This is a genomic window from Streptomyces sp. ISL-12, from assembly GCF_018614415.1.
Taxonomy (GTDB): Bacteria; Actinomycetota; Actinomycetes; order Streptomycetales; family Streptomycetaceae; genus Streptomyces.
The window spans coordinates 56441-114111 of sequence record NZ_JAGGOO010000015.1; the positions used below are offsets into that span (position 1 = coordinate 56441).

Genomic DNA, 57671 nt, shown 5'->3' on the forward strand with positions numbered 1-57671 from the left:
TCTCCAAGGGCGAGGTGCCGCAGGAGGCCGCCTCGACCTTCGGCGAGGAGGAACCGGCGGCGGAGAAGGTGATCCGCCGATGACCGCGCAGCTCGCCGCCTACTCCACATCCGCCGGAGAAGCCGTCCAGTTCTGGATCCTCGGCACGGTCGCGGTGATCGGCGCCCTGTGCACGGTGTTCATGAAGCGGGCCGTGCACAGCGCCCTCTGCCTGGCCGGCACCATGATCGTCCTGGCGGTGTTCTACCTGGCCAACGGCGCCTACTTCCTCGGCGTCGTGCAGATCGTCGTCTACACCGGCGCGATCATGATGCTGTTCCTGTTCGTGGTGATGCTGGTCGGCGTCACCGCGGCGGACTCCCTGAAGGAGACCATCAGGGGGCAGCGCTGGCTGGCCCTGCTGTGCGGGCTCGGCTTCGGCATCCTGCTGATCGCGGGCATCGGCAACGCCTCCCTCACGGAGTTCAGCGGCGTCGGACAGGCCAACGCGGGCGGCAACGTGGAGGGCCTGGCGGCCCTGATCTTCACCCAGTACGTCTTCGCGTTCGAGATCACCGGCGCCCTCCTCATCACGGCCGCGGTCGGCGCCATGGTGCTCACCCACCGCGAGCGCACCGAGCGGGCCAAGACCCAGCGGGAGCTGGCCGAGGAGCGGGTGCGGGAAGGCAAGTACCTCCCGCCGCTGCCCGCGCCCGGGGTGTACGCCCGGCACAACGCGGTGGACATCGCGGGGCTGCTGCCCGACGGCACCCCCTCCGAGCTGACCGTCAGCAAGACGCTGCGCGACCGGGGCCAGGTCCGGGACGTCTCGGCGGACGCGCTCGACGACCTGAAGGCCCTGGAACAGCGGGCCGAGGAGCGCCTGGAGCGCACGAGCAACGGGGAGGGGGCGCAGTGAATCCGGTCAACTACCTCTATCTCGCGGCCCTGCTGTTCACGATCGGCGCCACCGGGGTGCTGATCCGGCGCAACGCCATCGTGGTGTTCATGTGCGTGGAGCTGATGCTCAACGCCTGCAACCTGGCGTTCGTCGCCTTCTCCCGGATGCACGGCAATCTGGACGGCCAGATCATCGCCTTCTTCACGATGGTCGTCGCCGCAGCGGAGGTCGTGGTCGGGCTCGCGATCATCGTGTCCCTGTTCCGTTCCCGCCACTCGGCCTCGGTCGACGACGCCAGTCTGATGAAGCTGTGAGGGGTCGCTGAATCGTGGAATCTCTCATCGCGCTGCTGGTGGCAGCGCCCCTGCTGGGAGCGGCGGTGCTGCTGTGCGGCGGACGCCGGCTGGACGCCGTCGGACACTGGCTCGGCACGCTGCTGGCCGCCGCGTCCTTCGTGATCGGCGCCGTCCTGTTCACCGACATGCTGGGCAAGGGCGGTGAGGAACGCACCCTGACCCAGCACCTGTTCAGCTGGGTCCCGGTCGAGGGCTTCCAGGCCGACGTCGCCTTCCGCCTCGACCAGCTGTCGATGACGTTCGTGCTGCTGATCACCGGCGTCGGCTCGCTGATCCACCTGTACTCGGTCGCGTACATGGAGCACGACGAGCGCCGCCGCCGCTTCTTCGGCTACCTCAACCTGTTCCTCGCGGCGATGCTGATCCTGGTCCTCGCCGACAACTACCTGCTGCTCTACGTCGGCTGGGAGGGCGTCGGTCTCGCCTCCTACCTGCTGATCGGCTTCTGGCAGCACAAGCCCAGCGCCGCCACGGCCGCGAAGAAGGCATTCCTGGTCAACCGGGTCGGCGACATGGGCCTGTCCATCGCGATCATGCTGATGTTCCTCTGGTTCGGGACGTTCGCCTTCGGGCCGGTGCTCGGCACGGTGGCGGAGCCCGGACTCGCCGGGGAGGCCGGCGAGGGCAAGCTGACCGCGATCGCGCTGATGCTGCTGCTCGCCGCGTGCGGCAAGTCCGCCCAGGTGCCGCTGCAGTCCTGGCTCGGGGACGCGATGGAGGGCCCGACCCCGGTCTCGGCCCTCATCCACGCCGCGACCATGGTGACGGCGGGCGTGTACCTGATCGTCCGCTCGGCCGCGGTCTTCAACGGGGCGCCGGACGCGCAACTGGTCGTCACCATCGTCGGCGCGGTCACGCTGCTGTTCGGTGCGATCGTCGGTTGCGCCAAGGACGACATCAAGAAGGCGCTGGCCGGGTCGACCATGTCGCAGATCGGCTACATGGTGCTCGCCGCGGGCCTCGGCCCGATCGGCTACGTTTTCGCGATCATGCACCTGGTGACCCACGGCTTCTTCAAGGCGGGTCTCTTCCTCGGCGCCGGTTCGGTCATGCACGGCATGAACGACGAGGTCGACATGCGCCGCTACGGCGGCCTCAGGAAGTACATGCCGGTCACCTTCGTCACCTTCGGCCTCGGCTACCTCGCCATCATCGGCTTCCCGGGCCTGTCCGGCTTCTTCTCCAAGGACAAGATCATCGAGGCGGCGTTCGCCAAGGGCGGCACCGAGGGCTGGATCCTCGGCGCCTGCGCCCTGCTGGGCGCGGCCATCACGGCGTACTACATGACGCGCGTGATGCTGATGACGTTCTTCGGCGAGGAGCGCTGGCGCAAGGCGCCGACGCCGTCCCCGGCCGAGCCGGACGTGGAGCCCGCGGCCGAGACGCGCGGTGAGTACACACCTCCGCACCCGCACGAGTCCCCGAAGGCCATGACGGTCCCGATGATCGTGCTGGCCGTCGGGTCGGTCGCGGGCGGCGCGTTCTTCTCCCTCGGTGACCGGTTCCTGCACTGGCTGGAGCCGATCACCGCGCACGAACACGGGCATCCGCCGGTCAGCGCCCTGACGGTCACCCTTTCCACGGTCGCCGTGATGGTGATCGGCGTCGCGCTCGCCTGGGCGCAGTACGGGCGCCGCCCGGTCCCGGCCGTCGCCCCGCGTGGATCGCTGCTCACCCGGGCCGCCCGGCGCGACCTGCTCCAGGACGACTTCAACCACGTCGTCCTGGTCCGCGGCGGCGAGCACCTCACGCGCTCCCTGGTCTACGTCGACCACACCCTGGTCGACGGGGTCGTCAACGGCACGGCGGCCTCGGTCGGCGGCCTGTCCGGCCGGATGCGCAAGGTGCAGAACGGGTTCGCGCGCTCCTACGCGGTCTCGATGTTCGGCGGTGCGGCGGTCCTCGTCGCCGCGACCCTGCTGATGAGGGCGGTCTGATACCGAATGTCTGAATCGAGCACAGTCTTTCCCCTGCTGACAGCGACCGCGGTGCTCCCGGCCGTCGGGGCGATCGCGACGGCCGCCGTGCCGGCCGCGCGGCGCACCGCCGCCAAGTGGCTCGCGCTGCTGTTCTCGCTGGCCACGCTCGTCCTCGCGGTCGTGATCCTGATCCGCTTCGACCCGGACGGCGACCGTTACCAGCTCACCGAGTCGCACTCCTGGATCGCCGACTTCGGCGTCCGCTACGAACTGGGCGTGGACGGCATCGCGGTGGCGCTGATCGCGCTGACCGCCCTGCTGATCCCGTTCATCATCCTGGCCGGGTGGCACGACGCCGACCCGCTGGAGACCGGCAGCAGCCGGTGGCGGCCGACGCAGGGCTTCTTCGCCCTGATCCTGGCCGTCGAGGCGATGGTGATCATCTCGTTCGAGGCCACCGACGTCTTCCTCTTCTACATCTTCTTCGAAGCCATGCTCATCCCGATGTACTTCCTCATCGGCGGCTTCGGCGACCGGGCCCACGAGCACGGCGAGAAGACGGCGGCGACGCAGCGCTCGTACGCGGCGGTGAAGTTCCTCCTCTACAACCTGGCCGGCGGACTGATCATGCTGGCCGCGGTGATCGGGCTGTACGTGGTCGCCGGGAACTTCTCGCTCACCGAGATCGCCGAGGCACGGGCCAACGGCACGCTCGACATGGCGACCGACACCGAACGCTGGCTGTTCCTCGGCTTCTTCTTCGCCTTCGCGGTGAAGGCGCCACTGTGGCCGCTGCACACCTGGCTGCCCAACGCCATGCAGGAGTCCACCGCCCCGGTCGCCGTGCTGATCACGGCGGTCGTCGACAAGGTGGGCACCTTCGCGATGCTCCGCTTCTGCCTCCAGCTCTTCCCGGAGGCCAGCAAGTGGGCGACGCCGGTCGTCCTCGTCCTGGCACTGATCAGCATCATCTACGGTGCGCTGCTCGCGGTCGGCCAGCGGGACATCAAGCGGCTGGTGGCGTACGCGTCGATCTCGCACTTCGGCTTCATCATCATGGGCATCTTCGCGATGACCAGCCAGGGCCAGTCCGGCGCGACGCTCTACATGGTCAACCACGGCATCTCGACCGCCGCGCTGATGCTGGTGGCCGGCTTCCTGATCTCCCGGCGCGGCTCGCGGCTCATCGCCGACTACGGCGGTGTGCAGAAGGTCGCCCCGGTGCTCGCGGGCACCTTCCTGATCGGCGGTCTGGCCACCCTGTCGCTGCCGGGGCTGGCGCCGTTCGTGAGTGAGTTCCTGGTCCTGGTCGGGACGTTCACGCGCTACCCGGTGGTCGGCATCATCGCGACCTTCGGCATCGTGCTCGCCGCGCTCTACACCCTCGTCCTCTACCAGCGGACGATGACCGGCCCGGTCAAACCCGAGGTCGCCGCGATGCCGGATCTGCGCGTGCGTGAACTGGCGGTCGCCGTGCCGCTGGTCGCGCTGCTGATCTTCCTGGGCGTCTACCCCAAGCCCGTCACGGACATCATCGACCCGGCGGTCAAGCAGACCATGTCCGACGTACAGCAGAAGGACCCCCGGCCCGAGGTGGAGGCGGCCAAGTGAGCGCAACAGCCGTCCACAGCCTGTGGACAACGGCGGCCGATCCGATCTCCAAGATCGACGCGCCGAAAATCGAGTACGGCCAGCTGTCGCCCGTCCTGATCATCGTCGCAGCGGCGGTCGTCGGAGTCCTCGTCGAGGCGTTCGTACCGCGCAGACCGCGCTACTACGCGCAGATGTTCGTCTCCGCCGTCGCGCTCGTCGCCGCCTTCGCCGCGGTCGTCGCGCTCGCGGCCGGCGGCTACGGCACGACCAAGGCGCACATCGCCGCGATGGGTGCCATCGCCGTCGACGGACCGGCCCTGTTCCTCCAGGGCACGATCCTGCTCGCGGGCCTGGTCGGCCTGTTCACCTTCGCCGAACGGCGACTCGACCCGGCGGCGCACGGCAACCGGGTGGACTCCTTCGCCGCGCAGGCCGCGTCCGTGCCGGGCAGCGAGAGCGAGCAGAAGGCGGTGAAGGCCGGGTTCACCACCACCGAGGTGTTCCCGCTGCTGCTCTTCGCCGTCGCCGGCATGCTGGTCTTCCCGGCCGCCAACGATCTGCTGACCCTGTTCGTCGCCCTGGAGGTCTTCTCCCTCCCGCTGTACCTGATGTGCGCGCTGGCCCGCCGCAAGCGGCTGATGTCGCAGGAGGCCGCGGTCAAGTACTTCCTGCTCGGCGCGTTCGCCTCCGCGTTCACCCTGTTCGGCATCGCCCTGCTCTACGGCTACTCGGGCTCCATGTCGTACGGCACGATCGCGCAGGTCGTCGACGGGTCGATCACGGAGGTCACCCCGGCACTCGCCGACACCATGGGCAACGATGCGCTGCTGCTGGTCGGCGCCGCGCTGATCGTCATGGGCCTGCTGTTCAAGGTGGGCGCGGTGCCGTTCCACATGTGGACGCCGGACGTGTACCAGGGCGCGCCGACCCCGGTGACCGGGTTCATGGCGGCGGCCACCAAGGTGGCGGCGTTCGGCGCGCTGCTGCGCATCCTCTACGTCGTCCTGCCCGGCCTGCGCTGGGACTGGCGGCCGGTGATGTGGGGCGTGGCGATCGTCACCATGCTGGGCGGCGCGATCGTCGCGATCACCCAGACCGACATCAAGCGGCTGCTGGCGTACTCGTCGATCGCGCACGCCGGGTTCATCCTCGCGGGTGTCATCGCGACCACGCCGGACGGCGTGTCGTCCGTCCTCTTCTACCTGGCGGCCTACTCCTTCGTCACGATCGGCGCGTTCGCGGTGGTGACGCTGGTGCGGGACCCGGGCGGCGAGGCGACGCACCTGTCGCAGTGGGCGGGGCTGGGCCGCCGGTCACCGCTGGTGGCGGCCGTCTTCGCGGTGTTCCTGCTGGCCTTCGCGGGCATTCCGCTGACCTCCGGCTTCGCCGGGAAGTTCGCCGTGTTCAAGGCGGCGGCGGAGGGCGGCGCGGCCCCGCTGGTCGTGATCGGCGTGATCTCCTCGGCGATCGCGGCGTTCTTCTACATCCGCGTGATCGTGCTGATGTTCTTCAGCGAGCCCCGGCCCGAGGGCCCGACCGTCGCGGTGCCGTCGCCGCTGACGACGACGGCGATCGGGGTGGGCGTGGCGGTCACCTTGGTGCTGGGGGTGGCGCCCCAGTACTTCCTGGATCTGGCGGGACAGGCGGGAGTGTTCGTGCGCTGACCCTGCCTCCGGTCGCGCGGCGGCCCGGCACTCTCACGGGGGGTGCCGGGCCGCTGTCGTGCCGCGCTACGCGGAGCCGCGGCGCGGCTTGATGCGGGTGAGGTCGAGGTCCAGCGGGAAGGGGGCGGCCACTTTCATCCGCTCACGGAAGATGCCGACGCTGGTGTAGGCGCCGGTCGTGGGTTCCAGTTCGAAGGCGTGCACGGCGGCGAGGCCCTTCTCGTTCTCCACCCGCCAGTAGTGGCGAATGCCGGCGCGGGCGTACTTCAGGGGCTTGGTCTCGCGGTCGCGGGACACGGACTCGGCGGAGACGACCTCGATGGCCAGCAGCACGGACTGGGCGGGGTAGCGGGTCTGCTCCGGGTCCTCCACCACCTCCGCACCGACCACGATCACGTCCGGCTCGGGCCGGTTCTGCCGGTCGATGTCGATGGTGAACTCGCGGACGACCTCGTACTCCGCCGGGGCGAGTGACTGCAACTGCCATTCGAAGAAGCTCACAGCGCGTGAGTGGAAAAGGGTTTGCGGACTCACGAAGACGAGACTCCCGTCGATCAGTTCCGTGTGCGGAGGAAGATCCGGGAGGCGGTCCAGGTCGTCGGCGGTCCAGCCGCCTTCCGGCGGGGTCGGCCAGGTGGGCTTGGACGCCTTCGGTGCGACGCTCATCAGTGCTCCCATGCGACGGAGTCTCGCGGGCGCATTCAGACTATCGGCCGGAAACGGGCAGGTCTCCCGCGAACGTGTGAACGACCTTCGTGTCCTTGACGGCAGTGAGGGGCGGTGAGTGGGCGGGGTGGCCGGGGCCTGTGGATAACTCCGTGGCTGTCGGTGCGGACCCCTATCGTGGAGGCAGTGGTCGGGGCAGGACAGACGGGCCGGACAGACGGGGCAGGACGTACGGGGGACAGGACGATGGGCGGGACGAGCGTGATCGGCGAGACGGCAGGGACCAGGGCCGCGGACGGCGGGGACAGCGAGGCGGTCGCCGCGCTGCGCCGGGTCTTCGGGTACGAGGACTTCCGCGGCGAACAGGAAGCGGTCATCGAGCACGTGGTCGCGGGTGGCGACGCGGTCGTGCTCATGCCGACCGGCGGCGGCAAGTCGCTGTGCTACCAGATTCCGTCCCTGGTCAGGCCGGGCACCGGCATAGTGATCTCCCCGCTCATCGCGTTGATGCAGGACCAGGTGGACGCGTTGCGGGCGCTCGGGGTGCGCGCCGGGTTCATGAACTCGACGCAGGACTTCGACGAGCGCCGCACGGTGGAGGCCGAGTTCCTCGCCGGAGAGCTGGACCTGCTCTACCTGGCGCCCGAGCGGCTGCGGCTGGAGAGCACCCTCGGCCTGCTCTCCCGGGGCAAGATCGCGGTCTTCGCCATCGACGAGGCGCACTGCGTCTCGCAGTGGGGGCACGACTTCCGGCCGGACTACCTCGCGCTGTCCCTGCTGGGCGAGCGCTGGCCGGACGTGCCGCGTGTCGCGCTCACGGCGACGGCCACCCACGCCACCCACCGGGAGATCACCGAGCGGCTGAACATGCCGGCGGCCCGGCACTTCGTGGCCAGCTTCGACCGGCCCAACATCCAGTACCGGATCGTGCCGAAGACCGACCCCAAGAAGCAGCTTCTGACCTTCCTGCGCGAGGAGCACCCGGGAGACGCGGGCATCGTCTACTGCCTCTCCCGGAACTCGGTGGAGAAGACGGCCGAGTTCCTCTCCCGCAACGGCGTCGAGGCGGTGCCGTACCACGCGGGACTGGACGCGGGCACCCGTGCGGCGCACCAGTCGAGGTTCCTGCGGGAGGAGGGCCTGGTGGTCGTGGCGACCATCGCCTTCGGCATGGGCATCGACAAGCCGGACGTGCGGTTCGTAGCCCACCTCGACCTGCCCAAGTCGGTCGAGGGCTACTACCAGGAGACGGGCCGGGCCGGCCGGGACGGGCTGCCGTCGACGGCCTGGATGGCCTATGGCCTCAACGACGTCGTGCAGCAGCGCAAGCTGATCCAGTCCGGCGAGGGCGACGAGGCGTTCCGGCGGCGGGCCCAGTCCCACCTGGACGCCATGCTCGCCCTGTGCGAGACCGTCCAGTGCCGGCGCGGCCAGCTCCTCGCCTACTTCGGACAGGACCCGGAGGCGTCCGGCTGCGGCAACTGCGACACCTGCCTCACCCCGCCGGAGACCTGGGACGGCACGGTCGCGGCGCAGAAGGCGCTGTCGACGGTGGTGCGGCTGAAGCGGGAGCGCGGGCAGAAGTTCGGCGCCGGGCAGATCATCGACATCCTGCTGGGCAAGCGCACCGCCAAGGTCATCCAGTTCGACCACGACCAGCTCTCGGTGTTCGGCATCGGTGAGGAGCTGAGCGAGGGCGAGTGGCGTGGCGTCGTCCGGCAGCTGCTGGCCCAAGGACTGCTGGCGGTGGAGGGGGAGTACGGCACGCTGGTGCTGACCGACGACAGCGCGGCCGTGCTGCGCCGGGAGCGGGAGGTCCCGCTGCGCAAGGAGCCGAAGAAGCCGACGGCGGTGAAGGCGTCCGGCGGGGGACGCGGTGAGCGCAAGCCCAAGGCCGCGGCGGCGGAGCTGCCCCAGGCGCTGGTGCCCGCCTTCGAGGCGCTGCGCGCCTGGCGTGCCGAGCAGGCCAGGGAACAGGGCGTCCCGGCCTATGTCATCTTCCACGACGCCACGCTCCGGGAGATCGCCACGGTGTGGCCCACGTCGATCGGGCAGCTCGGCTCCATCAGCGGCGTCGGCGAGAAGAAGCTGATGACGTACGGCGAGGGCGTGCTGGAGGTACTCGCGGGGCTGGGCGGACCGGCCGGCGGCACCGAGCCGTCTTCGGCTCCCGCACCCACCGCGGGCCCCGCGTCGGACATGGGTCCGGACGACTGGCCCGAGCACGAGCCGGAGCCCGACGACTGGATATAGCCGGGCCCGGGCGGCTCAGGACAGAGCCGTGAGGCCCGGGGCGAAGGTGATCAGCAGGGGGAGGAGCGGGACCAGGGCGGCCGTCGCCGTGGTCATGGCGCGGTGGCGGCGGCCCAGGCGGGGCTGCGGCTCCAGGAGGCGGTCGACGCGTTCGCCGAGGAGGTGGTGGCTGGAGGCGCAGGACAGGACGCCCCGGTGCTGGTTCAGCTCGATCAGGGCGAGGGCCGTGGTCAGGTGGCCGCAGCGCCGGGAGGCGGTGTCGTCGGCGGCGAGTTCCACCAGACGGTGGGTCTGGTCGCAGAAGTGGGCGAAGAGCGGGACACGGGGGAAGCCGGTGGCCAGGGCAGTGGAGAGGTGCAGCAGCCAGTCGTGGCGGGCGCGGGCGTGGCCGCGCTCGTGGGTGAGGACCGCGTCGATCTGGTGGTCGGTGAGACGCTGCAGGGCGCCGGTGGTGACGATCAGCTGGGGCGGGCTGCCGGGCATCCACCAGGCGTCCGGGTATTCGTCCTCCAGCACGAGGAGAGGCCCGCGCGCGGTGGGGAGCCCGGCGGGCAGGTCGGGGGCGCGTTCGCGCAGATGCGAGCGGGCCCGGGCCCGGCGCCGGCGCGCTTCGGCCAGTTCCCGGGCGAGCATGGCGGTGGTCCAGGCGGCTCCGCAGGCCAGCAGCACGGTGAGGGCCGCCGTCCAGGGCGGGCCGGCGGAGAGGTTGTACGCCTCGGTCACCGCGGGCGGCGCCGGGGCGAAGAGCTGGGCGCGGACCGTGCCGAAGACGGCGGCGGCGCCCAGGGCCAGGGCGGTCAGACAGCACAGCAGGACCGTGGCGACCAGGCACTGCCACACCCACAGCGCGACCACCGGGTCCCGTTCCGGCCAACTGGCCCGGGTCAGCGCGCGGGGCGCCGGCACGGCGGCGGTCAGGGCGACGACGCTCAGCAGAAGCAGGCTGACGGTCATGCCACGGGCTCCGGATCCTGGTCGGAAAGGCGGCTCGGCTCTGGATCGTGCGGGGAGTGCGGAAGGGGGCTCGCGCACCGTCCGCCGACAGTATGACGGTGCGGGGCGGTGCGAGTCAGGTCCGAGGACCGTCAAGTGTCCGTCGTCTCGCTCGGCCTTCGCTTCGGCGGTCCCTTTCTCTTCGCCGTTTCCATGGCCGTTTCCTTGGCCGCTCCCTTCGCTTCTCCCTCTCCCTCGCCATTGCCGTCGCCGGCGCCCCGAGCGTTCTGGTCAGCTCGCGACGACCCGCCCCGTCACCTCGCCCAGCCCTACCCGGGTGCCGTCCGGGCCGGGGGCCCAGGCGGACAGGGTGACCTCGTCGCCGTTCTCCAGGAAGGTCCGCTTGCCGTCCGGGAGTTCGAGGGGGTCGCGGCCGTTCCAGGTCAGTTCCAGCAGCGACCCGCGTTCCCGTTCGGAAGGGCCGCTGACGGTGCCCGAGCCGTACAGGTCGCCGGTGCGCAGCGAGGCGCCGTTGACGGTCAGGTGGGCCAGTTGCTGGGCGGCCGTCCAGTACATGGTGGAGAAGGGCGGCTCGGAGACGACGTGGCCGTTGACGGCGACGGAGATCCGCAGGTCGTAGCCGCTCGGTTCCTCGTCGGCGTCGTCGAGGTACGGCAGCAGCCGGTGGGTCCGCTCCGGCGGGGCGGTCCGCGCGGCCTCCAGGGCGTCGAGAGAGGTGATCCACGCCGAGACCGACGTGGCGAAGGACTTGCCGAGGAACGGGCCGAGGGGGACGTACTCCCAGGCCTGGATGTCCCGTGCCGACCAGTCGTTCAGCAGGCACAGCCCGAACACGTGCTCGCGCCAGTCGTGGAGCGGGACCGGCCGGCCGGGTTGGCTCGGCGTCCCGACCACGAAGCCGACCTCGGCCTCGATGTCCAGGCGTACGGACGGGCCGAAGACGGGGGCCGGGTCGGTGGGGGACTTGCGCTGACCGGAGGGGCGTACGACGTCCGTGCCGGAGACCACCACCGTGCCGGAGCGCCCGTGGTAGCCGATCGGCAGGTGCTTCCAGTTCGGGGTCAGGGAGTCGGCGGCGTCGGGGCGGAAGATGCGGCCGACGTTCCGGGCGTGGTTCTCGGAGGCGTAGAAGTCGACGTAGTCGGCCACCTCGAAGGGCAGGTGCAGGGTGACCGAGGAGAGGGGGTGGAACAGCGGGGCGAGGGTCTCGCGGTGCGCGGGGACCGTCACCCAGGCGGTCAGCGCACGCCGTACGTCGGACCAGGTGGTGCGGCCGGCCGCCAGCAACGGGTTGAGGGTGGGCCGGGCGAGGAGGGAGACGTACGGCGATCCGAGGGCGCGGGCCGCCGCGCCGGCGTCGAGGACGTGGTCGCCCAGCCGGACGCCCACCGTCCGCTCCTCCTTCCCGGGGGTCGAGAACACGCCGTACGGGAGGTTGTGCGGGCCGAAGGGGTGGCCTTCGGGGACGTCGAAGAGGGGCATCTGTGGTGCCTCGCTTTCGTACTCGACGGTGGGTGCCGGTGCCGGTGCCGGTGCCGGTGCCTGCGGGTGCGGGCTGGTGCCTGCCCGTGGGTGTCGGGGCGTGTCGGTGCCGGGTGCGCACCGCCTGTGCTGGGGGTTCCGGGTGGCCGGGCCACACGTTACGGCGGTCGGGGCGCGCCGGGGCAGAGCGCGGGCCGACGGTGTGTACGGCGGGGTGAGTGACGGGTGAGGTGCCCGGTCGGGTGCCGGACGGGGTGGGCGGCGGCTAGCGCTCCGCTTCCGCTTGTGTGCGGGAAGTTGTCCACAGGCCGGTCCGCAATCTTGACGGAGCGGTGCGAACGGGGAGAGTCTGGACGGGTGCCGGAAGGCCTCGGGGAGGGGGCGTTCCGACGGCACATCAGGGGGAGCGGATGGCCATTGGGGAGGCCGGTCCGGGTTCGGTGTCGTCGCATGCCAGGCCGAAACGCCCGGCGCGCACCATGCGCGACAGACTCGGCCGGGAATGCGTGTACGTACCGTCGTGCCGGTTCGGCCTGTACGCGGCACTGCGGCACTGGTGCCCGCCGGGCGGCCGGGTGCTGATGTCGCCGGTCAACGACGACGTCATCTTCTTCGTCGTCCTGGCGGCCGGACTGCGGCCGGTGCAGGCGCCGTTGAACCCGTGGGACGCGTCCATCGACCTCGACGCCGTGCCCGAGGAGACATGGGGCTCACTCTCCGCCGTACTGACGACGAACCTGTACGGGAACCCGGACCCGGCGCCCGGACTGCGGGCGCGGTGCGACGCGTTGGGCATCCCGTTGTTCGAGGACGCGGCGCACGCCATCGGCAGCGAGGTGGGCGGCCGTCCGGTCGGGACCTGGGGCGACGCCTCCGTCTTCAGCCTGTCCAAGCACGTCGGGGCGCACGCCGGGGGAATCCTCGCGGTCGCCGATCCGGGCGTGCGGGACGTGCTGGAGAAGGCGTGCGAGGACCTGCTGGCGCCGCGCCGGATGACGGCCGAGCTCGCCTACGCCGTCCGGCCGTACGCGGAGGCGGCCGTGCGGGGGCTGCGGCTGCGGCGGGCCGCCTGGGCGACGCTGCGGGTGCTGGGCATGGCCGAGCGCGAGGAGATCCGGATGCCGCTGCGGCCCGAGGCGCTGGCCCGTGCGGTCGCCGCCGCGCCGGATCTGGACGCGCACGACCCCTGGGTCCGCGTCGACATGCACGACTACCGGCTGAGCTCCGGCCGGTTCCGGCTCGCCCGCGTCGGCCGCAAGCTCGACCGGCTGGACGAGGTGCTCGCCGACTGCCGCGCGGGGACGGAACTGTTGCTGGCGACGCGCTGGGCACACGCCGGGCGCGGGGGGCCGGACGGCGCGGTGCAGCCGTTGTTCCGGGTGCCGCTGCTCGTGGCGGACCGGGACGCGGCGGCGGCGGCTCTGGCGCGGCGGGGCATCGTCGTCGGGTACCTCTACGACCCGCCTCTGGACGACTACGCCGGCGTGGAGTTCACCGACCTCTCGCCCGCTCCCGAGGCGGCGCGCTGGTTCGCGCGGCACGCGCTGCCCGTGGACCCGCTGCGCGCGCGGGAGGCCATCGAGGTCCTGGAGGATTCCGGCGTCCGGCCTGCCGAGCCGCCCGAGGGCCTGAGCAGGCCGGGGCCCCTGCCGGAAGAACCGGGTCCGTTACCGCGAGGGCCGGGGCCGTTCCGTGACTGAGGCGCAGGTGCAGGAGACGGCGGAGGCGCGGGCGGACGACGGGGACCGGCCGTCCGACGGGGCGCACGGCTCCGACTCGCTGTTCAAGAACGCCTACTTCCTCATGCTCAGCACCGGCGTGTCCGCCGTGCTCGGGCTGGGTTTCTGGCTGGTGTCCGCCCGGTACTACACCGAGGAGGCCGTCGGCCAGGGCTCGGCCGCGATCGCGGCGATGCGGCTGCTGGCCAGCATCACGGCGACGACGATGATCGGCGCCGTGGTCCGCTTCGTGCCGCGTGCCGGACGGGCGACGGGGTCACTGGTCTGGCGTGCCTACGCGGCCAGTTCGGTGGTCGTCGCGCTGGCGGCCGGCGTCTTCCTGCTCACCCTCGACCGGTGGGGCGACTCGTACGCGCCGCTGGGCACGCCGGTGGCGGGGACGCTGTTCGTCGCCGCCTGCGTGGCCTGGGCGCTGCTCACCCTCCAGGACGGGGTGCTGACCGGGCTGCGCAAAGCCGAGTGGGTGCCGGCCGGCAACGCGGTGTTCTCGGTCGGGAAGCTGATCCTGCTCGCCGTCTTCGCCTCCGCGCTGCCGGTGCTCGGCATCTTCGTCTCGTGGGCCGTGGCGATCGCTTTCTCCACGCTGCCCCTCGGCTGGCTGATCTTCCGCAAGCTGATACCGCGACAGGCCGCCGCCGACCACGACCTCGAACCGCCCGCCTACCGTGAGATGGGCCGTTTCCTGGCAGGCGACTCGCTGGGCGCGCTGTTCAGCCTGGCCATGATCAACCTGCTGCCGGTGATGGTCGCCGTCCGCTTCACCGCCGCGGAGAACGGCTACTTCTACGTGGCGTACACCGTCGGCGGCACGATGGAGTTCATGGCCATCAACATGGCCTCCTCGCTCACCGCGCACGCCTCGCACGACCCGCGCCACCTCGCCGACGGCGTCCGCGGGGCGCTGCGCCGCATGACGCTGCTGCTGGTGCCGGTCGTAGCGTTCCTGGTGGCCTTCGCGCCGCAGATCCTCGCCCCGTTCAACGACGACTACGCCGAGCACGGCTCCGCGGTGCTGCGGCTGCTCGCCCTCGGTGCGCTGCCGCGGATCGTGGTGGAGCTGTACATAGGGGTGCTGCGTGTCCAGGGCCGGACCGGAGCGCTCGCCGCTGTCCAAGGCGCGATGTGCGCCCTCGTGCTGGGCAGCGCGACCGTGCTGTTCACACCGGCCGGGATCGCGGGCGCCGGCTGGGCGGTGCTGCTGGGGATGACGTTGGTCGCCGCCGGCTGTGTGCCGGGCCTGCGCGCGGCGCTGCGCGGCGGCGGCGCCTCCGGCCGGGATACGGGCGGTGGACCCGGCGACGGGAAGGCGACGGGAGGCCGCCGGAAGCCGACGGCACCCGGCGCACCCTCCTACGGCACCCGCTGGGCACGGCTGAACGCCACCGCCGGGTACGGCACGAGCTGGGCCCGCAAGGCCGCGTACGCGGTTGATCCGGCCGACGGGAGGCAGGGGGAGGGGCGGGAGGACACCGTCACCCTCTTCATCGGGCGGCCCGGTTATGAGCGGGAGGCGTTGGAGGCGGATCCGCTGGCCGTGATCGTCCGGTCGTCGGACGGTGCGGGGGGCGGGCCGTCCGGTGGCCCGCCCGAACTGGAGGGCGGGGACGGCGGGGGCGCCGGGGAGGAGGAATCCCCGGGGGCGCAAGGGGCTTTGGGCTCCCTGGGGTCCCCGGGAGTGCAGGGAGCCGAGCCCGTCGGATCCGGTTCGTCCACTCTGTCCGCTCCGCCCGCTGGGCCCGCTCCGCCCGCTGGGTCCGCTGGGTCCGCTGGGTCCGCTCGGTCCCTCGGGTCTGCCCGGTCCGTCGAGGAAGAGACCTGGGAAAGGCGGCTGTGGACCGGCCTCTGGGTGGTGCTCGGCGTCGCCACCGCGGTCTTCTGGACGGCGCTGCGCGGACTGCCCTGGCTGGACGGGGCCTCCCGGACGGCGGTGACCGGCCGTGAGCTGCTGGAGGAGCTGCCCTTGGCCGCGCTCGTCGCGGGCGGGGCACTGCTGGTCGTGTTCGTGGCCTCCGTGACCCTGAGCGCGCGCCTCGACTGGCGGCTCCCCGGGGCCGCCCTGGGCGCCGCCGTGATCGCTCTGTACGTGGCACCTGTCGCCCTCGGCCGGGAACCACAGCCGGTGGACGGGACGTTCTACACCAAGACGGCCGGATTCCTCGCGGACGCGGTGGGGCTCGACGGCCCCGAGCCGCTGCTGCGCTGGGCACCGCCCGTTCTGCAACTGCTGTGTCTCGTGCCGCTGTGGCTGCTGCTCGCGTACGCGGGCGACCGGCTGCCGTGGCCGGGACGCTGGGGGGTTCTGTATCTCGCCGCGGTGGGCGGCTGGGTGTGGCGGCAGGCGCTCGCGCCGGTCGCGCTGCCCCTTCTCCTGCTGCTCGCGCTGCTCGTCCTGCTCGTCCTGGTCCTGCCACCGCGCCGACCGGCCCCGACGTCCGAGCCCCCGCGCCGCTCCAGACCGAACGACAGATCCAGGGACTGATCGAGCACAGAGCCGAACCGCCAGGGGGGAACGTCGTGCGTCCGCCAGCAACTCCACGGGAGAGATCCGCACCGGAGCCCGTGCCCGCACCGGAGATCCCGGACGCGTCGTCCCGGGACACGCCGTCCCCGGACGCGTCGTCCCCGGACGGGGCGGACACGATCGGGGCGGACACGATCGGGACACCGATGGCGTCGGAGTCGATGACGCCGGAGTCAGCGACGCCGCACGGGACGAGCCCGGAGGCGGCACCGGACGCACCGCCCGAGAGCGCCGAGGCGGTGGCGATGGACGAAGCGGCCGAGAGGGGTGAAGGGGGTGGTGGGGCGGACGAAGCGGCCGAGAAGCCCGGCGGCACAGACGTCAGCGCTGCCGGCGATGTCAGCACTCTCGTAGACGCCGTAGATGCCGTAGATGCCGACGACGCCGCCGAGGCTCTCCCGGAGGCCGAAGCGGACGAGGTGACTGCGACGCCCGCCTCCCAGGAGCCGGCGGACCGCAGTGCCGAAGACGTGTCCGCCCGCCCCCCGGGAGACGTGACCGTCCGGGCCCCGGGAGACGTGACCGTCCGGGCCCCCGGAGACACGTCCGCCCGGCCCCAGGGGGCGCGGCGGCAGGGGAGCGCGCGGTTTCGTGGTGCCGTGCGGACCACCCGCCGCAGTCTCTCCACTCCCCCGGAGCCACCGGGCTCCGCCGCCGATTCCATGACGGACCTTTCCGACCTCCCGCCCGCCTGGAGGTTCCGGTACCGCGCTGCCGGGGCCTGGCCGGCCCTGCCCCTGCTGGCGGCGCTCGCCCTGTGGGCGTACGCGATCGGCCACACCGACGTCTCCCACCTCGACGACTTCGGCCTGGTCAGTGCGGTGCACCCGGCCTTCTGGGCCGGCCTGGCCGTGCTCACGGCCGGTTTCTGGTTCACCGCCCGCGACCCGAGGCGCCCGCAGGGCTGGTCGTTCGCGTACGTCGTCGGGCTGCTGCTGATGGAGCGGGCCACCCAAGCCCTGGTCTACCCGACCCCGCTGTACGCCTGGGCGTGGAAGCACGACGCCGTCATCGACCATCTGCTGACCTCCGGCGGTCTGGGGACCGAGGAGCAGCTGGGCGACATGGCCGTCTACGACCAGTGGCCGGGCTTCTTCGCCGCCCAGGCCGCGCTGGTGCGGCTGCTCGGCGTGGAGAACACCGCGATGTACATGGCGTGGTGGCCCCTGGTCTCCAGCCTGATGCTGCTGCTCCCGCTGCTGCTGATCTACCGCACCTTCACCACCGACCGCCGGCTGGTCTGGACCTCGGTCTGGCTCTTCTACGTGGCCAACTGGGTGGGCCAGGACTACTTCTCCCCGCAGTCCGTCGCCTTCGCGCTGCACGTGGGCGTGCTGGCCGTCGTCCTGCGCCGGTACGGCGGCCGGCGCGGCGGGCGCGGACGGCAGCGGCCGGCGGTCTGGACGGTGCTGCTGACCGTGCTGGTCACGACCATCGTCGTCTCGCACCAGCTGACGCCCGGCATGCTGGTCGTCTCCCTGCTGGCGCTGTGCCTCGCCCGCCGCTACCGCGACTGGGTGCCGACGGTCACCACGGTGGTCATCTTCCTGGCCTGGTGCCTCACGGCGGCGCTGCCCTTCCTGTCCGCCGCGATGCCGGACATGATCCGCTCGGTGGGTGACGTCGGCGCCAACGTCGAGACCGGGTACGGCGCCACCCCGACCGGCACCGGGGCGATCGCCACCTCCTGGGCGGCCCGTCTGCTGTCGGGCTCCGTCCTGCTGCTCGCGGCGCTCGGCGTGCTGCGCCAGCCGGTACTGCGGTACCGGGCGCTGCCCCTGCTGCTGATCGCCGCGGCCCCGCTGCCCATGTTCGTGGCCAGCAGTTACGGCAGCGAAATGATCTTCCGGGTGCTGATGTTCATGCTGCCCGGCGCGGCCTTCTTCGCCGGGGCCGCGCTGCTGCCCAAGGTGCGCACCCTGGCCGCCGACCTCGCCGCGCGCGAGTCGGCCGGGCGGCCCGCTGCCACCGCCCGGCCGAGGCGGCTGCCGCTGCCCGACCTCAGGTACGGCGTGTGGGTGCCGCTGGTCGCGCTGCTCGCCGGGACGCTCGCCTTCGTGCCGGCCTACTCCGGCAAGGATCGGATCAACTACTTCCCGCCGCAGGAAGTGGCCCTGATACGCCAGTTGTTCGACCAGGCACCGGAAGGGTCGCTCGTGGTCGCCGCGAACCGGAACTACCCGCTCGCCTACGACTCGTACTGGAGCGTCGACCACTACTGGTTCCTCGACGACGGCCGCAGCCACGTCGACCGGATCGTGCGCAGCCCGGCCGCCACCCTGGCCCGGGACATGAGCGCCGTGGAACCGCCCGCCCGCGCGTATCTCCTGCTCACCCAGGGGCAGGTGGCCAACTCGGAGATGAACGGCCAGCTCGACGGCGAGCAACTGGACCGCATACGCCGGTCGGTGGCCGCCTCACCGCGCTTCCAGCTGGTGGCGGAGAACAGCGCGGGGACGGTCTACGTCCTTCGACCGGACGAGCCGACGGGGGAGTGAGCCGATGACACCGCAGGACCTCGTGATCCGCATGCTGCCCGCGTTCGGCGGCTGGCTGGCCCTGGCCGCGCTCGCCCTGCCCGGCGGTTCACCGCCGCGCGGCGCCGCGGTGGCGCTCTTCCTGGCCGCCGGTCCGGGCGCGGCCCTGGTCCGGATCTGCGGCCCGGCGCTGCGGTCCCGCCCCGCCGAGGGCCCCGTCGACCGCCGGACCGCCGGCTTCGACCGCCACTCCGACCTGCTGGAGCGGCTGATGCTGGCCGTGCTGCTGAGCGTCGGCGTCGTCATCCTCGTCTCGACGGTGCTGATCGCCACGCACGCCTTCAGCGGGGAGCGCGTCCTGCTGATCCTCACCCTGCTGACCACGCTCGCCGCGTTCTGCCCGCGCCTGCGCGCGTCCCCGGCTCCGGCTCCGGGGACGCCACCGAGGACACGGAAGGGTTCCGCTCTGTGAACGTGCCCGGCCCGCCCCGCCAACCCGACCCGCCCCGCCGACACAGCCCGCTCCGCCCGCCCCGTCCCCTCCGGCGCGCAAGGCGCCGCCTCCTGCTCACCTCCGCCACCCTCGCGTGCGCGGCCCTGCTGGCGGTGCTCGCCCTGCGCGACACCGCCGGACCGGACGACGGCTCCGGGACGAGCCCGTCCGGCCAGGACGAGAGGTGCCGCCCGACCGAACTGCTCGAACCGCCCTGTGGCGCCTGGTTCGGCGCCTTCGTGCCGCACGACAAGTCGGACCTCGCCGAAAAGGTGCACGCCTACGAGGAGAAGGCCGGCCGCAAGCTCGACATCGTGTACACGTACCACGACATGTCGGCCGTCACGGAGACCAGGCTGGAGGGCCAGCTGCTGACCGAGCAGGAGCAGCGCGTCGGCGAGGACCGGATGCTGCTGCTGTCCTGGGAGAGCAAGTGGTGGGGCGGCACCAAGCAGCAGCAGCCGACGTGGCGGCAGCTAGCCGGAGGCGAGCTGGACGACTCCGTCATCGACGTCCAGGCGGAGCGGATCAAGGAGTACGGGGAGCGCACCGGCAAGAAGGTGTTCCTCTCCTTCGACCTGGAGATGGACACCCGTACCCCGGCCAGCGGCAGCCCGGAGGAGTACGTCCGCGCCTACCGGCACATCCACGACCGGTTCCGCGACCTCGGCGTGGACAACGTGGTGTGGACGTGGGTGATCACCGGCTACCTGAACCACGCCGACCTGTTCGAGCGGCTGTATCCCGGCGACGAGTACGTCGACTGGATCGGCTACAACCAGTACAACTACTACCTCTGCCACAAGACGGAGTGGCTGAGCTTCGCCCAGACGCAGAACGCCACGCACGACTGGATCCGGGCGCACATATCCGACGACAAGCCGCTGATGCTCTCGGAGTTCGGCAGCGCGTCCGACCCGGACCGGCCGGACCGGCAGGCCCAGTGGTACGCGCAGGTGCCCCGGGTCCTCAAGGGCCTGGACGGCGTCAAGGCCGCGCTCCAGTGGAACTACCGGGACCCGGGACCGCACTGCGACCTCTCGGTGGCCGGCGACGCGTCCTGGCGCAGTCTGCGCGAGGTGGCCGCCGACCCGTACCTCAACCAGCCGCTGGAGTGACCGGTCCCCTGTGGGACCTCACCCGGCGAACTCGGGGCCCCGCACCAGCGCGCGGCCCCGCCGGTACCACCGCCAGGCGACCGTCCTGGGGCTGTCGCGGTAGGGCGCGATCCGCGCGCCCCGCCCGGCCAGCCAGCCCTGGACGTCGGTGACGGTGTGGGTGCGCCGGACGATGAGGCGGGCGATGCGGTAGCGCTCGTCGCGGTCGGAGCTGAGCGCGTGCCGCACCGCCGTCGCCGTCTCGTAGCCGGCGCGGGCCGACAGGGACCGTACCTTGGCGCTGTTGTAGCCGTGCGGGTAGGCGAGGTGGCGGACCGGGTGGCCGAGGGCGTCCTCCAGTACGGCCTTGGAGGAGCGGAGTTCGACCGCCAGCGCCGCGGTGGACAGGGTGTCCAGCTGGGCGTGGGTGACGGTGTGGCTGCCGATCTCCATGCCGTGGTCCTCCAGGCCGGCCGCCTGGTCCAGGGTCATCATCGGGGCGGGCGGCAGCAGACTGTGGCCGCCGGGCGCGATGGCACCGGTGGTGAGGTAGGCGGTGGCGGCCAGGCCGCGCCCGGCCAGCGTCTCGGCGGTCGGCCCCGGCAGGTCGGCGAAGCCGTCGTCGAAGGTCAGCAGCACCGGGCGGGGCGGCAGCGGGGCCCGTCCGGCGAGGTGGTCGGCAAGCGCGCTGATCGTCAGGGGCGTACGGCCGCTGTCGGCGATCGCGTCCAGGTGCGCGGCGAACTGACGCGGGGTGACCGTGAACTCCGCTATCCAGGCGGGCGGGTCGTCCATCACGGCGTGATAGAGGAAGACGGGAATGGGCGCACCCCGCCCGGCACCCTCTGTTCCCCCAGTTCCCCCTGTTCCCCCCGTCCCTGCCGTGCTCTCTCCGGTGGTTCTCGCGGGCTCTCCTGTCATGATCAGCGCCTCCCCGATGTCCTCGCGCCCCGGCCCGCCGTGGCCCCGGGCGACTCCAGTCCGACCGTGCGCAGGGCGCGCCGGGCCCGCAGATAGCCGAGGGGGCCATACAGCATGCCCCGGCGCTGGAGGCGCGACAGGCGCCGTGGCCAGGGGTGGGTACGGGCGTCGTGCCCGCCCGGTACCCGGGCGCCCGCTTCCCCGGCACCGTCCTCCCCGTCCCGTACGGCCGTCAAGGCCCGGGCGTGGGCCAGCCCGCCCGGCAGCCGGGCGAGGAACGCCGGGAGCAGCCCCGGGCGGTTGACGAGGACGGCCGTGAGATACGCGGTCAGCCCCGCCCCGTAACCGAACGCCTGGGTCTCCAGGTCCCGCCAGGTCTCCCGGTGGTGGTGCCAGACCAGGGCACCCGGGACGTAGCGCAGCCGGTACCCGTGGGCGAGGACGCGGACGAAGCCGTAGAGGTCGTCGCCGCCCCGGGCGTGCGTGCCCGCGCCGGTGGCCGGATCGAAGCCGCCGACCTCGCGCAGCACCGCCGTACGGAAGGCCATGCCGGCCCCGGAGCCGAACCGTCCGGCGGTGAACGGGAAGAGCGGTTCGTCGGCGGGCGGGTCGGCGGGGTCGTACGTCCGTGGGGTGAAGCCCTTGGCGAAGCCGCCGTGGCTCTCCAGGAGCACCTGGGCGGGGGTGCGCAGCCGCGCGGGCAGGATCAGGCCGGTGGCGCAGCCGAGACCCGGGTCGGCGGCGAAGGGCGTGGTCAGCTCGGCCAGCCAGCGCGGGTCGGCGACCACGTCGTCGTCGGTGAAGGCGGTCACCTCGCCGCGTACGACGTCGAGCCCCCGGTTGTGCGCGGTCGCGAGGCCGGGCACCGGTTCGCACACGTAGCGCACCCGTTCGCCGTACTTCCGCTCGACCAGGTCGCGGGTCTCGTCGGTCACCGGCGCGTTGTCCACGACGACGATCTCGAAATCCGGGTGGTCCTGGGCGAGCAGCGAGTCGAGGGCGCGGGCCAGCTGGCCCGCCCGCTCCCGGGTGGCGACCACGACACTCGCGGACGGCGGCACGGGCGCGGTCCCCGTCGCCGCCACCGGCCCAGTCGCCGGCACCGGCCCCTTCTCCGCCACCGGCCCTTTCGCCAGATCCTGGGCGAGCCCCGCCAGCACGGACACCGCGTCGGTTCCCTCCGGCACCCGTCCGACCAGCGTGCCCACCGGCCGCCCCGCCCGCCGGACCAGGACGAACACCTCACCCGCGGCCACGGGCGGACTGCCCGGCCCCGGTCTGAGCGAGGCCCCCTCGCCGTCGTCCCCGAGCTCCAGTTCGGCCACCTGCACCGGTCCGATGCTCAGGAACTCCCGTATCTCCCGCTCCGTCTCCCGCCGCACAAGGCCCCGCCGTGCAAGGCCCTGCCGCACAAGGCCCTGCCGTGCGAGGTCTTGCCGTACGCGGCCTTGTCTCGCACGCGCTGCCCCGAACATCCGCATCCCCCCTGGATCGCTTCCGATCGTCCTCACGTGCGACGCAGCCGCGCCACACCCTTCAGCGTCCGTGCCGCCAGCGAGGCGAGCCGCGGCCGGTCGCGCACGAACCCGTGCGCCCGGCGCGCGGGCTCGCGGCCGAGCCAGTACAGCGCCGCGCCCGCCCCCCAGCGCGTCACCGCGCCCTCGTACACGGGCAGTTCGCCCGTCTTCAGTGAGTCCTTGTACTCCGCCGCGCCCCGCCCCATGTCCAGCAGGCCGATCCCCTCGGCGGCGGCGGCCTCGGCCATCCGCAGATGCAGCACCAGTCCCGGCGAGTACTTCGCCACCGCCACGTCGTACGCCGGGAACCAGCAGGCCAGGACGGTCGACGAGCGCAGCCCGAAGTGGGCGGCGACCGGCTGTCCGCCGGCGTAGAGGACGGACAGCGTGCCGGTGCACTCCGGGGTGCGGGTGGCGGCGAGCCGGCCGACGAGTCCGGTGATCCAGCGCTGCGCGAACCGGTCGCGGCGCCCGGTCCTGCGGTACTGCGCCGACTTCCACGCCATGAGCGTGCGCAGCGCGGCCGGGTCGCGCTCGTCGAAGACGAACCGCACGTCCCCGACCTGGCGGCCGAGCCGGCGTTCCTTGGCCAGGGTGGACTTGAGGAACTTCGGCGACTGGGCGCGCAGTACGTTCTCGTACGCCCCGTAGCCGTCGGCGACGTCGATGACGTGCGAGGCGTACTCCTCGGCTGCGTACGGCGTGAACAGCCCTTGTTCCGCCTCCAGGTTGTCGAAAGCGAAGCTCGACAGCGAGCAGGCACGCAGAAGTTGGCGGATATCGGGCAGCGGACCCTGGCGCAATACCGCCCCTTGGCAGTCCGACACCCCGAGGCCGATGGCGCGCCCCTGCCCCAGCGGTCCGCGCTCGTACGGCAGGAAACCGGCGCTCTCGCCGCCCTCGTACACCACCGCCACCCGCGCCGCCGGGCGGACCCGGCCCACGGCCTCGGTGAACTCCGGTTCCATGAAGGGGTTGCGAGGGGCGTGCGACTTGGCGCGCAGCTCCCGCCAGTGCTCCCGTTCCCCCTCGCCCAGTTCCTCCGGCCTCAGCACACGAATGCGTCCGCTGCTCAACTCGACCCCCCGATCAAGTCCCCCTGGACAGAAGGAAAGTACCCCTGGGGCCCCTCGGAGCGGTAGAGAGCGGAGCATGTTGTTGCCAACCGGTGCACAGCGCTTCAACCGCCTTTAGCCGGTGATGCGTCAGGTTTCGGACATCCGCGTCGGGAACGTGCGCTTGACGACGGTGAGTCGGGGGCGCGCGACGTCCGTATTCTCTGATCATGAACCCCACCGCATACGCTCTCGTCGCCACCGATCTGGACGGAACGCTGCTGCGCGGCGACGACACCGTCTCCGAGCGGTCGCTCGCCGCGCTCGCGCGGGTGGCCGGGGCCGGCGCGCACCACCTGGTGGTGACGGGACGCCCGGCGCCGAGAGTGCGCGCGCTCCTCGGCGACCTCGGCTGCGGGGGGCTCGCGGTGTGCGGACAGGGCGCGCAGGTGTACGACGCCGGCGCGGACCGGATGCTGTGGTCGGTCACCCTGGACCGGGAGCTGGCCGAGACCGCGCTCGGCAAGATCGAGGCCGAGGTGGGCGAGGTGTACGCCGCCGTCGACCAGGACGGGGTGGACGGGCTCACGCTGATCGAGCCCGGGTATCTGATGCCGCATCCCACGCTGCCCGCGGTGCGGGTCGGCCGACGGGACGACCTGTGGGCGGAGCCCATCAGCAAGGTGCTGCTGCGCCACCCCCAGCTGTCCGACGACGAGCTGGCGGCGACGGCCCGCGCGGTGGTCGGGTCGCTGGCGACGGTCACCATGTCGGGGCCGGGGACGGTCGAGCTCCAGCCGTGCGGTGTCACCAAGGCGACCGGTCTGGAGCTGGCGGCGGAGCGCCTGGGGCTGAGCCCGGAGCGGACGGTCGCCTTCGGGGACATGCCCAACGACATCCCGATGTTCCTGTGGGCGGCCCACGGCGTCGCCATGGCCGGCGCCCACCCGGAACTGCGGGCGGTGGCCGACGAGGTCACCCTGTCGAACGAGGACGACGGCGTGGCCGTCGTCCTCGAACGACTCTTCGCCTGAGGCCGGGCTCAGTAGGCGCTGTAGACGTTGTCCATGGAGCCGTACCGGTCGGCCGCGTAGTTGCAGGCGGCGGTGATGTTGGCGACCGGGTCGTACATGTCCCAGGAGGTGCCTTCGACGTGGTAGGCGTCGAAGGTCGGCTTGATCACCTGGAGCAGGCCCTTGGACGGGGTGCCGTTGATGGCGTTGATGTCCCAGTTGTTGATCGCGAACTGGTTGCCGGACGACTCCCGCATGATGTTGCGGTAGATGCCGTTGTACGAGCCCGGGATGCCCTTCTCGGCCATGATGTCGAGCGACTGGCGGATCCAGCCGTCGAGGTTGTTGCTGTAGCCGTTGGCCGCGGTCAGGGCGGCCGTGGTGGTCGCCGTGGCCGAGTCGGCGGCGGGGGTGGCGGCCGGGGCGGCGGACGCGCTGGCGGCGCCGGCGATCGGCAGCGCCAGCACGGCGGCGCCGGCACCGGCGAGGGCGAGCTTGCGGACGAGACGGTTGGCGCCGGCGGCGTGCCGGAGAGCCTTTGCGGGCATGGTGCGGTCCTCTCCATACGCCTGCGAGGTGAGCTGTCGGGTTCGGGCGGGGAGGTGCCCGGCCGTGCCCTGTCGGGCCCGGCTTCACCCCGAGCCGCTCCGGTCCTCCGGTGACGTCGGGTGACGTCCGGTGACCGGCGCGGCGACTTACCTGGGTCCCCCGCTCCTGCCGTGAATGAGTCGGATGCGTGTGCGTCGGGCGGTGGCAGGATTCGGCGTCCGCTCGACAGGCCGGGAACGTATGCGACAGCACATGTCCGGAACAAGTGCCGGAATCACCTAACGTGCCTGTTGACCTTGGTCTGAGGCATTTGAGGTACTTGATCCTTTGCGAGTGGCAAGGGTCAACTGGCGTACGGGGCAAAGGGATGGAGGGTGTGGGGGCGGCGGCGCGCGGTCGGGTGGCGGCGTGAGTCAACTCACTGACGCTGACGAGTGGGGCAAATCGGGCAATGAGGTCAACTTGGGTTTTACTGGCCAGGGGTGGCTGTCACCGGTGGCGGGATCGCCCGCCTGGCTCACCCGGCGGCGGGAACGAGAGTTGGAGCGAGGGCTGGAGCGGGGGCTGGACGGGGGTCTGGAGTGGGGCTGGAGCGGGGGCTCGACGGGGGTCTGGAGTGGGGCTGGAGCGGGGGCTCGACGGGGGCCTGGAGTGGGGCTGGAGCGAGGGTCTGTGGGTCGAACGGGTGACGTTCCCGGGTCGCGCGACGTTGGGAGGAGTGGTGGGATCTTCGATGGATTCCCGGTGGACCCTCGATAGAGCCTTGGTGGACCGGTGGTGAGGCCCGGCGGGGCTCGACGGGGCTCGATGGTCCCGGAGGGGTGTCGACGGGGCCTCGGCGGTCCTCGGTGTTCTCCGGTGGTCGCAGAGGAGTCCCTCGGGGATCCCTCGGGGACCCTTCAGGGAGCATCCTGGGGGCCGGGGGGTTCCGAGGGGCCCAGAAGAAATCGCGGCGTCGGCGCGCCCCGGCCGTCCCGCGAAGTCGATCCATATCCGCTCATATCACCTGATCAAAAACATACAGTTCATGACCTGATACCGACCGGCCTGTAACGGTGGGCGCTATCGGTGATCGAAACGTGACCGGATACGCTGACTTGAGTGATGGCAGCGACCTATCGACCAGCCGTGTAACCGCGAGTAGACACCAGCAGACAGGAGACCCCTCGTGACCGTCGTCGGGCCGTTCGGGCTGAGCGTGCGGGACCAGGCTCTGGAAGCCGATGTCCAGGCCGGAATGGCGGCAGTCGAGGAAGGACTGCTGGAGGCAACCAAGAGCGAGGTGCCCTTCATCACGGAGGCCGCCCAGCACCTGGTGCGGGCGGGCGGCAAGCGGTTCCGGCCGCTGCTGGTGATGCTCGCGGCCCAGTTCGGCGACCCCGACGCCCCGGGCATCGTGCCCTCGGCCGTCGTCGTGGAGCTGACCCACCTCGCCACGCTGTACCACGACGACGTGATGGACGAGGCCGCGGTACGGCGCGGGGTGCCCAGCGCCAACACCCGCTGGGACAACTCCGTCGCGGTCCTGACCGGCGACTTCCTCTTCGCCCGCGCCTCACAGATCCTCGCCGACCTCGGCCCGGAGGCGGTCCGGGTGCAGGCCCTGGCGTTCGAGCGGCTGGTCACCGGCCAGATCCTGGAGACCGCGGGCCCGCAGGACGGCCGGGACCCGGTCGACCACTACCTGGACGTGCTGGGCGGCAAGACCGGCTCGCTGGTGGCGGTCGCCTGCCGGTTCGGCGCGATGATGTCCGGTGCCGACGAGACGGTCGTGGACGTCCTCACCCAGTACGGCGAGCGGCTCGGCGTCGCCTTCCAGCTCGCCGACGACGTGCTGGACATCGCCTCCGAGTCCACCGAGTCCGGCAAGACGCCCGGCACCGACCTGCGCGAGGGCATCGCGACCCTCCCGGTCCTGAGGCTGCGCGAGCGCGCCACCCGGCTGGGGCTGGCCGAGGACCTCGCCCTGTGCGAGCTGCTCGCCTCCGACCTGACCGACGACGCCCGGCACGCCGAGGCGCTGCGCCTGCTGCGCGCCCACCCCGCCCTCGACCAGGCCCGGCGCGACACCGTCCGCTACGCCGAGGAGGCCCGCGCCGCCCTGGCCCCGCTGCGGGAATGCGACGCGAAGACGGCGCTGGTGGAGCTGTGCGACGCGGTGGTGCACCGGGCCGGCTGAGCCCGTCCGGACGCCACCGCCCGCCCCTGCGCGCCACCGCCCCTGCGCGCTACCGCCCCTACGGGTAGGGGAGTGCTCCGTGCGCGTGTGTCATACCGCAGCAGTAGGCGGAGTTGAGCCTGCGGTCTGACGCTTCCCGATGGCCGATTTGGTCAGATGGTCATCACGGAAAACAACACATCCTCACCAGTTCGGGTGAGAATGGCGGCTCAGGGTGGACTGGTGCGAGGTCGCGAACAGCCGCCGCCTACGACGGAGGTAGGGCACATGACACCGTACGAATCCGAGACCGGGACCGAGACCGAGGAGCGCGGGACGGGGCGGCGCAAGGTGGCGCGGTACGTCGTCCCGGTCACGGTGATGGGCGTCGCGGCGGCGACCATCGGACTGGTTCCCGCGCTCGCCGACTCCGGGGACCCCGACCTTCCCGACATCACCGCGCAGCAACTGCTGGAGAAGGTGGCCACGTCGGACGTACAGCAGCTGTCCGGCACGGTGAAGATCAGTACCGACCTCGGGCTGCCGGACCTCGGGGGTCTGGAGAGCGGCCTCATGAACGGCGCGGGCTCGTCCTCCGGTTCCGCGGACGGCGGTTCCTCCGCGGACCCGTCCACGAAACTGACCGAGCTGGCCTCCGGCACCCACACGCTGCGCGTCGCGGTGGACGGCCCCGACCGGCAGAAGGTGTCGCTGCTCCAGGACGCCGCCGAGTACAGCCTGATCCACGACGGCAAGGACGTCTGGGGCTACGACAGCGAGTCCGGCGAGGTCTACCACTCCGCCGCCGCCGCCGACGACGACCGGGCCGAGGACGGCCAGCGGCGCGAGGAGCTGCCGGCCACCCCGGGCGACATGGCCGAGGAAGCCCTGAAGGCGGTCGACGACACCACGTCCGTGACCGTCGACGGCACCGCGCAGGTGGCCGGGCGGGACGCGTACCGCCTGGTGATCGAGCCGAAGCAGAAGGGTTCCACGATCGGCTCGATCAGTGTGGCCGTGGACGCGAAGACGGGCGTGCCCCTGAAGTTCACGCTCAGCCCGGCGGGCGGTGGCTCGGCGGTCGTGGACGCCGGCTTCACCCAGGTCAGCTTCGCCAAGCCGGCCGCGTCGACGTTCGACTTCACGCCGCCCAAGGGCGCGAAGGTCACGGAGGGCGACGAGATCGAGGAGGCGCCGGCCACCGGGTCCGGTTCCAGGTCCGGCACCGGGTTCGGTTCCGGCAAGGAGCAGAAGTCCGAGGAGGAGCTGGCCAAGGGCCTCGACGGGCTGAAGGTCATCGGCGAGGGCTGGAACGCGGTCGCCACCTTCGACACCGGCGCCCAGGGCGGCCTGCTCACCGGCGACACCGGCGGCGACCTCGACGGCTTCCTGGGCTCGCTCGGCGACCAGGTGAAGGGCGAGTTCGGCTCGGGCACGGTGTTCAGCACCCGCCTGGTCAACGCCCTGATCACCGACGACGGCACGGTCTACGTGGGCGCCGTCACCAAGGACGCGCTGGTCGAGGCGGCCGACGCGGGCCGGTGAGGGCCTGAGGGGCAGCACACGGCAGCGGACGAAGCGAGTGAGTGAGTGAAGGAGCCGATGGACGCCGTCATCGCCACCCGCGGCCTCACCAAGCGCTACCGCGGCGGCCAGCTCGCCGTGGACGGTCTGGACCTGACCGTCCCGGCGGGCAGCGTCTTCGGCTTCCTCGGCCCCAACGGCTCCGGCAAGACCACCACCATCCGCATGCTGATGGGCCTGATCGAACCCACCTCGGGCACCGCCCGGGTCCTCGGCCGGCCCATGCCGCGGGCCGCCCGCGCCGTACTGCCCGGGGTCGGTGCCCTCATCGAGGGCCCGGCCCTGTACGGCTTCCTGACCGGCCGCGACAACCTGCTGCGCTACGACGCCGCCGACCCGGCCGCCGACCCGCGCACCCGGCGCGAGCGGGTGGCGGCGGCGCTGGACCGGGTCGGCCTCACGGCCGCCGCCGGGAAGAAGGCCAAGGCGTACTCGCTGGGCATGAAGCAGCGGCTCGGCATCGCCGCCGCGCTGCTCCAGCCGCGCCGTCTGCTCGTCCTGGACGAGCCCACCAACGGGCTGGACCCGCAGGGCATGCGGGAGATCCGCGTCCTCGTGCGCGAACTGGCCTCGGACGGCACGACCGTCTTCCTCTCCTCCCACCTGCTGGACGAGATCGAACAGGTCTGCACGCACGTCGCCGTGATGACCCGGGGCCGCCTGATCACCCAGGGGCCGGTCGCCGACCTGGCGGCCGGGGCGCGCGGGCGGCTGGTGGTGACCACGCCGGACGCGGCGGACGCGGCCCGGGTGCTGAAGGAGCAGGGGGCCGCCGACGTGGTGATCGCCGAGGACCGGGTGACGGCGGAGCCGCCGGAGCGCGACCTGGCCGAGGTGAACGCCGCGCTGGTGGCGGCCGGGGTCCGGGTGCGCGGCTTCGGAGTGGAACGCGCCTCCCTGGAGGACGCGTTCGTGGCGCTGACCGGGGAGGGATTCGATGTCGCGGGCTGAGGCGAGCGCGCCGCTCACCGAGACGATCACGGACGTACGCCCGCCGCGCGCCCTGTGGAGCCTCGGCCTGCTGCGCAACGAGGTGCTGACCACCTTCCGGCGCTGGCGCACCCTCGCCCTGCTGGCGGTGCTGGCCGCCGTGCCGGTGCTGGTCGGCATCGCCGTGAAGATCGAGACGGGTGACGGGGGCGGAGCGGGCGGCGGCGGGGGCGGCGCGGGGCCGGCGTTCATCTCGCAGGTCACCAACAACGGACTCTTCCTGGTCTTCACCGCGCTCGCCGCGACCCTGCCCTTCTTCCTGCCGATGGCCGTCGGCGTCGTCGCCGGCGACGCGATCGCGGGCGAGGCGAGCGCCGGCACCCTGCGCTACCTGCTGGTCGCCCCGGCCGGCCGCACCCGCCTGCTGCTCACCAAGTACGCGACCGTGCTCACCTTCTGCCTGGCCGCCACGCTGGTGGTCGCCGTCTCGGCGCTCGCGGTCGGCGCCCTGCTGTTCCCGCTCGGTGAGGTGACGACCATCTCCGGGACGCGGATCTCCTTCGCCGAGGGCCTCGGCCGCGCCCTGCTGATCGCCCTGGTCGTCGCAGCCTCGCTGGTCGGCGTGGCCGCGCTCGGCCTGTTCGTCTCGACGCTGACCGGCAGCGGCATCGCGGCGATGGCGACGACGGTCGGGCTGCTGATCACCGTCCAGATCCTCGACCAGATCCCGCAGCTGCACGCCCTCCAGCCGTACTTCCTCTCCCACTACTGGCTGTCCTTCGCCGACCTGCTGCGCGAACCGGTCTACTGGGACGACCTGGTGAAGAACCTCGGCCTCCAGACGCTGTACGCCGCGGTGTTCGGCTCGGCGGCCTGGGCGCGCTTCACGGCGAAGGACGTCACGGCCTGACGCCGGTGGCCGCGCGGGAGGAGGCGGCGGCCACCGCGAGCAGCAGCGCCTCCGCGCCGTGCGGTGCGACCAGGTGGAGCCCGGCCGGACAGCCGTCGGAGCCGAAGCCCGCCGGGAGACTGAGCGCCGGATGCCCGCTGAGGTTGAACGCCCAGGTCAGCGCCGTCGAGTAGCGGTCGCCGGGGCCCTCGTGGCCGTGCGGCGGGGTCGGGGCCGTCGGCGTCAGCAGCAGCGGGGCGGTGCGGAACAGCAGGGTCAGCCGGCGGTCGTTCTCGGCCCGCGTCCGGTGTGCGTCCGCCGGGTCGGCGCCGGGGGTGCGCAGGGCCAGCCAGGCGGGCCCCGGGTCCAGCAGCCGGAGCGGACGCCGGGGCCGTACGAGCCGTACGGCACCCGCCGCGACCAGGCGGTCCACGGCGGCGCGGGCCAGGGCGACGGGCTCGTCGTCGGGAGCCGCGTGACCCAGGTCGGGGGACCAGACGGCGGGCACGGGCAGCGCGGGCGCCGCCGCTTCCGGTGCCGGGGTGTCCGGCACCACGGCACGCCAGTAGGCCGCCGCGTCCGCCGCCGACCGGGTCAGGACGCCGGGCGCCGTCAGCCGCGTACGGTCCGCGCCGCCGGTCAGCTTCAGTCCCAGTACGCCGCACCACGCGGCGGGGATACGGACCGACCCGGCCCCGTCGCTGCCGGTCGCCAGCGGCACCAGTCCGGTCGCCACGGCCGCCGCCGCCCCGGCCGAGGAGCCGCCCGGCGTACGGTCCGCCCGCCACGGGTTGACGGTACGGCGGCCCTGGGCCCCGAGCCCCCAGGTCTGCCAGCCGGTGCCGGGACCCGGCACGGACGTCGCGCCCACGGCGACACATCCCGCGGCGAGCAGCGGTCCCGCCGTACGCAGCCCGCGCCGGCCCTTCACGGCGATCGGCACGCCCGCCAGCGGCAGCCGCGCGCCCGCCGCGGTCCGCGCGTCCACCTCGGCGGCCCGCAGCAGCGCCTCCTCCTCCCAGACCTCCAGGAACGCGCCGAGCGAGCCGTCGGCGTCCGCGATCCGGCCGAGCGCCTCCGCCACGGCGTCCACGGCCCGCAGCCGCCCCGACCGGACCGCCCCGGCGATCTCCCCGGCCCCCGGCCCGGCGCGGCCCGCCCTGGGGTGGCGTACCGGCTGGTCAGGGACGGACGGCGGTCCGGCGACGGCCGTCACTGTTCCGCCCCGGTCGGCCGGGCCAGCGCCTCGGTGCCGCGGGGCGGGGAGCCGCCGAGGTCGCCCAGCCGCCAGGCGGGGACCCAGGGGACGCGGTGGACGTCGACGGCCGCTTCGAGCAGCCTCACCCGCTGGGCGAGGGGACGGGGCAGCCGTCCCGGCGCGTCTGCCACCAGGATGACCGCGTCGAGGGCGAGCCCCGGCGGTGCCTCCCCGTGGCGGAACGCGTCCAGCGCGCGGACGGCGGCCGCCAGCCCCGCCGCGTGGGTCCGGGCGACCAGCAGCACGGACGGCGGATCGGCGGGCCCGGGCCAGTTCCGGCCGCAGTCGTGGCCGCCGTAGACCTCGGCGAGGGTGGTGACGCCCGCGCCGCCGTGGGTGCCGACCCAGGAGCGGTGCCGTAGGGTGCGGGGCGTCGTGGCGGACGGCGGCACCGGTCCGGGTGCGGACACCGGCCCGCGGATCCAGATCTCCGGTCCTTGCCGCATGCTGGTGCGCATGCCCGTGCTCCTCCCTCGTCACGCCCCGCCCCACGGCCCGGAACGCCCCGTCGGCCCGGCCACCACCTCCTGGAACGAGCCTGTGACAGCGCGGTGACGTGAGGACCGCGAGCGAGCGGAGAAACTCAACAGTAGGTGTTCGAATGGCTCCGGACGGCACGGGGAGGGAAACCACCGGTACGGCCGCACACGGAACCCGCCCATGAGTGAGGGACGATGGCACGACTCAGCCGCGACAAGAAGCGGGACCACCAGTACGTCGGGCACCCGGCGGCCCCCGCGGCGCCGCCGATCGACGTGCGGGTGCGGGGCACCGGAACCGGCACGGTCGGCGGCGTTCCCGTCGCCGCGGTCCCGGGCGAGGAGATGCAGCAGACCGTACTGAACCGGCTCCAGCGCCTCGCGCGCGCCGCGGGCGGGCCGGTCCTCGCCACGGTCCACGACGAGCGCATCGGCTACGTCGTTCCGCTCCGCGTCGATCCGGACGGCTCCAGCCACCTCATGGGCGAGCCGGCCCGCACCGACCCGCCGTCGGACGCCGGCCGCCGCCCGGACGAACGGACCGCTCACGAGGACGTGCGCCCGGCGCCGGGTCCGGCATCGGTTTCGGTGCCGGGTTTGGCTCTGGGTTCGGTGCCGGGTTCGGCTTCGGTTCCGGGTTCGGGTCTGGGTTCGGTGCCGGGTTCGGCTTCGGTTTCGGTGCCGGGTTCGGTATCGGTTCCGGGGCCGATGGGTGATCCGTCCCCGACGTTCCGGCTGCGTACGCTGCCGCAGGCCGGGGCGTCGCAGGGGGCCGCCGCGGCTCCGGGGACCGTCGCGCCGCCGACCGGGGAGTTCGGCCCGCCGCCGCGGATGGACGGACCGGCAGCGCCGGAGGAGGCGTCGAGGCCCCCCGCGACGCCCGCGCCTCTGCCCGTGACGCCCCCCGCGCCCCCCGCGCCCCCGGAGTCCGACGTCCGCCTGGGGCGCGGCGCCGGCCTGGTCACCGAGGCCGACCTGGCCGCCGACACCCAGCCGACGCCCGCCCGCGGGTTCGACGCCGTGGCCGAGGCCGTGCTCGGGGACGGACCGATCACCGCGCCCGGCGACAGCACCGCCCCCGCCGTGCTCGCGGAGCCCACGGCCCGCGTCAACGAGGCCGTCCGGGAGGGCCGGACGGAGGAGGCGGCACGACTCGCCGAGCAGGCCGTGACGGAGGCGACCGGCACGCTGGGCGCCGACCACCCCGAGGTACTGCGGCTGCGCGAACTGTCCGCCTACATCGCCTACCTGTCCGGCGACCCGGTCCGCGCCCTGCACACGGCGCTGGACGTGGCCCGGGCCCACCACCGCGCGGGCGACGCGGAGGCCGCCTACGGCACCGTGCGGAGCGCGGCCACCGCCTGGCGTGCCGTACGCGAGCCCGCGCTCGGGCTGGAACTGGGGCACGAGCTGATCGGACTGTGGACGGCACTCGCCGTCGAGGAGGGGCCGGCCGCCGACGACATAGAGGAACTGGAGTCCGCCCGCGCCCGCATGGGCCGCCTCACCGAACGCGCCCGGGCCCTGGCGGAGTAGGTCCCGCCGGGCAGGGCGGCGGCCAGGGCAACGGGCCTGTGCGTGCGGTCACTCGTACGGGTTACACGACCTGTCGGCGGGAGTCCGGCGCGGGCGCCTGGGACGCCTCCGCCTTCATCCCCGCCTTCGCTGTTCCGGCGTTGACAGTCCCGGCCGCCGCCGTCCCGGCCTTCAGCGTCCGGGCGTTGCGGCGCGCGGTGTGCAGCGCGTTCCAGGTGAGCAGCACGAGCGCCACCCACACCAGGCCGAAGCCGGCCCAGCGCTCGGGCGGCATCTCCTCGTGGAAGTAGAGGATGCCGAGCAGGAACTGGAAGACCGGTGCCAGGTACTGGAGCAGGCCCAGCGTGGACAGCGGGACGCGGATCGCGGCGGCGCCGAAGCAGACCAGGGGGACCGCGGTGACCAGGCCGGTCGCGGCGAGCAGCGCGGCGTGCCCGGCGCCCTCGGTGGTGAAGGTGGAGTCGCCGTGCGCGCCCAGCCACACCAGGTAGCCCAGCGCGGGCAGGAACTGGATCGCCGTCTCGGCGGCCAGCGACTCGACGCCGCCGAGGTTGGCCTTCTTCTTCACCAGGCCGTACGTGGCGAAGGAGAAGGCGAGGCACAGGGAGATCCACGGCGGCCGGCCGTAGCCGACGGTGAGGACGACGACGGCCGCGAGGCCGGTGGCGACGGCCGCCCACTGCACGGGCCGCAACCGCTCCTTGAGCAGCAGCACGCCGATGGCGATGGTGACCAGCGGGTTGATGAAGTAGCCGAGGGACGCCTCGACGACATGGCCGCTGTTGACGGCCCAGATGTAGACGCCCCAGTTGATGGTGATGACCGCGGCGGCGACGGTGACCAGGCCGAGCTTGCGCGGCTGCCGCAGCAGTTCGCCCGCCCAGGCCCAACGCCGTACGAAGAGCAGCGCGACGGCGACGAAGAGGAGGGACCAGACCATGCGGTGGGCGAGGATCTCCCCGGCCCCGGCGGGCTTGAGCAGCGGCCAGAAGAGGGGGACGAGGCCCCACATCCCGTAGGCCGCGAAGCCGTTCAGCAGGCCTATGCGTTGCTCGCCCTTCGACGTCCCGGTCACGGGCTCCTCCTTCTCGCGCGCTGGTCGCCTGCACGACCGTAGCGCCGCGCGCCCGCCCCTGTCATGCCCGTATCGCTATACGGTCATGACAGGGGCGGTGTGCCGGGAGGGCGCCGGGAGCGTTCGGGGGCGTCCGGGAGTGTTCCGGGAGTGTTCCGGGAGTGCGCTCACTTGCGCAGCGCGGCCTCGATCGCCTCGCTGACCGGGGTGGTCGGGCGGCCGATGAGCCGGGACAGGTCGCCGGTGGTGACGACCAGTTCGCCCTTCTCGGTGGAGGCCTCCACGCCGCCCAGGATCTCGGCCATCGGCTCGGGCAGCCCGGCGGCGACGAGGGTGCTGACGTACTCCTCGACGGACACGGCGCGGTAGGCGACCTCGCGGCCCGACCGCCGGCTCACCTCGGCCGCGTACTCGGCGAAGCTCCACGCCTCGTCGCCGCCCAGCTCGTACCGCTTGTTCTCGTGCCCCTCGCCGGTCAGCACGGCGACGGCGGCGGCCGCGTAGTCGGCGCGCGAGGCGGAGGAGACGCGGCCCTCGCGGGCGGCCTGGACGACGGCGCCGTGCTCCAGGACCTGGGCGAGGTTCTCGGTGTGGTTCTCGTGGTACCAGCCGTTGCCCAGGATCACCCACGGCAGACCGGAGGCGAGCAGGACCTTCTCGGTGGCGCGGTGGTCGTCGGCGAGCGCGGCGGTCAGGCTGCTGGGGGCGCTGGTGTAGGCCAGCAGCGCCACGCCGGCCGCGGCGGCGGCGTCGATGACCGTCTTGTGCTGCGCGGGGCGGTCCTTGGTGACCTCGTTGCCGGAGATCAGCAGCACCTTGTCGCCGGCCGCGAACAGCCCGTCGAAGGTCTCGGGCGCGTTGTAGTCGGCCACGGCGATCCGTACCCCGCGCTCCGCGAAGTCGGCGGCCCGCTCCTTGTCGCGCACGACGGCGGTGATCTGCTCGGCCGGGACCTTCTCCAGCAGCTGCTCCACCACGTGGCGGCCCAGGTGTCCGGTGGCTCCGGTGACGACGATGCTCATGATCTGCGTGCTCCTCGTGGGGTGACGTCGTGTTCTGGCACTCACATTAGGAGGGGCGCTAACTTTTGGACAGTACCCACTTTAAAGTAAGGTACGGCTATGAACGTAAGTACCAGCCGTGCAAGTGCCGCCCGTGAGGAGCTGTGTCCGTACCGGCTCGTCCTGGAGCACGTCACCAGCCGCTGGGGCGTCCTGGCCCTGGTCGAGCTGCTCGACCGCCCGCACCGTTTCGGCGAGCTGCGCCGGGCGGTCTCCCGGCGGGGCCGGACGGTCAGCGAGAAGATGCTGACCCAGACGCTCCAGGTCCTGGAGCGCGACGGTCTGGTCCACCGGGACGCGAAGCCGGTGATCCCGCCGCGCGTGGACTACTCCCTGACCGACCTCGGCCGGGAGGCGGCCGAACAGGTGCGGGGGCTGGCCCAGTGGTCGAAGGACCGGATGGACGAGGTGGCGCGGGCCCGCCAGGCATACGACGAAGCGCGGGGCTGATCGCTGCCCTCGGGCGTCTGGCATACGACGAGGCCCGGGGCTGACGGCTCGGCCGTCGCCCCGGGCCTCCTGCAGAGCCGTGCGGGCTCAGCCCACGACGGTCCAGGTGTCGCCGCCGGCCAGCAGCGCGGCGAGGTCGCCCTTGCCCTGCGACGCGACGGCTCTGTCGAGCTGGTCGGTCATCTGGGAGTCGTAGACGGGCCGGTCCACGGAGCGCAGGACGCCGATCGGGGTGTGGTGCAGGGTGTCGGGATCGGCGAGCCTGCTCAGCGCGAACGCGGTCGTCGGGGAGGCGGCGTGGGCGTCGTGGACCAGTACGTCCGCCTCGTTCTCCGGGGTGACCGCCACCACCTTCAGGTCACCGGTGGCCGGGTCCCGCACGACCCCCTTGGCGTTGTCGGCCCCGAACCGGATCGGCTGCCCGTGTTCGAGGCGGATCACCGCGTCCTCGGCCTGCCGCCGGTCCTTGAGGACCTCGAACGCGCCGTCGTTGAAGATGTTGCAGTTCTGGTAGATCTCGATCAGCGCCGTGCCCGGGTGGGCGGAGGCCTGGCGCAGCACCTCGGTGAGGTGCTTGCGGTCGGAGTCGACGGTCCGCGCGACGAAGGACGCCTCCGCGCCGAGCGCGAGGGAGACCGGGTTGAAGGGCGCGTCCAGGGACCCCATCGGCGTCGACTTGGTGATCTTCCCGACCTCGGAGGTCGGGGAGTACTGGCCCTTGGTCAGGCCGTAGATCCGGTTGTTGAACAGCAGGATATTGAGGTTGACGTTGCGGCGCAGCGCGTGGATCAGGTGGTTGCCACCGATGGACAGCGCGTCGCCGTCGCCGGTGACCACCCACACGGACAGGTCGCGGCGGGAGGCGGCCAGGCCGGTGGCGATGGCGGGGGCGCGACCGTGGATGGAGTGCATCCCGTAGGTGTTCATGTAGTACGGGAAACGGGAGGAGCAGCCGATGCCGGAGACGAAGACGATGTTCTCCTTCGCCAGCCCCAGCTCGGGCATGAAGCCCTGCACGGCGGCGAGGATGGCGTAGTCGCCGCAGCCGGGGCACCAGCGCACCTCCTGGTCGGACTTGAAGTCCTTCGCCGACTGCTTGCCCTCGGCCTTCGGGACCAGCTTGAGTGCCTCAGTCATCGATGGCCTCCTTCAGCGCGGTGGCGAGCTGCTCCGCCTTGAACGGCATCCCGTTGACCTGGTTGTACGAGTGGGCGTCGACCAGGTACTTCGCCCGGACGAGCGTGGCGAGCTGGCCGAGGTTCATCTCGGGGATCACCACCTTGTCGTAGCCCTTGAGGACCGTGCCGAGGTTGGCCGGGAACGGGTTGAGGTGGCGCAGATGGGCCTGGGCGATCGGCTCCCCGGCCGCGCGCAGCCGCCGCACGGCGGCCGTGACCGGCCCGTACGTCGAACCCCAGCCCAGCACCAGGGTCCTCGCCCCGTCCGGGTCGTCGACCTCGATGTCGGGGACGTCGACGCCGTCGACCTTGGCCTGCCGGGTGCGGACCATGAGGTCGTGGTTGGCCGGGTCGTAGGAGATGTTCCCCGTGCCGTCCTGCTTCTCGATGCCGCCGATGCGGTGCTCCAGGCCGGGCGTGCCCGGGATCGCCCAGGGGCGGGCGAGGGTCTGCGGGTCGCGCTTGTACGGCCAGAAGACCTCGGTGCCGTCGTCCAGGGTGTGGTTGGGTCCCTGCGCGAACCGCACCCGCAGGTCCGGCAGTTCCGCCGGCTCCGGGATGCGCCACGGCTCGCTGCCGTTGGCCAGGTAACCGTCGGAGAGCAGGAAGACCGGGGTCCGGTACGTCAGCGCGATCCGGGCCGCCTCCAGCGCGGCGTCGAAACAGTCGGCCGGGGTGCGCGGGGCCACCACCGGCACCGGCGCCTCGCCGTTGCGCCCGAACATCGCCTGGAGCAGGTCGGCCTGCTCGGTCTTGGTCGGCAGCCCCGTGGACGGGCCGCCGCGCTGGATGTCGACGACCAGCAGCGGCAGTTCGAGGGAGACCGCGAGCCCGATCGTCTCGCTCTTGAGCGCCACGCCCGGGCCGGAGGTGGTGGTGACGGCGAGCGAGCCGCCGAAGGCCGCCCCCAGCGCCGCCCCGATCCCGGCGATCTCGTCCTCCGCCTGGAAGGTGCGCACACCGAAGTTCTTGTGCCTGCTGAGTTCGTGCAGGATGTCCGAGGCCGGGGTGATCGGGTACGAACCCAGGAACAGCGGCAGGTCCGCCTGCCGGGACGCGGCGATCAGGCCGTAGGACAGGGCCAGGTTGCCGGAGATGTTGCGGTACACGCCGGGCGGGAACGCCGTCGCCGCCGGGGCCACCTCGTAGGAGACCGCGAAGTCCTCGGTCGTCTCACCGAAGTTCCAACCCGCCCGGTACGCCGCGATGTTGGCCGCCGCGATGTCCGGCTTCTTCGCGAACTTGGTGCGCAGGAACTTCTCCGTGCCCTCGGTGGGCCGGTGGTACATCCAGCTCAGCAGGCCCAGCGCGAACATGTTCTTGCTGCGCTCGGCCTCCTTGCGGGTGAGGGCGAAGTCCTTCAGCGCCTCCACGGTCAGCGTGGTCAGCGGCACCGGATGCAGGCTGAAACCGTCCAGCGACCCGTCGTCGAGCGGGGAGGCGTCGTACCCCACCTTCTGCATCGCCCGCTTGGTGAACTCGTCCGTGTTGACGATGATCTCCGCGCCGCGCGGCATGTCCCCGATGTTCGCCTTCAGCGCCGCCGGGTTCATCGCGACCAGCACGTTCGGGGCGTCGCCCGGGGTGAGGATGTCGTGGTCGGCGAAATGCAGCTGGAAGGAGGAGACGCCCGGCAGGGTACCGGCGGGCGCCCGGATCTCGGCCGGGAAGTTCGGCAGCGTAGAAAGATCATTTCCGAAGGACGCGGTCTCCGAGGTGAAACGATCTCCGGTGAGCTGCATACCGTCGCCCGAATCGCCCGCGAACCTGATGATCACCCGGTCCAGCCGGCGGACGTCCTTGCTCCCCGCCGGTTTGCGCTGCTCTCCTACGACCGTTCCGTCGGCCTGCTCCGCTGGACTGCTGACCTGGCTGGTCACTGAACTGGACCTCCCTCGAGGCGGCTGTCCGGGGAGTGGTCTTATGCCGACCATCCCAGGATCAACCCTACGACCGTGGGGGTCGCCTATCGGGGGACATTCGCATGATGGACACGACTTCGAGACAGCCCGCCGCCCTGTGCTCCCATGGCTCACCCGCCTCCCCGGCGCGGGAAAAGACGCGCCTGTTCGTCGTTCGGCTTATCGTCCGTTCGGATGAACGGACGGTCTGGCGGTGATATCGGGGGAGGGGGCAGAGGCGCGGCGCAGCGGTCGAAAAGCCGATCATGAGCGATCATGAGCCAGGGGAAAGATTCATGAGTTGAGATAAGTGAGCACCGCGAGGACACGGCGGTGGTCGCCGTCACTCGGGGACAACCCGAGTTTCAGAAAGATATTGCTGACGTGCTTCTCGACGGCTCCGTCGCTCACCACCAACTGCCTGGCGATCGCCGAGTTCGTCCGGCCCTCGGCCATCAACCCCAGGACCTCCCGCTCGCGCGGGGTGAGTCCCGCGAGCACGTCCTGCTTGCGGCTGCGCCCGAGCAACTGCGCGACCACCTCGGGATCGAGCGCGGTACCCCCCTGGGCGACCCGCACCACCGCGTCCACGAACTCCCGCACTTCGGCGACCCGGTCCTTGAGCAGGTAGCCGACCCCGCGGCTGGAACCCGCGAGCAGTTCCGTGGCGTAGCGCTCCTCCACGTACTGCGACAGCACGAGCACACCGATCCCCGGGTGCGCCTTGCGCAATTGCACCGCCGCCCGCACGCCCTCGTCGGTGTGCGTGGGCGGCATCCGCACGTCCGCCACGACGACGTCCGGCAGCTCCCCCTGGCCGTCCAGCTCGGTGACGGTCTTGAGCAGAGCCTCACCGTCACCGACCCCGGCCACCACCTCATGCCCGCGGTCGGTCAGCAGCCGGGTCAGGCCCTCCCTGAGCAGCACTGAATCCTCGGCGATGACCACCCGCACCCTGTCCTCCACGATTTTTGGCCCCCCACAGCCCCGCGCCGGCCCTACCCGCCCCTATGAACAGGTCCAGCATCCCAGCATTGGGCGCTGCGTGTGTCCGGGCAACGGTAATGAGGGGGACTGCGTCGGGACTGCGTCGGGACTGCGTCGGGACTGCGTCCCGTGGCGGTCGGATCGTGGCTGGGGCTGGGGCTGGGGCTGGGGACTGCGGGCTTATGTGGGCGGTGGGCTCGGATGGGGTGCGCGGGACACATGGGGCTCAGGCCGGCCGGTCCGAGCGCCACGGCAGCTCTGCCGTGATCCGGGTGGGCCCGCCGGCCGGAGAGTCCACCACCAGGATTCCGTCCACCGCGTCGAGCCGCTCCGCCAGCCCCGCGAGCCCCGAACCGGCCGACGCGTCGGCTCCGCCCACCCCGTTGTCCATGACCTGGAGCATCAGCCGGTTCTCCACCCGCCACACCTCCACGGCCGCGTACGTGGCCCGCGCGTGCTTGCTGATGTTCTGCAGCAGCTCCGAGACGGTGAAGTACGCGATCCCCTCGATCGCCGGGGCCGGCCGCTCCGCCAAGTCCACCTCCATCCGCACCGGCACGGTGCAGCGGGAGGCGACCGAGGACAGGGCCGCGTCCAGGCCGCGGTCGGTCAGGACGGCGGGGTGGATACCGCGGGCCAGGTCCCGCAGTTCCTGCAACGCCGTCTTCACCTCGCCGTGCGCCTCGTCCACCATCCGTGCGGCCTCCCGCGGGTCCTCGCGCAGCTTCTCCTTGGCCAGGCCCAGGTCCATGGCGAGGGTGACCAGGCGGGCCTGGGCACCGTCGTGCAGGTCACGCTCGATGCGCCGCAGGTCGGCGGCGGCCGTGTCGACCACGACGCCCCGGTCCGACTCCAGCTCCACGAGCCGCGTCGCCAGCCGCGACGGACCGAGCAGCCCGTGCACCATCAGCCGGTCCACCAGCGTCAGGGCCCGCACGATCCACGGCGCGGCCAGCGTGAACAGCAGCCCCACCAGTGCCGTCACGGCGATCTCGAAGGGGTTGTCCAGATAGATCCGGTGGGTCTCGTCGCCGTACAACTGCAACCCGTCCTGGCCGGCGTACATCGGGAAGATCCAGAACCACAGCGGGTACGTCAGCATCGCCCAGCCCCAGGTCCAGACGGCGACCGTGATACCGAACGAGACGACCGCCCACGGCAGGTGCAGCAGCGCGTACAGCAGCGCTCGCCAGGAGGTGCCGCTCTTGAGGACGGCGCCCATCCAGGCGAGGGCGCCCCGCTTCCGTATCCGCGGCGGCTCAGGGTCGGCCACCTCCAGGCCCAGCAGCCCACGCGCCCGTATCCGCTCCAGCGCGCCGAACCCGCGGCATCCGGCGAGCGCCGCCGCCAGCACCGGTACGCCGAGGAAGGTCACCAGCAGGCCGGCCCCCAGCGAGACCATCGTGACGGCGAAGGTGAAAAGGACGATGCTGATCGGCAGGCTCAGCAGCACGTAACCGAACTCGCGCCAGCTGCGTGCCTCGAACGGTGCCCGCAGACCGGCCGGCAGCCGGTGCCGGCGCTCACCGGTGCTCCCGCGAAAACCGGGGCGGCTGTCCACCCCGTACTCCTGTCCGTACTCCTGTCCGTACTCCATGGCCATCGGTGCCGTCCTTCTGCTCGTCCCTGCGGCTGTGCTGTGTCCTGGGGGTGTTCGTGTCCAGGAGTGCCTGTGTCCTGTGGTTGCGCCCGTGTCCTACGGCTGTGCCGTCGTACCTCCACCCTCCTCGGTCACGGGACCGCGGGACATGGAGCCCGTCGGTCTGTTGGACCGGGGGTTTTCCCCACCTCGGGACGCCGGGACGCATCCGGGCAGGCATCACGGCAAGGTGAGCGCTCGGGGTGCGCGGTGGCTCGTGCCCGCTACTTCCTCGCTGCTTCCCGGCGGGTATGTCCGTCTACTTCCCGGCGGGTATGTCCGTGCGGTCGCGCCACGGCAGCTCGGCCGTGACGGTCGTCGGGCCGCCCTCCGGGGAGTCGACGACGAACAGGCCGTCGACGGCACCCAGCCGGTCCGCGAGCCCCTTCATCCCCGTACCGCCGTCCAGGTGCGCGCCCCCGCGGCCGTCGTCCCACACCTGTATGAGCAGCCGGGTCTCCGCGCGCCAGACCTCCACCGCGGCCGAACGCGCCCCGCTGTGCTTGCTGATGTTCTGCAGCAGCTCCGAGACGGTGAAGTACGCGATCCCCTCTATAGCCGCCGCCGGCCGCTCCGTCAGGTCGACCGTCACCCGCACCGGCACGGTGCAGCGGGAGGCGACCGAGGACAGGGCCGCGTCCAGGCCGCGGTCGGTCAGGACGGCGGGGTGGATGCCGCGGGCCAGGTCCCGCAGCTCCCGCAAGGCCAGTTTCACCTCGCCGTGCGCCTCGTCGACCATCGCCGCGACGTGTTCGTCGGCCTGCCCCTCCAGCAGCTTCTCCTTGGCCAGGCCCAGTCCCATGGCCAGGTTGACCAAGCGGGCCTGCGCGCCGTCGTGCAGGTCGCGCTCGATCCGCCGCAGGTCGGCGGCGGCCGTGTCGACCACCACGCCACGGTCCGACTCCAGCTCGGCGATTCGCCGTTCCAGCTCGTCCGAGGGGGAGAGCAACGCGCGCACCATCGCCCGGTCGGCGTTGCCCAGCCCCCGGGCGATGAAGGGCAGCACCGGCCACAGCACGAACAGCGAGGTCAGCGTGGTGACGAAGGTGAGGATGCCCCAAGGCAGCCGTATGAACGCGTACAGAACCGTGCGCCAGCCCACCGGGTCCTTCAGCGCTGACCACAGATGCTGGAAGAATCCGCCTCTGCCGCGCGACGGCAGCCGGCTCGGCTCGTCCACCCGTACCCCCAGCAGCGCCCGGGCGCGTGCCCGCTCCAGTCTGCCCAACAGGCGCGCGCCCATCAGCCCGGCCGCCAGCAGCGGGAGCCCGATCACCGTGACCGTCAGCCCGAAACCCAGTGGCAGGACCGTCACGACGTAGACGAACCCGAGCAGCGCCACCGGGAGGTTCGCCAGCAGATGGGCGATCTCCTTCCAGGTGTGCCGGTCGTAGGCGAAACGGGCCGGCGGTGGACGGTCGTCGGGCGGCGTTGACGAGAGGCTTTCGGTCATACGGATCAGCGTGCCGCGCGCCGGGGCCCGGCGCCATGAGGTGAACCGCCCGGAACCACTGAGGAAAACCCCACCCTGCTTACGCTGTCTTTAGCAGGCCCTAGACTCGCAGTGGTCTCAGTAGTGGACAGGGACGGACAGGGTCGGAGAGGGAGCGAGGGACGGACGTGCCGGAACCGACCATCGGTGGTGCGACCCGGGCCGACGCGACCATTGTCGTGGCGTCGGACTACTTCCAGTCGTACTCGGTCGTCGGACTGCTCGCCGTCGTCGGCGTGCTCTTCGTGGCCGTGGCGTTCGGCGCCGGCCGCCTGCTGCGCCCGGTGGTCCCCACGCCCGAGAAACTCCTCACCTACGAGTGCGGGGTCGACCCCGTCGGCGAGGGCTGGGCCCACACCCAGGTCCGCTACTACGTCTACGCGTTCCTGTACGTGATCTTCGCGGTCGACTCGATCTTCCTCTTCCCCTGGGCGACGGTCTTCGCCGCACCCGGTTACGGTGCGACGACGCTCGTGGAGATGTTCATCTTCCTCGGCTTCCTCGCCGTGGGCCTGCTGTACGCATACAAGAAGGGCGTCCTGGCATGGACGTGACGCCGTCCCAACCGTCCGAACCCGTGCTGCTGCCGGAGCCGAAGCGGCTGGGCGCCCTCTCGCGCCTCGCCCCCGAGCCGATGAAGGTCGTCCTCAACTGGGGCCGCCGTTACTCGCTCTGGGTCTTCAACTTCGGGCTCGCCTGCTGCGCGATCGAGTTCATCGCCGCGTCGATGGCCCGCCACGACTTCATCCGCCTCGGTGTCATCCCGTTCGCGCCGGGACCGCGCCAGGCCGACCTGATGGTGGTCTCCGGCACGGTCACCGACAAGATGGCCCCGGCGGTCAAGCGGCTGTACGAACAGATGCCGGAACCGAAGTACGTCATCTCCTTCGGCGCGTGCAGCAACTGCGGCGGCCCGTACTGGGACTCGTACTCCGTGACGAAGGGCGTCGACCAGATCATCCCGGTCGACGTCTACGTCCCCGGCTGCCCGCCGCGCCCCGAGGCGCTGCTCCAGGGAATCCTCAAGCTCCAGGAGAAGATCGCGCGGGAGTCGCTGGGGGAGCGGTACGGCACCTCGCGGCGGCCGTCGGCGGACGCGTTGCAGAGCGACCTGGTGCGGCCGCCCGCCCCGGCCGCGGCGCCGGAGCCGGAGCCGGGGGAGGACCGATGAGCACGGTCGGCTGGCTGCCCGGCGACACCGGGGAACTCTTCGGCCCTGAGGCCACCGCCGAGGAGTCGTACGAGGTCCTGACGGTGGACGTCCCCCCGGCGGACTGGATCTCCGCCCTGGAGACCGCACGCGACCGCTTGGGCTGCACGTACTTCGACTGGCTGAGCGCGGTCGACGAACCGGGCACGGGCTTCCGCGTCGCGGCGCACGTGGTCGCGCTGACGCCGGTACGGCGCCTGCTGCTGCGGACGACGGTTCCGCACGAGTCCCCGGTACTGCCCACCGCGGTGGGTGTGTACGCGGGGGCGGCGTGGCACGAGCGCGAGACCCACGAGATGTTCGGCGTCGTCTTCGACGGTCACCCGGGGCTGGACCACCTGCTCCTGCCGGAGAGTTTCGAGGGCAATCCCCTGCGCAAGGACTTCGTCCTCGCCGCCCGGGTCGCCAAGGCGTGGCCGGGCGCGAAGGAGCCGGGGGAGTCCTCGACGGGCGGCGGCCACGCCGGCCCCCGGCGCCGGCAGATGCTTCCGCCGGGCGTCCCCGACCCGAACGAGTGGGGCCCTCTCAAGGGCCGGCTCCCTGCCGCCCCGGCCCGCCCGACTCGCGGTGCCGGCCGCGCGACCGGCACCGGCACCGACGCCCGCCCGGCTCGCGCGACGGGCGACCGCCCCGTCCGCCGGACGCGTTCGGTGACGGAGGGGTCGGCGAGTCAGGCGGTGAGCTCTTCCCGTCAGGTGGACGCTCCTCGCCAGGTGGAATCCACCCGTCAGGTGGACGCTCCCCGTCAGGAGGAATCCCCTCGGCAGGGCGCCACCACCCGTCAGGCGGAGGACACCGCCCGTCAGGCGGCACCGGCCGCCGGGACTTCGCCGGCGCCCCGGCGTTCGCGCTCGGCTGCGGAGGGCTCCGCCGGCCAAGCGGCTCCGTCCGCCGAGGCTCCGACGGCGCCATCGGCACCGGCCAGGAGGCGGTCGCGGAGCGTGAGTGAGGGTTCGGCCTCGCAGCGGTCGGAGACCGGCGGTGCTGCGGCCCCCCGACGGGCGCGGAGCGCGGCGGAGGGCTCCGCCAGTCAGCGGGCGACCGCGGGTGACGGTGTGCCCGACGCGTCCCAGACCGCTCCCGCCGCGCCGCGAAGCCCGGACGCTCCGTGGCACCACGCCCGCCCGGCCTTCGACGAGCCCGCGGCCGAACGCGACGAGGAATCCGCAGCCACCACTCCCGCGGACAGCCCGGAGAACCTCGGCACCACGGAGACCGCCGACAACCCCGAGAAACCCTCCGCCCCCGACACCCCTGACAAGCCCGAGATCTCTGAGACCTCCGAGGCCCGCGAGATCTCTGAGACCTCCGAGACCAGCGAGAACTCTGAGACCTCCGAGGCCCGCGAGACCTCTGAGACCTCCGAGGCCCGCGAGACCTCCGAGACCAGCGAGAACTCCGATACCCGCGAGACCCCGGAGACCCGCGAAGACCCGCAAGGAGGCCCGCAGTGAACGACGCGCTCGACGTCATCCTGCGCCTTCTGATCGTCTTCGTCGTCTTCCTGGCGTTCCCCCTGATCGTCGGCCAGACCGAGCACAAGGTGATGGCCCACATGCAGGGCCGCCTGGGCCCGATGTACGCCGGCGGCTTCCACGGCTGGGCCCAGCTCGTCGCGGACGGCGTGAAGTTCGCGCAGAAGGAGGACGTGGTCCCCGCGGGCGCGGACCGCCGTATCTTCCAGCTCGCCCCCGCCGTCGCCCTCCTTCCGTACCTCCTCGTCCTCCTGGCCATCCCCGTCGGCCCCGGCGAGGGCGCGGTCGGCCAGGTCGTCGACGCCGGTGTCTTCTTCGTCCTCGCCGTCATGGGCGTCGGAGTCCTCGGATCGCTCATGGCCGGCTGGGCCTCCGCCAACAAGTTCTCCCTCCTCGGGGGCCTCCGCACCGCCGCCCAGCTCCTCGCCTACGAACTCCCCATGCTGCTCGCCGCCGCCTCGGTCGCGATGGCCGCCGGCACGGTCTCGCTGCCCGGCATCCTCGACGCCTTCGAGTGGTGGTGGCTGCCCTGGCAGATCGTCGGCGCGATCGTCTTCTTCATCGCCGGCCTCGCCGAACTCCAGCGCCCGCCCTTCGACATGCCCGTCGCCGACTCCGAGATCATCTTCGGCGCGTACACCGAGTACACGGGCCTGCGCTTCGCGCTCTTCCTCCTCGCCGAGTACGCCGGGATCGTCGTCCTGTGCGGCCTGACCACCGTCCTCTTCCTGGGCGGCTGGCACGGCCCCTGGGGTGCCGACGGCCTCGGCTGGGTGTGGACCCTGCTGAAGACCGCCGTTCTCGCCTTCGTCGTGATCTGGCTCCGCGTGACGTACCCCCGTCTGCGCGAGGACCAGCTCCAGAAGCTCTCCTGGACCCTCCTCGTCCCTCTCGCCCTCGCCCAGATCGCCCTCACCGGCATCGTCAAGGTGGTGATCCAGTAACCATGGCCCCCATCCCAGGAAGTGGCCTGGCCAAGGGCCTGGCCGTCACCCTGCGCACGATGACGAAGAAGACCGTCACCGAGCAGTACCCGGACGTCCAGCCCGACCTCCCGCCCCGCAGCCGTGGAGTCATCGGCCTGTTCGAGGAGAACTGCACGGTCTGCATGCTGTGCGCCCGCGAGTGCCCGGACTGGTGCATCTACATCGACTCCCACAAGGAGACGGTCCCCGCCGCGACCCCCGGTGGCCGCGAACGCAGCCGCAACGTCCTGGACCGCTTCGCCATCGACTTCTCCCTGTGCATGTACTGCGGTATCTGCATCGAGGTCTGTCCGTTCGACGCCCTCTTCTGGTCCCCGGAGTTCGAGTACGCCGAGACCGACATCCGCGACCTTACCCACGAACGCGACAAGCTCCGCGAGTGGATGTGGACCGTCCCGGCACCGCCGGCCCTCGACCCCGGCGCGGAGGAGCCGAAGGAACTCGCCGCCGCCCGCAAGACCGCCGACAAGCTGGCTGCAGCCCAGGCCGAACCACGGCAGGCCGAACCGGGGGAGGGTGACGCATGAGCCTCGCAGCCGAAACCCACGGCTTCCTCTCCCCGACCGGAGTCGAAATCGCCTTCCTCCTCGTCGGCCTGGTCACCTTCGGCGCCGCCCTCGTCACCGTGACCACCCGGCAGCTCGTCCACGCCGCTCTGTGGCTGGTGGTGGCCCTCGGCGGTCTCGCCGTCGAGTACCTCCTGCTCACCGCCGAGTTCATCGCCTGGGTACAGGTCCTCATCTACGTCGGTTCCGTCGTCGTCCTCCTTCTGTTCGGCCTGATGCTCACCAGGGCCCCCATCGGCCGCTCCCCGGACGCCGACTCCGGCAACCGCTGGGCCGCCCTCGCCGTGGCCGTCGCCGCCGCGGCGGCCCTCGTCTGGGTGGTCGTCGACGCGTTCCGGACCACCTGGATCGACCTCGACGGTCCGGCCGCCGGATCCACCGCCGTCACCGGAGCGAGCCTCTTCCAGCACTGGGTCCTCCCCTTCGAGGCCCTCTCCGTCCTCCTCCTCGCCGCTCTCGTCGGCGCGATCGTCCTGTCCCGCAAGGCCAAGACCAAGGCCGACGCGCAGGCCGCCGACCAGCCGAGGTCCGGCAAGGGCGGTGCCCGCTGATGCACCTCGCCTACCCCGCCGTCCTCGCCGCCCTCCTCCTCTGCACGGGCCTCTACGGCGTCCTCGCCCGCCGCAACGCGATCCTCGTCCTGATGTCGGTCGAGCTGATGCTCAACGCGGTCAACCTCAACCTGGTCGCCTTCGACGTCTGGCTCAGCCGGGCCGCCGAGGAGACCCTGCACTCCGGGCAGGCCCTGACCCTGTTCACCATCGCCATCGCCGCCGCCGAGATCGGCATCGGCCTGGCGATCGTCCTCGCCGTCCACCGCAACCGCGGCACCGCGGACATCGACCGCCTCCGCGACACCGCCGAGGGCCACGAACCGGACGACGGCCCCGACCTCGACAACCCCGACAACCCCGACGCCCCCGCGACCGGAACGGCCGCCGAGAAGGCTGAGGCCAGCGCGTGACCACGACCACCCTCGCCGTCCTCGTCCCCCTCCTTCCTTTCCTCGGCGCCGCCGCCGGCCTGCTGCTGGGCCGCACCGCACCCGCCTTCGTCCGCCCGCTCGCCGTCCTGCCGACGCTCGCCGCGTTCGTCCTCGCCGTGGTCGTCGCCGCCCGCCAGGCCGGCGGCCGGGCGGTCGACGCCGCCACCGAGCTGACCCCCACCGGCTCGGTCCCCGTCGAACTGGCCCTGCACATCGACGGCTTCGCCGCCCTCGTCGCCGTCCTGGTCGGCCTGGTCGCCACCTGCGTGCAGCTCTACTCGACGGGCTACCTGCGCGACGACCCGCGCTACCCCTCGTACGCCGCTCTCGTCTCTCTCTTCACCTCCGCCATGCTCCTCGTCGTCTACTCCGGCGACCTGATGGTGCTGCTGGTCGGCTGGGAGATCATGGGCATCTGCTCCTACTTCCTGGTCGGCCACTACTGGGAGACGCCGGAGGCCCGCGCCGCCTCCCTCAAGGCGTTCCTGGTGACCAAGCTCGGTGACGTCCCTTTCCTGATCGGTCTGTTCGCGCTCGCCGGTGATGCCGGTTCCTTCCGGATCACCAAGATCCTCGGCGCGGTCGCGAGCGACGGCGGCCTGGACCACCCCACCCTGGTCGCTCTGTTGCTCCTGGCCGGCGTGGCGGGCAAGTCGGCGCAGTTCCCGCTGCACACCTGGCTCCCCGACGCGATGGCGGGCCCCACGCCCGTCTCCGCGCTGATCCACGCGGCGACGATGGTCGCCGCCGGTGTCTACTTCACCGCCCGGCTCCTTCCGGTCTTCGAGGCCTCCCAGGCCGCCATGGTCGTCCTGGCCGTCATGGCCGCGGCCACGATGACCGGCTCCGCGCTCGCCGCGCTCGCCCAGGACGACATCAAGCGCGTCCTCGCCTACTCGACGATCGGCCAGCTCGGCTACCTGACCGGCGCCCTCGCCGTCGCCGACCGCGATGCCGCCGTCTTCCACCTCCTGTCCCACGGCGCCTTCAAGGCGCTGCTGTTCCTCGCGGCCGGCGTGCTCATCCACGCGGCCGGCACCAACTCGCTCGCCGCCATGTCCCGTATGCGGGGCCTGCGCGACCGTGTCCCCGACGCCTACTGGACGATGACCGTGGCGCTGCTCGCCCTCGCCGCGATCCCTCCCTTCAGCGGCTTCTTCTCCAAGGAGTCCGTCCTGGGCGCCGCGGAACACGTCGTCGGCGGCCACACCGAGCACACCCCGGCCGCCGCCGGCTGGACCGTGCTCGTCGCCGGTCTGCTCACGGCCCTGCTCACCGCCGCGTACGCGACGCGCCTGTGGCTGCTGGCCTTCCGCGGCCACGGCACCGACGCTCCCGACCACGGCAAGCAGCCGCTTGCCATGAACGCCGTGCTGTGGGTGCTGGCGATCCCGTCACTCGCCTTCGGCGGACTCGCCTACCGCGTGCTCCCCGACTGGTTCGACGGCCGTGACCTCACCCCGACCCTCACCACCTCCGTGCTCGGCACGGGCGTGGCCCTGGTCGGCGGCATCGTCACCTACGGAGCCTGGCGGCACACCACCGCGCTCGCCGCCCGCGTCCCCCTGGGCGCCGTCGCCGCCCACCCGGAGCGCGACGCCGGCGTCGTGGAGGCCGAGGCCATCGCCGGGCACGAGCCCGCCTACGGCAGCGTGGCCCACGCGCCGGACCCCGCCGACCCCGGACGGCTCCTCCTCGGCCCGCTGCACCGGCACGCGGCCGTCGGCTTCCACCTGGACGCCGTGTACACCGCGCTCTTCGTCCGCCCGGTGCGGGCCGGAGCGAGCCTCGTCCGGTTCCTGGACCGCGAGGTCGTCGAGACCTACGTACGCGGGGCGGGCGCCCTGCCCCGCTGGCTCGGGGCCGCCGTACGCCGTGCCCAGACCGGCAATGTGCAGACCTATGTGAGCGCGCTGCTCGCCGGCACCGTCGTCCTCGCGGTCGCCGCCGTCCTCGTCGCCACGGGAGCGTGAGCAGGCGTGATCGATATCAACGAGTCCGTGATGCAGTTCCTTCTGGCATTGATCGTGGCCGGCCCGCTTCTCGGGGCCGCCACCGCTCTGCTGCCCGCGCCGCCCGGACTGAAGGGGAAGTCGCCCGAGCAGGCCGTGCTGCGGCACGGCGTCACCGTGACCGGTGCCGTCCTCATCGCCGCGATCGTCCTCGCGCTCGGTTTCGACCACGACCAGCCGTCGAAGATGCAGGCCACGACCGACATCAGCTGGATCCCCGCACTCGACGTGCGCATCCACCTCGGCATCGACGGCATCTCCCTCCCCCTCCTGGTTCTGACCGCGCTGCTGACCTTCCTCTGCGCGCTCTACTCGTACTTCAAGATGCCTTCCGGGCCCACCCCGAAGGCGTTCGTCGCGCTGCTGCTCGTCCTGGAGTCCGGCACGCTCGCCAGCTTCGCCGTCCTCGACCTCCTGCTGTTCTTCCTCGCCTTCGAGATGGTCCTCGTCCCGATGTACTTCCTCATCGCCCGCTGGGGCGGCGAGGGCCGGGCCGAGGCCGCCTGGAAGTTCATCCTGTACACGCTCCTCGGCTCCGTGGTCATGCTGCTCGGCCTGCTCCTGACCGGAGTCACGGCCGGCACGTTCGACATGATGGCACTGGCCACTGACAACGGCCGGTCGTTGACCACATCCGTGCAGGTCATCGCCGTACTGGCAATCGGGATCGGGCTCGCGGTCAAGACCCCGATGTGGCCGCTGCACAGCTGGCTGCCCGACGCCCACACCGCCGCGCCGACCGTCGGCTCGGTCCTGCTGGCCGGTGTCCTGCTGAAGATGGGTACGTACGGGTTCGTCCGCATCGTCCTCCCGATCGCCCCGGACGGCTTCCGCGTCTTCGCGCCCTACCTCGCCGCCTTCGCCGTCGTCGGCATCGTCTACGGCTCCCTGGCCTGCCTGGCCCTCGCCCGGCGCGGCGCCAAGGGCGACCTCAAGCGGCTCATCGCGTACTCCTCCGTCGGCCACATGGGCTTCGTCCTGCTCGGCATCGCCACCATGACCCCGACCGGCGTCAACGGCGCCCTGTTCGCCAACATCGCCCACGGCCTCATCACCGGCCTGCTCTTCTTCCTGGTCGGCGCCCTGAAGGACCGCACGGGCTCCACCGACCTCGACACCCTCGCGCAGGAGACCGGCGCCGCGCTCTACGGCAGGGCGCCCCGCCTCGGCGGTCTGCTCGCCTTCGCCGCCGTCGCCTCCCTCGGCCTGCCGGGACTGGCCGGGTTCTGGGGCGAGATGCTCGCCTTGTTCGGAGCGTTCGACCCCGCGAGCGGCCTCAGCCGCCCGGCCTTCCTCACCTTCATGTCCGTCGCCGCGTTCGGCACGCTGCTGACCGCCGCGTACATGCTGATCGTGGTCCGCCGCGTCTGCATGGGCGCCACCGCGCCGGACGCCCCCGCGCTCCCCGACGTACGCCGCTACGAGTTCGCGGCCTGGACCCCGCTCGTCGCCCTCACCGTCGTCGCCGGACTGTGGCCGAGGGCCCTCCTCGGCCTGACCGACCCGGCCGTGCAGCAGCTCCTCGCAGGAGGCACCCGATGAGCGCCCTGGCCGCCCAGCCACTGGCCCAGAACCTGGTCCAGTCCGTCGACTGGCTCGCCGTCGCGCCGCCCACCGTCGTGGCGGTCGTCGGACTCGCCGTCCTGGTCGCCGACCTCTTCGTCGCCGAGCGGCGCAAAACCCTGCTCGGCTGGGCGTCCGTCGCCGGCCTGGCCGGCTCGCTGCTCCTGCTGCTGCCCCTGCTGGACGGCGACCGCGCCACCTTCTGCCTGACCGGCGCCACGCGCGCGTGCAGCTACGTCGCCGACCCGTTCACCCTCGCCGTCCAGCTCCTGGTGCTCGGCGGCGCCCTCGTGGCCGCCCTGCTGTCGGTCACCACCCTGAAGGACGCCGACCGGGGCCTGCCCGAGGGCGAGTACTGGTTCCTGCTGCTGTCGTCCGCGGCCGGCGCCGCGCTGCTGCCCGCCTCCCGCGACCTGGCCACCCTCATCGTCGCCCTGGAGGTCGCCTCCCTGCCCGCCTTCGCCCTGGTGGGCCTGAGGCACGGTGATCGGCGTTCCTCCGAGGCCGCCCTGAAGTTCTTCCTCTCCTCGGTGACCGCGACCGCCGTCAGCCTCCTGGGCGTCAGTTTCGTCTACGCGGCCACCGGCACCATCCACCTCACCGAGATCGCCGGCCGCGTCCAGGACGTCGACGGACAGCTCACCACCCTCGCCCACACCGGCGTCGTCCTCACCCTCGTCGGCTTCGCCTTCAAGACGGCCGCCGTGCCCTTCCACTTCTGGGTGCCCGACACCTACGTCGGCGCGCCCCTGCCGATCGCCGCCTACCTGTCCGTCGTCGGCAAGGCGGTCGGCTTCTCCGGCCTCATCCTGGTCACCGTCGTCGCCCTCCCGTCGTACGCCGACGTCTGGGGCCCGGCGCTGGCCGCGCTCGCCGCCCTCACCATGACCGTCGGCAACGCCGGCGCCCTGCGGCAGCACGGCACGCGCGCGTACAGCGCCGTACGCCTGCTCGCCTGGTCGTCGGTCGGACAGGCCGGCTACCTCCTGGTGCCGATCGCCGCCGCCGCGTACTCCGACGACCCCGAGCGCTCGATCGGCTCCACCCTCGCCTACGCCCTCATGTACGGCGCCGTGAACCTGGGCGCCTTCGCGGTCGCCGCCCTGGTGGGCCGTACGAAGTCCCGCAACCGCCTGACCGACTACCGCGGCCTGTACGCGTCCAACCCCCTCACCGCCCTCCTCCTGGCCTTCTTCCTGCTCTGCCTCGCCGGGCTGCCGCCGGGCATCATCGGTCTGTTCGCCAAGGTCACCGTCTTCTCCGCGGCGGTCGACGCCGGCCTCGGCTGGCTCGCCGTGGTCATGGCCGTGAACGTCGTCATCGCGCTGTACTACTACCTCCGGTGGACGGCCCTGCTGTTCCGCGCCCCGGCGGGCGAACCCCGCGAGCACCTCGTGCCGGCCCCGCTCACCGCCGCGCTCGCGGTGACCGCGGTCCTGGCCGCCGCCCTCTCCGGCGCGCCCCAGCTGATCCTCCGCTTCGCCGACACCGGGCTCTTCTGAACCCCGCCCCACCCCCGTACACCGCCCCCGTCACCCGGACGGCCCACGCCCGCCTGCGCGTCCACCGGGGAACTGGTGGCCGTCGCCTCGCGTTGACCAGTACGGAAGGGTCCACTGGACGTGTCACCACACACCGGTGGCATCGACAGACCGGGAAGCGACCACAGCGAGCGAGACCAGCAAGCAAAGGGTTCAAACATAGGGTTCCCCTGCTGCACCACTTGGAGGGCGTACCGTGCACCGCCGGCACAACGGGCTCAGGACCGCAGTACTCCTCGGGGGACTGTCCGCGCTCATCATCGTCATCGGCAGCTTCTTCGGCCGAGCCGGGCTCGTCGTCGCCGTCCTCGTAGCCCTGGGCACCAACGCGTACGCGTACTGGAACAGCGACAAGCTGGCTCTACGCGCGATGCGCGCCCGCCCGGTGAGCGAGTTCGAGGCCCCGGGGCTGTACCGCATGGTCCGTGAACTCTCCACCCAGGCCCGCCAGCCCATGCCGCGCCTGTACATCTCCCCGACGGAGGCCCCCAACGCCTTCGCGACCGGCCGCAATCCGCGCAACGCGGCGGTCTGCTGCACCGACGGCATCCTGCGCCTGCTCGACGAACGCGAGCTGCGCGGCGTCATCGGCCACGAGCTGAGCCACGTCTACAACCGGGACATCCTCATCTCCTCGGTCGCCGGCGCCCTCGCCTCGGTGATCATGTTCCTGGTCAACTTCGCCTGGCTGATCCCCATCGGCCGCTCCGACGACGACGACGGCCCCGGCCTCTTCGGCATGCTCCTGATCATGCTGCTCGGCCCGCTGGCCGCCAGCCTGATCCAGCTGGCCATCAGCCGCTCCCGCGAGTACGAGGCCGACGCGTCCGGATCCCAGCTCACCGGCGACCCACTCGCCCTCGCCAGCGCCCTGCGCAAGCTGGACGCGGGTACCAAGCAGCTTCCGCTGCCCGCGGAGCCCCGTATCGAGACGGCCAGCCACATGATGATCGCCAACCCCTTCCGCCCGGGGCAGGGCCTCTCGAAGATGTTCTCCACCCACCCGCCCATGGCGGAACGCATCGCCCGACTCGAGAAGATGGCAGGTCGCAGGCAGTGAAGACCATCCTCAACCTCATCTGGCTCGTCCTGAGCGGCTTCTGGCTGTTCCTCGGCTACCTGCTCGCGGGCGTGCTGCTCTGCGTCACGATCATCGGCATCCCGTTCGGCATCGCGGCGTTCCGCATCGGGATCTACGCGCTGTGGCCCTTCGGGTACACCACGGTCGAGCGCCGGGACGCGGGCGCGGCCTCCTGTGTCGGCAACGTGCTGTGGCTGCTCCTCGCGGGCTGGTGGCTGGCCCTCGGCCACATCGTCACCGGCATCGTGCTGTGCGTGACGATCATCGGCATCCCGCTCGGCATAGCCAACTTCAAGCTGATCCCGGTCTCCCTGCTCCCGCTGGGCCGCGACATCGTCCGGACCGACCAGCCGTTCGCGGCCCGCTGATCACGCCGATGCTGCGCCCCTGACCGGCGCGGCAGCCGTCGCACACGCGAACCCGCACCCGACCTGAGCCGTGTCCCACCGCTCCCTGCAACCACCGCCATAACCGTTGCGTCTTCAGTCCATGAGAGAGCAGGAGCGGCCGCACCGCCGCGCAAAGCGTGGCAGAAGCAATGCCGATCACAGTGCGCTCGTAGGCCGGGCACAGCGAGAGAGGGCAGGTTCAAGGCATGACCGTCATCAGTTGGATCATCCTGGGACTGCTGGCCGGAGCCATCGCCAAGGTCCTGTTGCCGGGCCGGGACCCGGGCGGCCTCATCGGCACGACCCTCATCGGCATCGCCGGCGCCTTCATCGGCGGCTGGATATCGGCCCGCTGGCTGGACCACCCGATCACGAAGGACTTCTACGACGGGGCCACCTGGGCGGCGGCCATCGGCGGCTCGTTCGTCCTCCTGGTCGCTTACCGCATCCTGTTCGGCAACTCCCGCGACTGAGCTGCCCGGCACGGCCGGGGGCCTCTGCTGCTCCTCACGCGTGCGGAAGAGGGCGGAACCGGCTACTCGTACCGCGTACCGGCCGTACTGGGCGCATCCACGAGCACCCGGAAGAAAAAATATCGGCCGACGATGTCGACGATGTCGAGAACGCGTGACCGGCTCCGTCCCCGTATCGAACGCGACCACAAGGGGCCGCGTCGGCACCGAGGAGAGACACGATGGCCAAGTACCTGCTCCTGAAGCACTACCGCGGCGCCCCGGCGGCGGTCAACGACGTCCCCATGGACCGGTGGACGCCGGAGGAGATCTCGGCGCACATGCGCTACATGCAGGACTTCGCGGACCGGCTGGAGAAGACCGGCGAGTTCGTCGACGGGCAGGCGCTCGCCCCCGAGGGGACGTGGGTGCGCTACGACGGTGAGGGGCGCCCGCCGGTCACCGACGGCCCGTTCGCCGAGACCAAGGACCTCGTCGCCGGCTGGATGGTGATCGACGTCGACAGCTACGAGCGCGCCGTCGAACTGGCCGGAGAACTGTCGGCCGCCCCCGGCGCGGGCGGCAAGCCGATCCACGAGTGGCTGGAGCTGCGCCCGTTCCTGACCGCACCGCCCACCATCACGGAGTGACCCCACCGATGGACGAGGCCCTGCTCCGGCGCCTCACGCCGAACGTCCTCGGCGTCCTCGTCCGCTGCGGAGCCGACTTCGCGGCGGCCGAGGACGCGGTACAGGACGCGCTCATCGACGCGATCCGCCGCTGGCCGGACGACCCTCCCCGGGACCCCAAGGGCTGGTTGGTCACCGTGGCCTGGCGCAAGTTCCTCGACCAGGCCCGGTCGGACACCGCCCGTCGCCGGCGCGAGGACGTCGCCGAGCAGGAACCGGCGTCCGGGCCCGCGCCCGCGGTGGACGACACGCTCCAGCTCTACTTCCTGTGCGCCCACCCCTCGTTGTCCCCGTCGTCCGCGACCGCGCTCACCCTGCGCGCCGTCGGTGGCCTCACCACCCGCCAGATCGCCCAGGCCTACCTGGTACCCGAGGCGACCATGGCGCAGCGCGTCAGCCGGGCCAAGCGCACCGTGGCCGGCGTCCGGTTCGACCAGCCCGGCGACGTCGCCACCGTCCTGCGCGTCCTCTACCTGGTCTTCAACGAGGGCTACTCCGGTGACATCGACCTCGCCGCCGAAGCCATCCGGCTCGCCAGGCAGCTCGTCGCCCGCATCGACCACCCCGAAGTGTCCGGGCTGCTCGCCCTCATGCTGCTCCACCACGCCCGGCGCGCCAGCCGGACCACGTCCGACGGCAGCCTGGTACCGCTCGCCGAGCAGGATCGCGGCCGGTGGGACACCGCGTCGATCGCCGAGGGCATCGGCATCCTCCAGGCGGCCCTCGCCCGCGACCGGCTCGGCGAGTTCCAGGCCCAGGCCGCCATCGCCGCCCTCCACGCCGACGCGCCCACCGCCGAGGAGACCGACTGGACGCAGATCGTCGAGTGGTACGACGAGCTCACGCGCCTGACCGACAGCCCCGTCGTCCGGCTCAACCGCGCGGTCGCCGTCGGCGAGGCCGACGGACCACGCGCCGGTCTGGCCGCACTCGCCGAGCTGGATCCCGCCCTGCCC

Annotated in this window: 50 protein-coding genes and 1 riboswitch (2 of these 51 running past the window's edge); of the genes, 34 read left to right on the forward strand and 16 right to left on the reverse strand. The window is 72.1% G+C overall.

Translation table 11 applies throughout. The features are described from left to right. The 6 genes in view from nuoI to nuoN are tightly spaced (at most 14 nt apart) and all read left to right on the forward strand, a layout consistent with a single transcriptional unit that may run on beyond the window. Positions 1-83, forward strand: partial view of an NADH-quinone oxidoreductase subunit NuoI gene (nuoI, locus tag J7I94_RS04370; protein WP_215165222.1) — the 3' portion only. Its footprint begins 559 nt before the window's first position; 83 of the gene's 642 nt are visible here — the last part of the coding sequence; its start codon lies beyond the left edge, outside the window; it ends in the stop codon at positions 81-83. Then, positions 80-898 (forward strand): NADH-quinone oxidoreductase subunit J, encoded by an 819-nt coding sequence (locus tag J7I94_RS04375; RefSeq protein ID WP_215165223.1) that lies wholly within the window; start codon positions 80-82, stop codon positions 896-898. The genes nuoI and J7I94_RS04375 overlap by 4 nt, the downstream gene beginning before the upstream one ends. Then, positions 895-1194 (forward strand): NADH-quinone oxidoreductase subunit NuoK, encoded by a 300-nt coding sequence (gene nuoK, locus J7I94_RS04380; protein WP_004927567.1) that lies wholly within the window; start codon positions 895-897, stop codon positions 1192-1194. The genes J7I94_RS04375 and nuoK (J7I94_RS04380) overlap by 4 nt, the downstream gene beginning before the upstream one ends. 14 nt (positions 1195-1208) lie before the next feature. Further along, positions 1209-3173 carry an NADH-quinone oxidoreductase subunit L gene (gene nuoL / locus J7I94_RS04385; protein ID WP_215165224.1) on the forward strand — a complete coding sequence of 655 codons (1965 nt, stop codon included), beginning with the start codon at positions 1209-1211 and terminating at the stop codon, positions 3171-3173. 6 nt (positions 3174-3179) lie between these two features. After that, a complete protein-coding gene (locus J7I94_RS04390) occupies positions 3180-4766 on the forward strand; it encodes an NADH-quinone oxidoreductase subunit M (RefSeq protein WP_215165225.1) in 1587 nt (528 codons plus the stop codon). Further along, positions 4763-6412: an NADH-quinone oxidoreductase subunit NuoN gene (nuoN, locus tag J7I94_RS04395; RefSeq protein WP_215165226.1), complete on the forward strand. Its 1650-nt coding sequence runs from the start codon at positions 4763-4765 to the stop codon at positions 6410-6412. The genes J7I94_RS04390 and nuoN overlap by 4 nt, the downstream gene beginning before the upstream one ends. A gap of 66 nt (positions 6413-6478) precedes the next feature. Here nuoN and J7I94_RS04400 read toward each other — a convergent pair whose 3' ends face one another. Continuing rightward, positions 6479-7078 (reverse strand): Uma2 family endonuclease, encoded by a 600-nt coding sequence (locus J7I94_RS04400; RefSeq protein WP_215165227.1) that lies wholly within the window; start codon positions 7076-7078, stop codon positions 6479-6481. 246 nt (positions 7079-7324) lie between these two features. Here J7I94_RS04400 and recQ point away from each other — a divergent pair, with 246 nt between their 5' ends. Then, entirely contained in the window at positions 7325-9331 is a 2007-nt protein-coding gene (recQ, locus tag J7I94_RS04405) for a DNA helicase RecQ (RefSeq protein WP_215165228.1), read from the forward strand. A 15-nt stretch (positions 9332-9346) separates the two neighbouring features. On the opposite strand, the gene J7I94_RS04410 is transcribed toward recQ, so the two are convergent. Together J7I94_RS04410 and fahA are read right to left on the reverse strand one after the other, a co-directional pair. Beyond that, positions 9347-10285: a M56 family metallopeptidase gene (locus tag J7I94_RS04410; RefSeq protein ID WP_215165230.1), complete on the reverse strand. Its 939-nt coding sequence runs from the start codon at positions 10283-10285 to the stop codon at positions 9347-9349. Between the two features lie 270 nt (positions 10286-10555). Next, complete coding sequence (gene fahA, locus J7I94_RS04415) at positions 10556-11767, reverse strand: fumarylacetoacetase (RefSeq protein WP_215165231.1); 1212 nt, start codon at positions 11765-11767, stop codon at positions 10556-10558. Between the two features lie 479 nt (positions 11768-12246). Between fahA and J7I94_RS04420 the strand changes: the two genes are divergently transcribed. From J7I94_RS04420 to J7I94_RS04440, 5 genes are all read left to right on the forward strand, one after another. Next, positions 12247-13467, forward strand: a complete 1221-nt coding sequence (locus J7I94_RS04420; protein ID WP_251074633.1) for a DegT/DnrJ/EryC1/StrS family aminotransferase — start codon at positions 12247-12249, stop codon at positions 13465-13467. Next, the gene (locus J7I94_RS04425) at positions 13460-15985 is read left to right on the forward strand and encodes a lipopolysaccharide biosynthesis protein (RefSeq protein WP_215165235.1); all 2526 of its coding nucleotides are present in this window, start codon (positions 13460-13462) and stop codon (positions 15983-15985) included. Before J7I94_RS04420 ends, J7I94_RS04425 begins: the two co-directional genes overlap by 8 nt. A gap of 704 nt (positions 15986-16689) precedes the next feature. After that, positions 16690-18525 carry a glycosyltransferase gene (locus J7I94_RS04430; RefSeq protein WP_215165236.1) on the forward strand — a complete coding sequence of 612 codons (1836 nt, stop codon included), beginning with the start codon at positions 16690-16692 and terminating at the stop codon, positions 18523-18525. A 4-nt stretch (positions 18526-18529) separates the two neighbouring features. After that, a complete protein-coding gene (locus J7I94_RS04435; RefSeq protein WP_215165237.1) occupies positions 18530-18976 on the forward strand; it encodes a hypothetical protein in 447 nt (148 codons plus the stop codon). Further along, a complete protein-coding gene (locus J7I94_RS04440; RefSeq protein ID WP_215165238.1) occupies positions 18973-20115 on the forward strand; it encodes a glycosyl hydrolase in 1143 nt (380 codons plus the stop codon). Before J7I94_RS04435 ends, J7I94_RS04440 begins: the two co-directional genes overlap by 4 nt. An 18-nt stretch (positions 20116-20133) precedes the next feature. Here the strand turns inward: J7I94_RS04440 and J7I94_RS04445 are convergent, their stop codons facing one another. The 3 genes from J7I94_RS04445 to J7I94_RS04455 all read right to left on the reverse strand — a co-directional run bounded on the left by J7I94_RS04445 (position 20134) and on the right by J7I94_RS04455 (position 23587). After that, positions 20134-20889 (reverse strand): polysaccharide deacetylase family protein, encoded by a 756-nt coding sequence (locus J7I94_RS04445; RefSeq protein ID WP_215165239.1) that lies wholly within the window; start codon positions 20887-20889, stop codon positions 20134-20136. 128 nt (positions 20890-21017) lie between these two features. After that, the gene (locus tag J7I94_RS04450; RefSeq protein WP_308114492.1) at positions 21018-22397 is read right to left on the reverse strand and encodes a glycosyltransferase; all 1380 of its coding nucleotides are present in this window, start codon (positions 22395-22397) and stop codon (positions 21018-21020) included. A gap of 125 nt (positions 22398-22522) precedes the next feature. Then, positions 22523-23587, reverse strand: coding sequence for a GNAT family N-acetyltransferase (locus J7I94_RS04455; protein WP_308114493.1), 1065 nt, complete (start codon positions 23585-23587; stop codon positions 22523-22525). A gap of 230 nt (positions 23588-23817) precedes the next feature. Here J7I94_RS04455 and J7I94_RS04460 point away from each other — a divergent pair, with 230 nt between their 5' ends. Next, a complete protein-coding gene (locus J7I94_RS04460; protein ID WP_215165242.1) occupies positions 23818-24621 on the forward strand; it encodes an HAD family hydrolase in 804 nt (267 codons plus the stop codon). An 8-nt stretch (positions 24622-24629) separates the two neighbouring features. Here the strand turns inward: J7I94_RS04460 and J7I94_RS04465 are convergent, their stop codons facing one another. Continuing rightward, positions 24630-25148: a transglycosylase SLT domain-containing protein gene (locus J7I94_RS04465; protein WP_215165243.1), complete on the reverse strand. Its 519-nt coding sequence runs from the start codon at positions 25146-25148 to the stop codon at positions 24630-24632. Between the two features lie 4 nt (positions 25149-25152). Next, a riboswitch (cyclic di-AMP (ydaO/yuaA leader) is annotated at positions 25153-25341 on the reverse strand. A 976-nt stretch (positions 25342-26317) separates the two neighbouring features. Between J7I94_RS04465 and J7I94_RS04470 the strand changes: the two genes are divergently transcribed. The 4 genes from J7I94_RS04470 (at position 26318) to J7I94_RS04485 (ending at position 30731) form a co-directional block, all read left to right on the forward strand. Next, complete coding sequence (locus J7I94_RS04470) at positions 26318-27328, forward strand: polyprenyl synthetase family protein (RefSeq protein WP_215165244.1); 1011 nt, start codon at positions 26318-26320, stop codon at positions 27326-27328. A 267-nt stretch (positions 27329-27595) separates the two neighbouring features. Continuing rightward, complete coding sequence (locus J7I94_RS04475) at positions 27596-28852, forward strand: DUF2092 domain-containing protein (protein WP_215165245.1); 1257 nt, start codon at positions 27596-27598, stop codon at positions 28850-28852. 57 nt (positions 28853-28909) lie between these two features. Then, a complete protein-coding gene (locus J7I94_RS04480; protein ID WP_215165246.1) occupies positions 28910-29842 on the forward strand; it encodes an ABC transporter ATP-binding protein in 933 nt (310 codons plus the stop codon). Further along, positions 29829-30731, forward strand: coding sequence for an ABC transporter permease (locus J7I94_RS04485; protein ID WP_215165247.1), 903 nt, complete (start codon positions 29829-29831; stop codon positions 30729-30731). The genes J7I94_RS04480 and J7I94_RS04485 overlap by 14 nt, the downstream gene beginning before the upstream one ends. On the opposite strand, the gene J7I94_RS04490 is transcribed toward J7I94_RS04485, so the two are convergent. Both J7I94_RS04490 and J7I94_RS04495 read right to left on the reverse strand, forming a co-directional pair. After that, complete coding sequence (locus J7I94_RS04490; protein ID WP_251074652.1) at positions 30721-31812, reverse strand: amidase family protein; 1092 nt, start codon at positions 31810-31812, stop codon at positions 30721-30723. The two genes, J7I94_RS04485 and J7I94_RS04490, sit on opposite strands and share 11 nt — an antisense overlap. Before the next feature lie 110 nt (positions 31813-31922). Further along, complete coding sequence (locus J7I94_RS04495; protein WP_215165249.1) at positions 31923-32426, reverse strand: DUF6668 family protein; 504 nt, start codon at positions 32424-32426, stop codon at positions 31923-31925. A gap of 216 nt (positions 32427-32642) precedes the next feature. Here J7I94_RS04495 and J7I94_RS04500 point away from each other — a divergent pair, with 216 nt between their 5' ends. Beyond that, positions 32643-33983 carry a tetratricopeptide repeat protein gene (locus J7I94_RS04500; RefSeq protein ID WP_215165251.1) on the forward strand — a complete coding sequence of 447 codons (1341 nt, stop codon included), beginning with the start codon at positions 32643-32645 and terminating at the stop codon, positions 33981-33983. A gap of 61 nt (positions 33984-34044) precedes the next feature. Here J7I94_RS04500 and rarD read toward each other — a convergent pair whose 3' ends face one another. Then, the gene (gene rarD / locus J7I94_RS04505; protein WP_215165253.1) at positions 34045-35058 is read right to left on the reverse strand and encodes an EamA family transporter RarD; all 1014 of its coding nucleotides are present in this window, start codon (positions 35056-35058) and stop codon (positions 34045-34047) included. 167 nt (positions 35059-35225) lie between these two features. Next, positions 35226-36080, reverse strand: a complete 855-nt coding sequence (locus J7I94_RS04510) for an NAD(P)H-binding protein (protein ID WP_215165256.1) — start codon at positions 36078-36080, stop codon at positions 35226-35228. 99 nt (positions 36081-36179) lie between these two features. On the opposite strand from J7I94_RS04510, the gene J7I94_RS04515 reads away from it, so the two are divergent. Further along, complete coding sequence (locus tag J7I94_RS04515; protein ID WP_215165258.1) at positions 36180-36569, forward strand: helix-turn-helix domain-containing protein; 390 nt, start codon at positions 36180-36182, stop codon at positions 36567-36569. Positions 36570-36656: 87 nt separating this feature from the next. Here the strand turns inward: J7I94_RS04515 and J7I94_RS04520 are convergent, their stop codons facing one another. From J7I94_RS04520 to J7I94_RS04540, 5 genes are all read right to left on the reverse strand, one after another. Next, on the reverse strand, positions 36657-37706 hold the full coding sequence (locus J7I94_RS04520) for a 2-oxoacid:ferredoxin oxidoreductase subunit beta (protein ID WP_215165260.1): 1050 nt from the start codon (positions 37704-37706) through the stop codon (positions 36657-36659). Beyond that, positions 37699-39627, reverse strand: coding sequence for a 2-oxoacid:acceptor oxidoreductase subunit alpha (locus J7I94_RS04525; RefSeq protein WP_215165262.1), 1929 nt, complete (start codon positions 39625-39627; stop codon positions 37699-37701). Before J7I94_RS04525 ends, J7I94_RS04520 begins: the two co-directional genes overlap by 8 nt. Before the next feature lie 315 nt (positions 39628-39942). After that, positions 39943-40602: a response regulator transcription factor gene (locus J7I94_RS04530; protein WP_308114494.1), complete on the reverse strand. Its 660-nt coding sequence runs from the start codon at positions 40600-40602 to the stop codon at positions 39943-39945. 259 nt (positions 40603-40861) lie between these two features. Continuing rightward, positions 40862-42238, reverse strand: coding sequence for a sensor histidine kinase (locus J7I94_RS04535; RefSeq protein ID WP_215165266.1), 1377 nt, complete (start codon positions 42236-42238; stop codon positions 40862-40864). Positions 42239-42533: 295 nt separating this feature from the next. After that, complete coding sequence (locus J7I94_RS04540; RefSeq protein WP_215165268.1) at positions 42534-43727, reverse strand: sensor domain-containing protein; 1194 nt, start codon at positions 43725-43727, stop codon at positions 42534-42536. Positions 43728-43894: 167 nt separating this feature from the next. Between J7I94_RS04540 and J7I94_RS04545 the strand changes: the two genes are divergently transcribed. The 15 genes from J7I94_RS04545 to J7I94_RS04615 form a co-directional block, all read left to right on the forward strand. After that, entirely contained in the window at positions 43895-44320 is a 426-nt protein-coding gene (locus J7I94_RS04545) for an NADH-quinone oxidoreductase subunit A (protein ID WP_215165270.1), read from the forward strand. Continuing rightward, positions 44311-44937, forward strand: a complete 627-nt coding sequence (locus tag J7I94_RS04550; RefSeq protein WP_215165272.1) for an NADH-quinone oxidoreductase subunit B — start codon at positions 44311-44313, stop codon at positions 44935-44937. The genes J7I94_RS04545 and J7I94_RS04550 overlap by 10 nt, the downstream gene beginning before the upstream one ends. Next, positions 44934-46430, forward strand: a complete 1497-nt coding sequence (locus tag J7I94_RS04555; protein ID WP_215165274.1) for an NADH-quinone oxidoreductase subunit C — start codon at positions 44934-44936, stop codon at positions 46428-46430. The genes J7I94_RS04550 and J7I94_RS04555 overlap by 4 nt, the downstream gene beginning before the upstream one ends. After that, complete coding sequence (locus tag J7I94_RS04560; RefSeq protein WP_215165276.1) at positions 46427-47395, forward strand: complex I subunit 1 family protein; 969 nt, start codon at positions 46427-46429, stop codon at positions 47393-47395. The genes J7I94_RS04555 and J7I94_RS04560 overlap by 4 nt, the downstream gene beginning before the upstream one ends. Positions 47396-47397: 2 nt before the next feature. After that, positions 47398-47964 carry an NADH-quinone oxidoreductase subunit I gene (locus J7I94_RS04565; protein ID WP_215165278.1) on the forward strand — a complete coding sequence of 189 codons (567 nt, stop codon included), beginning with the start codon at positions 47398-47400 and terminating at the stop codon, positions 47962-47964. Next, positions 47961-48554, forward strand: a complete 594-nt coding sequence (locus J7I94_RS04570) for an NADH-quinone oxidoreductase subunit J (protein ID WP_215165280.1) — start codon at positions 47961-47963, stop codon at positions 48552-48554. Before J7I94_RS04565 ends, J7I94_RS04570 begins: the two co-directional genes overlap by 4 nt. Next, positions 48554-48967, forward strand: a complete 414-nt coding sequence (gene nuoK, locus J7I94_RS04575; RefSeq protein WP_215165281.1) for an NADH-quinone oxidoreductase subunit NuoK — start codon at positions 48554-48556, stop codon at positions 48965-48967. Before J7I94_RS04570 ends, nuoK (J7I94_RS04575) begins: the two co-directional genes overlap by 1 nt. Beyond that, positions 48964-50961, forward strand: coding sequence for an NADH-quinone oxidoreductase subunit L (locus tag J7I94_RS04580; RefSeq protein ID WP_215165282.1), 1998 nt, complete (start codon positions 48964-48966; stop codon positions 50959-50961). The genes nuoK (J7I94_RS04575) and J7I94_RS04580 overlap by 4 nt, the downstream gene beginning before the upstream one ends. A gap of 6 nt (positions 50962-50967) precedes the next feature. Continuing rightward, on the forward strand, positions 50968-52542 hold the full coding sequence (locus J7I94_RS04585; protein ID WP_215165283.1) for an NADH-quinone oxidoreductase subunit M: 1575 nt from the start codon (positions 50968-50970) through the stop codon (positions 52540-52542). Beyond that, entirely contained in the window at positions 52539-54065 is a 1527-nt protein-coding gene (locus tag J7I94_RS04590) for an NADH-quinone oxidoreductase subunit N (protein WP_215165284.1), read from the forward strand. Before J7I94_RS04585 ends, J7I94_RS04590 begins: the two co-directional genes overlap by 4 nt. A 235-nt stretch (positions 54066-54300) precedes the next feature. Beyond that, positions 54301-55164 (forward strand): zinc metalloprotease HtpX, encoded by an 864-nt coding sequence (gene htpX, locus J7I94_RS04595; protein WP_215165286.1) that lies wholly within the window; start codon positions 54301-54303, stop codon positions 55162-55164. Continuing rightward, a complete protein-coding gene (locus tag J7I94_RS04600; RefSeq protein ID WP_215165288.1) occupies positions 55161-55553 on the forward strand; it encodes a YccF domain-containing protein in 393 nt (130 codons plus the stop codon). Before htpX ends, J7I94_RS04600 begins: the two co-directional genes overlap by 4 nt. A gap of 227 nt (positions 55554-55780) precedes the next feature. Then, positions 55781-56047, forward strand: coding sequence for a GlsB/YeaQ/YmgE family stress response membrane protein (locus tag J7I94_RS04605; RefSeq protein WP_215165289.1), 267 nt, complete (start codon positions 55781-55783; stop codon positions 56045-56047). Positions 56048-56268: 221 nt separating this feature from the next. Continuing rightward, on the forward strand, positions 56269-56676 hold the full coding sequence (locus tag J7I94_RS04610) for a YciI family protein (RefSeq protein WP_215165290.1): 408 nt from the start codon (positions 56269-56271) through the stop codon (positions 56674-56676). Positions 56677-56684: 8 nt separating this feature from the next. Then, on the forward strand, positions 56685-57671 hold the 5' portion of the coding sequence (locus J7I94_RS04615; protein WP_215165296.1) for an RNA polymerase sigma factor. It continues 159 nt past the right edge of the window; 987 of the gene's 1146 nt are visible here — the first part of the coding sequence; it begins with the start codon at positions 56685-56687; its stop codon lies beyond the right edge, outside the window.

Coding starts and splice junctions, on each gene's coding strand:
- J7I94_RS04375 (WP_215165223.1), top strand. CDS start 80: ATGACCGCGCAGCTCGCCGCCTACTCCACATCCGCCGGAGAAGCCGTC.
- J7I94_RS04390 (WP_215165225.1), top strand. CDS start 3,180: ATGTCTGAATCGAGCACAGTCTTTCCCCTGCTGACAGCGACCGCGGTG.
- J7I94_RS04400 (WP_215165227.1), bottom strand. CDS start 7,078: ATGAGCGTCGCACCGAAGGCGTCCAAGCCCACCTGGCCGACCCCGCCG.
- recQ (WP_215165228.1), top strand. CDS start 7,325: ATGGGCGGGACGAGCGTGATCGGCGAGACGGCAGGGACCAGGGCCGCG.
- J7I94_RS04410 (WP_215165230.1), bottom strand. CDS start 10,285: ATGACCGTCAGCCTGCTTCTGCTGAGCGTCGTCGCCCTGACCGCCGCC.
- fahA (WP_215165231.1), bottom strand. CDS start 11,767: ATGCCCCTCTTCGACGTCCCCGAAGGCCACCCCTTCGGCCCGCACAAC.
- J7I94_RS04420 (WP_251074633.1), top strand. CDS start 12,247: ATGCGCGACAGACTCGGCCGGGAATGCGTGTACGTACCGTCGTGCCGG.
- J7I94_RS04430 (WP_215165236.1), top strand. CDS start 16,690: ATGACGGACCTTTCCGACCTCCCGCCCGCCTGGAGGTTCCGGTACCGC.
- J7I94_RS04435 (WP_215165237.1), top strand. CDS start 18,530: ATGACACCGCAGGACCTCGTGATCCGCATGCTGCCCGCGTTCGGCGGC.
- J7I94_RS04445 (WP_215165239.1), bottom strand. CDS start 20,889: ATGGACGACCCGCCCGCCTGGATAGCGGAGTTCACGGTCACCCCGCGT.
- J7I94_RS04460 (WP_215165242.1), top strand. CDS start 23,818: ATGAACCCCACCGCATACGCTCTCGTCGCCACCGATCTGGACGGAACG.
- J7I94_RS04465 (WP_215165243.1), bottom strand. CDS start 25,148: ATGCCCGCAAAGGCTCTCCGGCACGCCGCCGGCGCCAACCGTCTCGTC.
- J7I94_RS04475 (WP_215165245.1), top strand. CDS start 27,596: ATGACACCGTACGAATCCGAGACCGGGACCGAGACCGAGGAGCGCGGG.
- J7I94_RS04480 (WP_215165246.1), top strand. CDS start 28,910: ATGGACGCCGTCATCGCCACCCGCGGCCTCACCAAGCGCTACCGCGGC.
- J7I94_RS04485 (WP_215165247.1), top strand. CDS start 29,829: ATGTCGCGGGCTGAGGCGAGCGCGCCGCTCACCGAGACGATCACGGAC.
- J7I94_RS04495 (WP_215165249.1), bottom strand. CDS start 32,426: ATGCGCACCAGCATGCGGCAAGGACCGGAGATCTGGATCCGCGGGCCG.
- J7I94_RS04500 (WP_215165251.1), top strand. CDS start 32,643: ATGGCACGACTCAGCCGCGACAAGAAGCGGGACCACCAGTACGTCGGG.
- J7I94_RS04510 (WP_215165256.1), bottom strand. CDS start 36,080: ATGAGCATCGTCGTCACCGGAGCCACCGGACACCTGGGCCGCCACGTG.
- J7I94_RS04515 (WP_215165258.1), top strand. CDS start 36,180: ATGAACGTAAGTACCAGCCGTGCAAGTGCCGCCCGTGAGGAGCTGTGT.
- J7I94_RS04520 (WP_215165260.1), bottom strand. CDS start 37,706: ATGACTGAGGCACTCAAGCTGGTCCCGAAGGCCGAGGGCAAGCAGTCG.
- J7I94_RS04535 (WP_215165266.1), bottom strand. CDS start 42,238: ATGGCCATGGAGTACGGACAGGAGTACGGACAGGAGTACGGGGTGGAC.
- J7I94_RS04540 (WP_215165268.1), bottom strand. CDS start 43,727: ATGACCGAAAGCCTCTCGTCAACGCCGCCCGACGACCGTCCACCGCCG.
- J7I94_RS04550 (WP_215165272.1), top strand. CDS start 44,311: ATGGACGTGACGCCGTCCCAACCGTCCGAACCCGTGCTGCTGCCGGAG.
- J7I94_RS04555 (WP_215165274.1), top strand. CDS start 44,934: ATGAGCACGGTCGGCTGGCTGCCCGGCGACACCGGGGAACTCTTCGGC.
- J7I94_RS04565 (WP_215165278.1), top strand. CDS start 47,398: ATGGCCCCCATCCCAGGAAGTGGCCTGGCCAAGGGCCTGGCCGTCACC.
- J7I94_RS04570 (WP_215165280.1), top strand. CDS start 47,961: ATGAGCCTCGCAGCCGAAACCCACGGCTTCCTCTCCCCGACCGGAGTC.
- nuoK (WP_215165281.1), top strand. CDS start 48,554: ATGCACCTCGCCTACCCCGCCGTCCTCGCCGCCCTCCTCCTCTGCACG.
- J7I94_RS04590 (WP_215165284.1), top strand. CDS start 52,539: ATGAGCGCCCTGGCCGCCCAGCCACTGGCCCAGAACCTGGTCCAGTCC.
- J7I94_RS04605 (WP_215165289.1), top strand. CDS start 55,781: ATGACCGTCATCAGTTGGATCATCCTGGGACTGCTGGCCGGAGCCATC.
- J7I94_RS04610 (WP_215165290.1), top strand. CDS start 56,269: ATGGCCAAGTACCTGCTCCTGAAGCACTACCGCGGCGCCCCGGCGGCG.